Raw genomic sequence first — 52,258 nt, 5'->3', positions numbered from 1 at the left:
CCCTCCAGCGCATAGGCGACCTGACCATCCGCGGCGTAGCCCAGGGTCCCCAGCAGCCGCGAGGTCGACGCCACCGGCGCCTCTCCGACGTTGGCCACCAGAAAGGCGCCCGTCCCATAGGTGATCTTGGCGTCGCCCGCCGCCAGCGCCCCATGTCCGACCAGGGCCGCCTGCTGGTCCCCCGCCGACCCGTGAATGGGCAGGGCCCGCCCGAACAGGCTGGCGTCGCAGTCGCCCAGATGATCGGCGCATCCGCGAATCTCGGGCAGCCCCGCCATCGGCACATTGAACAGGTCGCACAGGTCCTCGCGCCATTGCAGAGTCGCCAGGTCCATCAGGCTGGTGCGGCTGGCGTTGGTGGCGTCGGTGACGTGGCTCTGCCCGCCCGTCAGCTTCCAGATCAGCCAGGCGTCGATGGTCCCCAGCTTGACCTCGCCCTTGGCCGCCCGTTCCCGCGCCCCCGGCACGGCGTCCAGCAGCCAGGCGTATTTCGAGGCCGAGAAATAGGGGTCGAGGATCAGGCCCGTCGCGCCCTGCACCTCCGCCTCATGCCCCTCGGCCGCCAGCCGCGTGGTCACGTCCGACGTGCGCCGGTCCTGCCAGACGATGGCCCGGTGCAGCGGCTCGCCGGTCGTCGCGTCCCAGATCACCGAGGTCTCACGCTGGTTGGTGATGCCCACGGCGGCGAAGCGATCCACCCCACCCGCCTTGCGCACCACCTCGCGACAGGTCTGCAAGGTCGCGCGCCAGATCTCGGCTGCGTCATGCTCGACCCAGCCCGAGCGCGGGAAGTGCTGGGCCAACTCGATCTGGCTGACGGCGACGGCGCTGAACGAACCGGACGGCGACACCTCGAAGGCGATGGCCCGCGTCGAGGTGGTGCCCTGGTCGATGGCGAGGATCATGTTCGCTTGCATGATGTGAGTTATGCAGAGCCTGCGCGCCCGCGTAAGAGGAAACTCATGCACACGCCCTCCTTCTCCGGCGTCCTCGACGCCGCCCGCCAGATCGCCCCCGCCGCCGTGCGCACGCCGCTGATCGAGCATCCGGCTCTGAACGCGGCGGTCGGCGGTCGCGTTCTGATGAAGGCCGAGACGCTGCAGGTCGCCGGCGCCTTCAAGTTTCGCGGGGCCTACAACCGCATCAGCCGCCTGACGACTGAGGAAAAGACGCGCGGCGTCGTGGCCTATTCCTCGGGCAACCACGCGCAAGGGGTGGCCGCCGCCGCCCAGGCCGTGGGAACCCGCGCCCTGCTCGTCATGCCGTCGGACAGCCCCACGGTGAAGGTCGAGGGCGTGCGCGCCTTCGGCGGCGAGGTGCGCTTCTATGATCGCTGGACCGAGAGCCGCGAGGCCATCGGCGCCGAGATCGCGGCCGAGCGCGGCTCCATCCTGGTCCCGCCCTTCGACGACCCCTTCATCATCGAGGGCCAGGGCACGGTCGGGCTGGAGATGCTGGAGCAGGCGGGCATTCCGATGGACCAGCTGCTGTGCGGCGCCTCAGGCGGCGGGCTGATCGCCGGGCTCAACCTGGTCATGGCCGAACAGAGCCCCGACACCCGCGTCATCGTGGTCGAGCCCGAGGCCTTTGACGACACCCGCCGCTCGCTGGAGGCGGGCGAACGCACGGCCCATCCGCAAGGCGCCCCATCGATCTGCGACGCCCTGATGTCGCCCATGCCGGGCGAGCTGACCTGGCCGATCAACCGACGTCTGGCGGGCGCCGCGACCGTCACCGACGCCGAGGCGGCCGAGGCCATGCGTTTCGCCTTCCGCTGGCTGAAGCTGGTCATCGAGCCGGGCGGCGCCGTGTCGCTGGCGGCGCTTCTGTCCGGCAAGGTCAAAGCCAAGGGCCTGACCACCGGCATCGTCCTGTCCGGCGGCAACGTCGATCCTGGCCTGTTCAGCGAGGTCATCGAAGGGCGGTTCAGGGGCTGACCCCACACCCTCTTGCGCCCGCCTGAAACGCGCGCAAGGCTGCGCAAAACGGGAGGGCGTCATGACGAAACCGAGCGAGCTTCAATCCCTGATCGGCCAGGAGGTCGGCCTCAGCCGCTGGATTACGGTCGATCAGGCGCGCATCGACGCCTTCGCCCGGATCACCGAGGACGAGCAGTTCATCCACGTCGATCCCGAGCGGGCCCGGGCCACCCCTTTTGGCGGGACCATCGCCCACGGGTTCCTGACCCTCAGCCTGGCCTCGGCCATGAGCTATGACGCCGTCGCCCCGCTGGAGGGCGTGGTCATGGGCGTCAACTACGGTTTCGACAAGCTGCGCTTCCTCGCCCCGGTCCCGGCCGGGTCCAGGGTCCGCGGCCGCTTCAGGCTGCTGTCCGCCGAGGACAAGGGCGCGCAGGACGGCGTGACCCGCTGGCTGCTCAAGCACGAACTGACCGTCGAGATCGAGGGCGCCGACAAGCCGGCCCTGATCGCCGAATGGCTGGGAATGCAGATGGTGAAGACCTGAGCCCCTTCCCCTTTCCTGACGCTGGACAAGACCCGGATAACAGCGCTCCCTAGGCCATGAAGCGCCGCGCACGTCAGATCTAGGGAGGCTGGACCGTGCACCTACACATGCTTTCCGTTTTCGACGGCCTGTCCTTCGTCGTGGCCGTCTTTGCGGCCTGGACGGCGCTCGACCTGTTCCAGCACGTGCGGGCGCACCAGGGCGGCGCGCGTCTGGCCTGGCTGGCCACGGCGGGGCTCGCCATGGGCGGCGGCATCTGGTCGATGCACTTCATCGCCATGCTGGGCTTCGATGCCGGGGCGCCGGTTCGCTACGATCCGATTCTGACGGTCGTCTCCTTCCTGCTGGCCGCGGCTGGGTCCAGCTTCGCCTTCCTCATCGCCGCCGGTCGCTCGGATCGCAGCCGCATGTTTCTGGCCGGCCTCGTCATGGGCGTGGGGATCTGCGCCATGCACTATGTCGGCATGGCCGCGCTGAGGACGTCCGCGAGCCTGAGCTATGCGCCCGGTCTGGTCGCCCTTTCGGCGGCGGTCGCGCTGATCGCCTCGATCGCAGCCCTGGTCGCGGTGCAACAGGAGCGCTCGGCGCCATGGCGAATGACGGCGGCCCTGATCCTGGGCCTGGCCGTCGCCGGGATGCACCACCTGGCCATGGCGGCCCTGGCGGTGACGCCGCAGACCGCCGCCATGTTCGATCCGCCCGGCGCGCCTCCCTTGATCCTGGCCGTCGGCGTCGCCGCCGTGACCATTCTCATCCTGCTCCTGCCCCTGGCGGCCTCCATGATGGGACAGCGTGACAAGCTGATCTCCATCATCGACGCCGGCGGTGTCGGCTACTGGGAGCTGACCTTGCCGGCCCAGACCCTCTGGCTGTCGGGCCGGGCGCGCAAATACCTCGGCCTGGCGCGCGGCGAACCCTTCGTGGCTCGCGATCTCGCCCGCAAGCTGAAGCCCGAGGACATGGCGCGGCGAACAGAGACCCTGGAGCGAGCCCTCAGGGGCGAGGGCGACTACGCCGCTGAATATCAGATGCGGGACAGCGGACGATGGCTCCAGGTGCGAGGCCGACTGATCCGCTCGCGGTCAGGCCGACCGATGAAGCTTGCCGGGGTCATCACGGACGTGACCGACCGTCACCAGGCCTTTTCAGCCCTGGCCACCAGCGAGCACCGCCAGCGCCTGTTGATCAACGAGCTGAACCACCGGGTCAAGAACACCATGGCCACGATACAGTCGATCGCGGCCCTGACGGCCCGGCGGTCGACCAGCGTGGAGGACTTCATGCGTTTGTTCGAAGCCCGGCTGATCGCCCTGTCGGATACGCACAACCTGCTGACCGCCAATGGTTGGGAACGGGCGCGCCTTCGCGACCTCGTGCTTCAGGAGTTCCGCCCCTACGCCGAGGATCGGCTCAGGATGCAGGGACCGGACCTGACCCTGGAGGCGGAACAGGCGCTGTCCATGGGCCTGATCCTGCACGAACTGGTCACCAACGCCGCCAAGTACGGGGCCCTCAGCCGCCCGCAGGAGGCCGCCGGCTGCATTGACGTGATCTGGACGCCCGCCGACCAAGAGGGCCGGATCACCCTGGACTGGATCGAACGCGGCGGCCCGCCAGTAGCCCCGCCGACCCGCTCGGGCTTTGGCTCGCGCCTGATCGACACCAGCGTCCGCGGCACGCTGCGGGGGTCGGCCAGCATGGACTACGCCGGGGGCGGTCTGCACTGCCGCCTGATCTTCCGACCCGGCGACCCTCGGAAAGCCTAGGTTTCGCCCAGGCAGCGCAGGGCGACTTCCAGATTGCGCAGGCCGTCCTCGCCCGAGACCGCCGCCGTCTCGCCGGTGCGGATGGCGTGGACGAAGGCCTCGTGCTCCTTCTTCAGCGGCTCGGCCGGCCAGGAGTTGAGCATCCGGGTGGAATAGGAGCCGTCGGGCTGCTGGCCGAAATACTCCGTCACCTGGCGGGTGATCAGGTCGGCGACGATGAAGCGGTTCTTGGTCGCGACCTGGAGGGTGCGGGTCTTGTAGGGCGTGACCCAGTTGGTGGTGATGTGGGCGATCACGTCATTGGCCATGCGGAACTGCAGGAGGGCCGAATCCTCGCGGGACGCATGGGCGTGGCCCAGCAGCGACTGGACCTCGACGACTTCCGAGCCTGTCAGGTGACGGATGATGTCGATGTCGTGGACGGCCAGATCGATGACGACGCCGACCTCGCCCATGCGCGGCGGGAAGGGACCGACGCGGGTGATCTGGATGGAGATGATCTCGTCGCCGTCGATGGCGCGCTTGACCGTGTCCACCGCCGGGTTGAAGCGCTCGACATGGCCGACCATCAGGACGCGGTTGTTGGCCCTGGCCGCGTCGATCATGGCCTGGGCGTCGGCGGTCGTGGCCGCGATGGGCTTCTCGACCAGCACATGAACGCCCGCGTTCAGCAGGGCCACGCCCAGTTCGGCATGGAAGCGGTTCGGCGTGGCGATGACGGCGGCGTCCAGACCGGCGGCGACAAAGGCCTGGGCGGTGGTCACAGCGGTCGCGCCATAGGCGGCGGCCACGCCCTCGGCCGTCACGGCGTCGGGATCGAAGATGGTCGTCAGCTCGACGTCGCGCAGTTCGGACAGGACGCGGGCATGGTTGCGGCCCATGACGCCGGCGCCGGCGACGCCGATCTTGAGGGGGGTCTGCTGGGTCATGAGGATCAGGCCTTGAAGCTGGCGACGGCGGCGATGATGCGGGCTTGCGTCGCCTCGTCCAGGTCCGAGTGCATCGGCAGGCTGATGACGCGCTCCATCAGGCGCTCCGTCACCGGCAGGCCCTGGGGTCCGCGCGGATAGTGGGCGTAGGCAGGCTGCAGATGCAGCGGGATCGGATAATAGACCGCCGTCGGGATGCCCTCGGCCTTCAGGTGCGCGGCCAGGCCGTCGCGGTCCTCATGCTCGATGGTGTATTGCGCCCAGTTCGAGACATTGCCCGCCGGCACGTCCGGCACGGCGGCGACGTGGGGTCGCAGGCCTTCGTTGTAGCGGGCGGCCGCGGCGTTTCGCCACTCGATCTCCTGACCAAAGACCTTCAGCTTCTCGATCAGGACGGCGGCCTGGATGGTGTCCAGACGGCTGTTCAGGCCGATGCGCATGTTCAGGTATTTGGGGTCGTGGTCGAAGGTCTTGTCCTTCAGGTCGATCGCCACCGCCTTGCCGTGCACGCGGATGGAATCGATCAGCTGAGCCAGATCGTCGTCATTGGTCAGAACCGCCCCGCCGTCGCCGTAGCAACCCAGGGGCTTGGCCGGGAAGAAGCTGGTGGTGGTGATGTCTGCCCACTTCAGCGGATGCTCGCCATTGATGGTGCAGCCGAAGCCCTGCGCCGAGTCCGAGATCAGCTTCAGACCGTACTTGTCGCAGACGGCCTTGATCGCCGGATAGTCGGCGGGCTGGCCGAACAGGTCGACGGCGATGACCACGCGCGGTTTCAGACGGCCTTCCTTCAGCGTCGCCTCGATGGCGGCCTCCAGATGGGCGGGGCTCATGTTGTAGGTCGCCTCCTCCACGTCGATGAAGACCGGCTCGGCGTCGAACCAGGGCACGACCTCGGCTGTGGCGGCGAAGGTGAAGCTGGGCACGAAGACCGCGTCGCCGCGGCCCACGCCCCAGGCCATCAGCGGCAGGGCCAGGGCGTCGGTGCCGTTGGCGCAGCCCAGGGCGTGCCTGGCCTGACCAAAGGCGGCCAGATCGGCCTCGAACTGGCGCACCTGCGGGCCCATGACCCAGGCGCCGCCGACGACGGCTTCCTGAACGGCGGCCTCGATCTTGCCGCCGAGGCGAAGGCGCTGGGCCTGAAGGTCGATGAAGGGAATGGTCATGAAGACTCTCTCGGTGACGCCCTGCGCGACACCGCGCGCGGACAGGGAGGAGGTTATGTCGTTGCGGCCTCCTATCAAAGCCGCCGCCCATGACCAAACCCGCGAGGGTCACTTCGCGTTGCCGGTTGCAACCAAACCTGCGCTTGGCAAAGCCCGCGACCCTGCCTAAGCCCACAGAAGATGACGTTGTCGAGCACACAGATCCGGGTCCGCGACTGGCTGTTCCGCCAGGCCCTGCCGCTATGGGCGCAGGGCGGGATCGACGCCGAGGGCCGCTTCTTCGAAAAGCTGGACTTCGACGGCCGCCCGATCACCAGCCTGCCGCGCCGAACCCGTGTGCAGGCGCGTCAGGTCTATGTCTTCGCCGAAGCCGCCTCATTGGGTTGGGCCGAGGGCGAGGCCGTCGCTCGGCGCGGGCTGGACGCCCTGATCCGCGACCACCATCGTGCAGACGGCCTGTGGGTGCGCAGCGTCGATGACGCGGGCGCGGTGATCGACGCCACGCCCGACCTCTATGACCTGGCCTTCGTCCTGTTCGCCCTGGCCGCCGCCCATCGCGTACTGAAGGACGAGCGCGCCCGCCCCCTGGCGCTGGAGACGCTGGCCGTCATCGAGGCGCAGATGGCGGACCCGGTCCATGGCGGCTGGCAGGAAGCCCTGCCCCCTGTGCTGCCGCGTCGCCAGAACCCGCATATGCATATGCTGGAGGCCCTGCTGGCCTGGCAGGCCGTCGCGCCCGCCCCGGCTTTCGATGCGGCGGCGCGCCGCGTGCTGGACCTGTTCGACCGACGCTTCTTCGACCGCGAACATCTGATGCTGGGCGAGTTCTATGATCGCGACTGGACCGTGCGTCCGGGCTCGGAGGGCCAGTGCATCGAGCCGGGCCACCATATGGAATGGGTCTGGCTTCTGGGCGAGGCTGCGCGCCTGGGCCTGCCGGACCTGAGTTCCGCCGCCCGCGCCCTTTACACTAGCGCCCTGACCTGCGGACTCCGCCCTGACGGCCTGGCCGTGCGCGAGATCAGCCGGATCGGACAGGTCCGCGACGGCGGCGTCCGTCTGTGGGCACAGACCGAGCTTCTGCGCACCCTGACGACGCGCGGCGAACACGTCAGAGCGGCCCATCTGACCCAGCGCCTGTTCGAGACCCACCTGGCGACGCCTGTGCCCGGCCTGTGGATCGACAGCTATGACGCGCAGGGCCGGCCGCAGGACGCCTCGGTCCCCGCCTCGACCCTCTATCACCTGATGACCGCCTTCTCGGTCCTGCTGACGGAACCCGCATGAGCCGCCCGGCTGCTTTTCTCGACCGCGACGGCGTCCTGATCGTCGACAGCGGATTTCCCCACCGCCCCGACCAGTTGGTGCTGATCCCCGGCGCCGCCGAGGCGGTGAAGCGGCTGAACGACGCCGGCTATGTCACGGTCATCGTCACCAACCAGTCGGGCGTGGCGCGGGGCATGTTCAGCGAGGAGACCATGCACGACTTCAACCGCATGCTGGTCGAACGCCTGGCGCAGGCGGGCGCCCGGATCGACGCGGTCTACGCCGCCCCGCACCACGCCAAGGCCGTCGACGAGCGTTACCGCCACCCGGATCATCCTGATCGCAAGCCCAATCCCGGCATGCTGTTCAAGGCCATCGCCGAGCACGATCTGGACCCTGGGCGATCCCTGATGATCGGCGACAAGCCCTCAGACATGGAGGCGGCGGCGCGTGCAGGCGTCGCGGGGTATAGGTTCGAGAATGGCGACCTCGATCAATTCGTGGCGTCGATCCTCTCGGCCTGATCGCAATTCTGCATCTGGTGAATTAGGCTTATCTCAACCCTGGAGACGCCCGATGACCTATGCTGACCGCCGCTGGACCTCGCCGGACGGCCTGACCCTGTTCGCAAGAGACTACGCCCCCGCCGACGGCCCGGCCAGGCTGCCGGTCATCGCCATCCACGGCCTGACCCGCAACAGCGCCGACTTCGAGGTCATCGCCGCCCTGATCGCCCAGAGCGGTCGCCGCGTCCTGGCGGTGGACGTGCGCGGACGCGGACGCTCCGACCGCGCGCCCGACCCCATGACCTATACGCCCGACGTCTATGCCAAGGACGTCGTGGCCCTGATGGACCAGGCCGGCGTCGAGAAGGCCGTCTTCCTCGGCACCTCCATGGGCGGGCTGATCACCATGGCCCTGACCGCGATCAAGCCCAAGGCCATCGCCGCCGCCATCATCAATGACGTGGGGCCGGAACTGGCCCCAGAGGGCCTGAGCCGCATCGCCGCCTACGCCGGCCAGCCGCTCGTCATCGAGACCTGGGACGACGCCGCCGCCTACGCCCGACGCATAAACGAGACGGCTCTGCCCCACTATACCGACGCCGACTGGACCGCCTTCGCCCGCCGCACCTTCCGCGAGGGGACCGAAGGCGCCCCGGTGCTGGACTATGACCCCGACATCTCGGCCCCGATCAAGGCGGGCGGCGCCAAGGCCCTGATCCCCAACCTCTGGCCCTATTTCCGGGCGCTGGCTCGCAAGAAGCCGACCCTGCTGCTGCGCGGCGCGACCTCGGACCTGCTCAGCCCCGCCATCGTCGCCAAGATGAGGAAGGCGGCGCCCGCCATGGCCTACGCCGAAGTGCCGGGCGTCGGCCACGCCCCCATGCTGGACGAGCCGGAAGCGCGGTCGGCGATCTTTGAGTTTCTGGCGGGCGTGGCCTGACGCCGCCCCTCAGTCATTCCGGGGCGGCGCAGCCGAACCCGGAACCCAGGCGGTTGTGCAAACCTGGGGCGCCTGGTGTTGATCTCAACCGCCTGGGCCCCGGATAGCCCTGCGGGCTTCCGGGGTGACGGCAGGAGGGTCTGACCTCAAGTAGCGCGAAGCGCGGTAGGCCCCAGCATCAAGCCTTCTTCACAAACTCGACCCGCAGCACCAGCCCGCGCACCTTGTCGACATTGGCCTCGATCTCGTCGGTGTCGCCCGTCAGGCGGATGTTCTTGACCAGGGTCCCGCGCTTCAGCGTCACCCCGCCCGAACCCTTGACCTTCAGATCCTTGATCAAGGTCACGCTGTCACCGTCGGCCAGGATGTTGCCGTTGGAGTCCTTGGTCACGTCGTCGGTCATGGTCTCTTCCTCGTCATCCCGGCCGCAGCGAAGCGGAGAGCCGGGACCGCCGGGAACACCGGCGTCTGTTGCGGTCCCGGATGATCGCTCCGTGATCTCCGGGATGACGGTCCTACTCAATCAGGAACGTTGGCGTCCAGTTCATCCAGCCAGACGCGCGCCGAGGAATCTGACGGCGCCCGCCAGTCGCCGCGCGGCGACAGCGACCCGCCCGTCACCACCTTGGGTCCGTTCGGCAGGGCCGAGCGCTTGAACTGGCTGGTCTGGAAGAAGCGAATCAGGAACTTGCGCAGCCAGGCCTTGATGGTCGGAAGGTCATAGGCGACCCGCTCCGCCTCGGGCAGACCGGCAGGCCAGTTCCCCGTCGCCGCGTCGCCCCAGGCCTGATGCGCCAGATAGGCCACCTTGGATGGCTTCAGGCCGAACCGGCTGATGTAGAACAGGAAAAAATCGTTCAGCGCATAGGGGCCGACGATGCTTTGCGTCGACTGGATCGCCCCGTCTGCGCCCGCCGGGACCAGCTCCGGCGAGATCTCGGTGGCCAGGATGGCGTGCAGGATAGGCGCGGCCTCGGCCCCGATCAGTTCGCCCTCGGCGACCCAGCGGATCAGGTGCTGGATCAGGGTCTTCGCCACCCCGCCGTTGACGTTGTAGTGGCTCATGTGGTCGCCGACGCCATAGGTGCACCAGCCCAGCGCCAGCTCCGACAGGTCGCCGGTGCCCAGGACGAAGCCGTGGTTCTGATTGGCCAGTCGGAACAGATAGTCGGTGCGCAGCCCCGCCTGCACGTTCTCGAAGGTGATGTCGTGCACCGGCTGACCGTCCGCGAAGGCGTGGCCGATGTCGCGCAGCATCTGTTCGGCGGCGGGGCGGATGTCGATCTCGGCCCCCGTGACGCCCAGCGCCGTCATCAGCGCCCAGGCGTTGGACTTGGTCCCCTCCGACGTGGCGAAGCCCGGCATCGTAAAGGCCAGAATCCCGGTGCGCGGCAGCTTCAGCCGGTCGAAGGCGCGACAGGCCACCAGCAGGGCCTGGGTCGAATCCAGCCCGCCCGAGACACCGATCACCAGGGTCTTGGACCCCGTCGCCGTCATCCGTCGCATCAGGCCCTGGACCTGGATGTTGAAGGCCTCGAAGCAATCCTGATCCAGGCGCGCGGCGTCGTCGGGGACGAAGGGGAAGCGGTCCAGCGGACGGATCAGGGCGTCGTTCGGCCCCTCCCCCGCCTCGAACGGAACCACGGTCGCGGCCTCGCCCTCCAGACGGGCGCAGTCGGCGAAGGTGCCGTTGCGCAGGCGGTCCAGACCAATACGGTCCACGTCCACGTCGGCGACCGTGAGATGGCTTGCCAGCGCGAACCGCTCCCCCTCGGCCAACCGCACGCCCAGTTCGTGGATGGTCGCCTGACCGTCCCAGGCCAGGTCCGTCGTGCTCTCGCCCCAGCCTGAGGCGGCGAAGACATAGGCCGACAGGGTGCGGCTGGACTGGCTGGCGCACAGCAGGGCCCGCTCGTCCGCCTTGCCGATGACGATGTTGGAGGCCGACAGGTTGCACAGGATGCGCGCCCCCGCGAGCGCCGCCCGCGTCGACGGCGGCTGCGGCGCCCAGAAGTCCTCGCAGATCTCGACCGCAAAGACGAACCCCGGCCGGTTGGCGGCCTCGAAGATCAGACCCGGCGCGAAATCGACGCTCGTACCGTTCAGGACGACCGCGTCCTCGGACCGACTGGCGGCGGGCGCGAACCAGCGCTTCTCGTAGTATTCGCGGTAGTTGGGCAGGTAGGTCTTGGGCACGACGCCCAGCACCTCGCCGCCGCCCAATACGACGGCGCAGTTGAACAGGGCGTCGCCGTTGCGGATCGGCGCGCCGATCACGGCGATCACGCCCGCCTCGTCCGCCACCTCGGCCAGCCGCGCCACCTGGCGCTCGACCTCCTCCAGCAGGGCCGCCTGCATCAGCAGGTCGTCGATGGCGTAGGCGCTCAGCGACAGTTCGGGAAAGACCAGCAGGTCCACGCCCGCCTCGCCCGCCTGACGGATCAGCCTCGCGTGCTCCTCGGCGTTGGCGGCCGGATCGGCGACATGGACCACCGGGGTCGCGGCGGCCACGCGCACGAAGCCGTGGGCGCGCGGGGCGTGGAAGGAACTGTTCGAGGCCATCAATCCATCCGCTCATCCCGGCGGACGCCGGGATCCAGTGAGAGCCGCGAGGCGCGGCGCCCGATCTCTAAGACCGTTCGATCAATATAGGGTTGCGCCCCGAAGCCAAAGCTCTGGGTCTCCGCCTCCGCCGGGATGAGCGGGCAGCGGGAAGTTCGTGACCTGCGAACCGGCGTCGGCTAAGGCTCAGGCCATGAGCGATACGCCCAAAAAAGGCTGGTTCCAGCGACTGAGCGCGGGTCTGTCCCGCTCCTCCAAACAGATGACCGAACAGGTCGTCTCGACCTTCGTGAAGGAGCCTCTGTCCGAAGAGGCGCTGGAGCGGCTGGAAGAGCACCTGATCGAGAGCGACCTGGGCCCCGCCGCCTCTGCCCGCATCGTCGAGCGCTTCCGCGAGCTGCGCTTCGGCAAGACGTCGGACGAGCGCGAGATCAAGGAGGCCCTGGCCGAGGCCGTGGCGGCCGAACTGCTGCCGCGTCAGGCGACGTTTGATCCCCTCAACGGACCCAAGCCCTATGTCGTCCTGTTCGTCGGGGTGAACGGCTCGGGCAAGACCACGACGCTCGGCAAGATCGCCTCGGACCTGACCGCCAAGGGCGCCAAGGTCATGATCGTCGCCGGCGACACCTTCCGCGCCGCCGCCCGTGAACAGCTGAAAGTCTGGGCCGAACGCGCCGGGGCCGATTTCGAAAGCCGCCGCGACGGCGCCGACGCCGCCGGCCTGGCCTTCGACGCCTATACCAAGGCCAGGGCCGAGGGCTACGACGTGGTCCTGATCGACACCGCCGGGCGGCTGCAGAACAAGTCCGCCCTGATGGACGAACTGCTGAAGATCGTCCGCGTACTGAAAAAAGTCGACGCCGAGGCCCCGCACGAAACCCTGCTGGTGCTGGACGCCACCGTGGGCCGCAACGCCCTGGAACAGGAAAAGGTCTTCGGCCGCACGGCCTATGTCTCCGGCGTGGTCATGACCAAGCTGGACGGCACGGCGCGCGGCGGGGTCCTGGTCCCCGTGGCCCAGGCCTCGGACGCTCCGATCAAGCTGATCGGCGTCGGCGAAGGCGTCGACGACCTGCAACCCTTCGACGCGCGCGCGTTTTCCCGATCACTGGTCGGGCTTGAGGACTAGAGCGTATGAGTGAAGCCGTCGAAACCAAACGCCCGCAATGGATCCGTCAGGCCGTCGACTTCGGCGCCCTGATCGCCTTCATGGCCGCCTATTTCATCACCCGCGACATGATCAAGGCCACCTGGGTCCTGGTCATCGCCTCGATAATCGCCCTGGCCGTCGGCTTCGTGCTGGAGCGCCGCCTGGCCCCCATGCCCCTGATCACCGGCGGTTTCGCCCTGGTCTTCGGCGCCCTGACCATCCTGACCGACGACGACCTGTTCGTGAAGCTGAAGCTGACGGTGCAGAACGGCCTGCTGGCGGCCGTCCTGCTGGGCTCCATCCCGCTGAAGAAGTACCCGTTCAAGGCCCTGCTCGGCTCGGCCATCAAGGTGACGGACGAGGCCTGGCGCAAGTTGGCCTTCCGCTACGGCCTCTACTTCCTGGCCGTCGCCGTCGCCAATGAGATCTTCCGCAGCCCGACCGCCGTCACCGCCCTCTGGTCGGCGCTGAACCTCGGAACCCCCGACCCCAACGGCGTCTGGACCGGCTTCCGCGGCGTCCTGTGGATCGCCGCCTCCGTTTTCGGCCTGTGCCAGGTGCCGCTGATCATGAAGAACATGATCAAGGACGAAGAGCCCGGCCCCATCTCGCCCGACACGGGGCTATAGCGCCTATCCCCGTCATCCCGGCCAAGCCCGCAAGGGCGCCGAGCCGGGACCGCCACAGACGCAACCTTGGCCTGAACGCGGCGTTCCTCTGCGGTCCCGGATAGCGGCTCTGCCGCTTCCGGGATAACGACGCCCTCGCGGCCTCAAGTAGCGCGAAGCGCGGTAGGCCCCAAAACAATGCCCTCAATTAGCCCGCAAGGGCGGTAGGCCCCCAGACAAAATGTCTTCAAACCGTCAGGTAAATCGTCGTCAAAGCGTAAAGCGCGACTGTTAGCTGTCACGCCATGTCCGGCGCGCCGGAATGGGGATCGAGGACCATGGTCAAGTCAGGCAAGCAGGCGAAAATCAAGGGCGGGCTGGCGGACTCGCCCAGCCACCTGATGCACCGGGTGCTGCAGCTCTCGCTCGACATCTACGCCGAGGAAGCCGGCCCCGACGGCCTGACCCAGCGCCAGTTCGCGGTGCTGGAGGCGGTCTCGGCCCGTTCCGGCCTGACCCAGACGGATCTGGTCAAGGCCACCGGCATCGACCGCTCGACCCTGGCCGATCTGGTCGCCCGCATGACCGCCAAGGGCCTGCTGGATCGCGAACGCTCGACGCTCGACGCCCGCGCCAAGGCCGTGCGCCTCTCGGAACAGGGCCAGACGGCGCTGGAAGCCGCCCGTCCGCGCGTCGCGGCCGCCGACAAACGCATCCTGGCCCTGCTGCCCAAGGCCCGGCGCGAGGGCTTCCTTGACCTGCTGACCAGCCTGACCGACGCCGCCGACGCCGCCCCCGAACAGGCTCGGGCCGAAGCCAAGATCGCCCGCAAGGCGGCCAAGGAAGCGCGCAAGGCCGAAAAGGCCGCAAAGAAGGCCGTGGACGGCGCCAGGCCGAAAAAGAAGAAGAAGGCCGCCGAGCCTGCGGCTGACGCGGTTCAGACCGAAGCGGTCGTCATCCCGCTGAAGGACATGGCGAAGGCCTAGCCCCCGCTTCGGCTCGTCGTGGGCGACGGGCGCGATACAGGAAGCAGAGCCCAGGCCTTGCTGTCGGCATAGACCCTCGGGACAGGCCCGAGGGTGACGGACTTTATGGATCAGACCCGGATATCCAGCAGCGAGCCCGGTCGCTGATAACGCGTGGCCGAGGGCGTTTCCTGCGTCTGCACCGAACGGACCGGCGTGTCGGCCCGCGTCACGACCGGAGCGGCGGCAGGCGTCGGCGCGCTCATGCCCATGGCCGCGCGGAAGAAGGCGGACTGGGAGGTTCTCAGCGCATGGGCCGCGCCGCCTGCAGGAGGCGGGAAGGCCGGACGGTCTGAAGGAATCGCGGACATGGGCCGACGATCCGCTCAAACGGTCTAGATATGGTTAACGGCCAATTCACCGTGTTTGGTCAGGCGCCCTAGCGAACCGGCGCCTTGAGCGCGTCCGTCAGCGTCTTCAGGTCGGCGTCGGTCAGCACCGGCCCCGACGACTTGGCGACGATGGTCCCGTAGGCATCGACCGCAAAGCTCTCCGGCACGCCCGAAACGCCGAGGTCCAGCCCCGCCCGACCCTCGCGGTCCACCAGCACCAGGGCGAAGGGATCGCCCAGTTCGTCGAGGAAGGCGCGTGTGGCGACGGGATCGTCCTTGTAAGCCACGCCGACGACGTTGATGCCCTGGGCCTTCAGCTTCAGCAGTTGCGGATGCTCCAGCCGGCACGGCGCGCACCAGCTGGCGAACAGGTTGACGATCATCGGCTTGCCGACGCCCGCCGTCTTCAGGTCCAGCCTCTGATCGGTCTCGACGTCGCCTTGCAGGATCGGCAGCACCGTCAGCGGAATCGGCTGGCCGACCAGGGCGTCGGGCTTGTATTCCCGCCCCTGGCCCGGCGCGCCGGACATCGTGTTCAACTGGACCATCAGGAACCCGCCCACGGCCAGCAGGGCGACGATGGGGATCAGGGCGAACCAGCGGTTCATTTGCGGGCCTCTTCCAGCCGATCCAGTTCACGCTTCCAGCGCCGGGCGGCGACCAGGGCGCGCAGCGAGATCGCGGCCAGGGCCAAGGCGCTGATCGCCCAGGACGACCAGACGAAGACGCCGTAGGGGCTCATGTCGAGATCGAGCATCAGCGGCTCCTTCAGGCTTCCTGCGCGGCGCGGGCGCGCAGCGTCAGAACACGGCGACGACGCACCTCGGTGCGGATCGAGGTCAGCCAGATGGCCCCGAACAGCATGCCATAGGCCGCCATCATGGTCAGGAGAGGCGCCAGATAGGCCGGGTCCAGACTGGTTCCCCCGGCGCGCAGCAGCGAGGCCGGCTGATGCAGGGTGTTCCACCAGTCGACCGAGAACTTGACGATGGGCAGGTTGATCAGGCCGACCAGGCCCAGCACCGCAGCGGCGCGGCCGGCCTTGGCCTCGTCGTCGATCGAGGCGCGCAGGGCCATGTAGCCAAGGTAAAACAGGAACAGCACCAGCACGCTGGTCAGCCGCGCGTCCCACACCCACCAGGTCCCCCACATGGGCTGGCCCCACAGCGAGCCGGTGATCAGGGCCAGACCCGTCAGCACCGCGCCCGGCAGAGCGGCGGCGCGGGCGGCGGCGTCGGCCAGCGGATGACGAAAGACCAGGGCGAAGAAGCTGGAAACACCGAGCGCCGCATAAGCGCCCAGGCCCAGGGTCGCGGCTGGCACATGGATGAACATGATCCGCACCGTATCGCCCTGCTGATAGTCGGCGGGCGCGGTGAAGCTGAGCCAGGTCCCCGCCGCCAGCAGGACGGCCGCCAGCCCCCACAGCACCGGCGTGACCGGGCGGGTGAAGCGCATGAAGCGGTCGGGATTGGCGAGGCCGAACATGGTCCGCCGATTACGCGGCGCGACGGAGAACGGCAAGCGCTCCCCGCGCGTGGCCCTTGGTCGCGATGATCAGAGCTTGAGCCCGTGCTGGGCGGCCAGGGCGTCCAGCTTGACCATGGGACGCGGGCCCCAGTGGGCGATGACTTCCGAGGCGGCCAGCGAACCCAGAGCCCCAGCCTCGGCCAGCGACAGGCCGCGCGCGAGACCCAGCAGGACGCCGGCGGCGTACTGGTCGCCCGCGCCCGTGGTGTCGACCACCTTGTCCACCGGGACGGCGGCGATCTCGACGCGCTCGTCGCCCCGGAACAGCACCGAACCGGCGGCGCCGCGCGTCACGGCCGCGACCTCGACGATGCGGCCCAGGTGGGCGGCGGCGGTATCGAAGTCCTCGGTCTCGAACAGGGCGTGCAGTTCGCTCTCATTGGCCAGGACGATGTCGGCCGAGGCCTCGATGAAGGCCAGCAGCTCGGCGCGCCAGCGATGCACGACAAAGCTGTCCGACAGGGTGATGGCGACCTTGCGGCCCGCCGCATGGGCGGCGGCGGCGGCGGCCTCGAAGGCGGCGCGGGCCGGGGCCGGGTCGAACAGATAGCCTTCCAGATAGACGATCTCGCTGGCGCCGATCAGCTCGGCGTCGATGTCAGCGACCGTCAGTTGGTTGGCGGCGCCCAGGAAGGTGCACATGGTGCGCTGGGCGTCGGGCGTGACGTTGATCAGGCAGCGGCCGGTGCCGAAGCCCTGCCCTGCGCCGTCTTCCAGAGCCGGAGTGTCGAAGTGGACGCCGGCCGCGCGAATGTCGTGGCTGAAGACCTCGCCCAGGGTGTCTTTCGCAATCTTGCCGATATAGGCCGCGCGACCGCCGAACGAGCCGACGCCCGCCACGGTGTTGCCGGCCGACCCGCCAGAGGCCTCGACCCCCGCCGCCATGGCGTCATAGAGGGCGGCGCTCTGCGCTTCGTCCACCAGCTGCATCGAGCCGGCCGTCAGGCCCTGGGCGTCGAGGAAGGCGGGCTCGCACGGGCTCAGCACGTCGACGATGGCGTTGCCGACGGCGCAGACGTCGAAGCGGGCGGTGGAGATGGCGTTCTGGGTCATGATCGCCCCATAGCGGGCCAGACGCCGCGACGCCAGCGCCGGGCTTTTCGCCGCAGCCGAAAACAGCCTATGCAGGTCGCCTTCGAGGAGCCGCTGCCATGATCGACGTCGCCGTTCTGACCCCCGACCCCGCCGACCCCTCCTACGCCGGGCAATGGCCGGGCGTGCTGGACCGCTTGTCGGCGGCGCTCGCCACGGCGGGGATCAAGGCGCGACCGACGCCCTGGACCGATCACGTCGAGACCGCCCATGGCTTGATGGACTTTCCCCTGGTCCTGCCGCTGATCGTCTGGGGCTACCACCGCGACCATGACCGCTGGATCGAGGCCTGCGTGACCTGGGCCGAGGCCGGTGCGCCCCTGGCCAATCCGGCCGAGGTGCTGCGCTGGAACTCCGACAAGCGCTATCTGGCTAAACTGGCGGAAAAGGGCGTGGCCATCCCGCCGACCATCTGGACGGACCACGCCAGCCCCGCCGTGGTCGAGGCCGCCTTCGCCGCCACCGGCGCCGAGCAGTTGATCGTCAAGCCGACCGTCTCAGGCGGCGCCTGGCGCACGCTCAAGGTCGCGGCCGGCGACCTGCTGGAACAGGTGCTGACCGAGGCCCCGGACGGCGGCGCCATGATCCAGCCCTTCCTGCCGACCATAGCCACGGCGGGCGAGACCTCCCTGCTCTTCTTCGGCGGCGAACTCAGCCACGTGGTCAACAAGCGCCCGGCTCACGCCGACGAGTTCCGCATCCAGGTCCAGTACGGCGGCCAGTACCAGCGTCTGGATCAGGCCCCCGAGGGCGCGCTGAGCTTGGCCGAACGCACCCTGGCCGCCATCGACGAGCCGCTTCTCTATGCCCGCATCGACATGGTGCCCGACGCCGACGGCCAGTGGCTGCTGATGGAGGCCGAACTGATCCAGCCCGACTTCTACCTGAGCTCAGCCCCCGAGGCCGGCGCCCGCTTCGGCCGCGCCGTGGCGGATCGGCTGGGGCTGTAGGGCCTCACCTCTTCTTCCGTCATCCTCCGGCAAGCGGCGCAGCCGCGCAGACCGGGGGACCCAGCGGCGCGCGGGAGCGCGACCCTGTCAAAGCCCCTGCGTCGGAAAGGTCGCCTTCGGCGCCGCTGGGTCCCCCGGTCGCCCTGCGGGTGCCGGAGGATGACGGAAGAAAGAACTCAAACGCCCACGAAACTCGCTCGCGACGGACAAAGGTCCGCAATCACGCAAGCCCCGCACTTGGGCCGCTGCGCCAGGCAGGTGTAGCGCCCATGCAGGATCAGCCAGTGGTGGGCCTTGGGCAGCCAGGCTGCGGGCACGACCTTGTGCAGCTGCGCCTCCACCTTGTCCGGCGTCGCCGCATTGGCCAGACCGAGGCGGTGCGAGACGCGGAAGACGTGGGTGTCCACCGCAATGGCCGGCTCGACGCCCAGTTCGTTCAGCACCACGCTGGCGGTCTTTCGCCCCACCCCGGGCAGGGCCTGAAGGTCGGCGCGGTTCAGCGGGACCTCGCCGCCGTGCTGTTCGGCCAGCATCCGCGCCGCTGCGATGACGTTCCTCGCCTTGGTGCGATAGAGGCCGATGGAGGAAATTAGCGGGATCAGCCCCTCCTCGCCCAGGGCCAGCATCTTCTGCGGCGTGTCGGCCACGGCGAACAGGGCCTTGGTCGCCTTGTTGACCCCCACGTCGGTCGCCTGGGCCGAGAGGGCCACGGCCACGACCAGGGTGTAGGGATTGACGAAATCCAGCTCGGTCTTGGGGTCCGGCATGATCCCGGACAGGCGGACGAAGATCTCCTCGACCCGGTCCTCGTCCGGCGGCCAGCCGATCACGGCCCCGACCGGCGCCTTCTTCGGCGCACGCGACCGCTTGCCCTTGGGCGGGGTCAATGCAGCGCGGACGATCTTTGAAGCAGGACGTGGACGACCAGTCATGCCCCCGCTTCGCCTTCCCCGCGCGCGGCGTCAACGGCTTCCGGCTTGCTCACCGCCGCGCCATGACCCAAACCGGATAGCGGAGCACGGGGGAAAAACAGACATGACGACCATTCGGACCTGGCGGACAGGCGCCGCCCTGGCGGCCTTGGCTGCAACGCTGACGGCGAGCGCGGCAAGCGCCCATGATCCCTTCGCCGCCTGGCACGGCGCCGCGCCGCCAGCCTTGGCTGCGCCCGCAGAGCCGAAAATCATCGCCTATCGCGGCGCTATCCTGTTCGACGGCACGGGCGCCCCGTCGCGCGCTGGCCTGACCATCGTCACGAGGGGCGAACGGATTCTGGCCGTCCAGCTCGACCACGCCCCCCTGCCCGACGCCGCCGAGACGGTGGATGTCGCTGGCCTCTACGTCCTGCCCGGCCTGATCGACACCCATGTCCATGTCGCGACCCCGCCCGACGCCGACACCGCGCGGGTGCAGATGCGGCGCTGGCTCTATTCGGGCGTCACCGCCGTGCGCGGCATGGCCGACGACCTACGCTCGGTCGGCGAGCTGGCGCGTCAGGCCCGGGTCGGGGAAGTCCCTTCCCCCGACATCTACTACGCCGCCCTGATGGCCGGCGAAGGCTTCTTCAAGGACCCCCGCACCCAGGCCGTCAGCGCCGGAGCCATCGCCGGCCAGACGCCGTGGATGCAGGCCATCACCTCCGACACCGACCTGCCGCTGGCCGTGGCCATGGCGCGCGGCACCTCCGCCACAGGGATCAAGATCTACGCCGATTTGCCTGCCGATCTGGTGGCCCGGATCACCACCGAGGCGCATCGCCAGGGCATGCCGGTCTGGAGCCACGCCATGGTCTATCCCGCCACGCCGCAGGAGGTGATCAACGCCGGACCCGACGTCATGTCCCACGCCTGCATCCTGGCGCATCAGGCCCAGGCCCCCGCGGATCGCCCCGTCAGCTACGCCAGCCGCACCCCCATCGACCGCGCCCCCTTCCTGGCCGGCGACAACGCCGTGGTTCAGGGCCTGCTGGAACAGATGCGCGACAAGGGCATCGTTCTGGACGCCACCGTCCGGGTCTATGCCGAACAGGATCGGGCCGCAGCCGCGCCCGGCGCCCGCCAGCCCATCTGTTCCGGCCCCATGGTTTTCGCCCTGACGCGTCAGGCCTATCGCACCGGCGTGGCCATTTCAGCCGGCACCGACGGCGAGACCCCGGACAGCGACGCCTGGCCCGCCCTGATCGAAGAGATGGTGCTGCTTCAGAACGCCGTCGGCATGACGCCCGCCGACGTCCTCGTCGCCGCCACCCGGACCGCCGCGCGCACCGTGAACCAGGCCGATGACATGGGCACGATCGAGCCCGGCAAGCTGGCCAACCTTGTTTTCGTCGCCGCGGATCCCCTCACCGACGTCTCAAACCTGCGAAGCCTCCGGTTCACGTTGAAACGAGGCGAGGCCTTCTCGCGCGCCAATTTCCGCCCGCCCGCCGACTAGGCGGCGCGGCCCGCGGGCGACACCTGCGACAAAATCGCGCATCAGCCTCTTGTATTCTGGACGCACCCGTCCATTTTACGCGCCGAAATCGAAGCGAGCTGTCTCCCCATGGCCCTCCCCGCCACTCTCAAGAAACGCCTGCCGCTGATCGTCGGCGGGGTCGTCGGCGTCGCCCTGATCGTCGGGGGCGTCATCTGGTGGCAGGGCAAGCAGCGCTGGGAGGCGACCGACAACGCCTTCGTTCAGGCCGACACCGTCCTGGTCAGCCCGCGCATCAGCGGCTCGGTCATCGAGGTCCTGGTCAGGGACAACCAGCGCGTCGAGGCCGGTCAGGTTCTGGCCCGTCTGGACGACGCCGACGCCAAGACCGCCCTGATGCAGGCCCAGGCCAATCTGACGGCGGTCATGGCCGCCGTGGACAATGTCGACGCCCGCGCCGCCCAGGAACAGGCCACCATCGCCGAGCGCGCCGCCGCCGTGACCCAGGCCCGCGCCCAGGCCGGTCTGGCCCGCGCCCAGGTCGATCGCTACGGCAAGCTGGCGGAACAGGGCTGGGTCTCGCAGCAACGCATCCAGACCGAGCGCGCCTCGGCCGAAACCGCCGCCGCCTCGGTCGCCCAGGCCCAGGCCGCCCTGACCGCCGAACAGCGCACCGCCGCCGTGCTCGGCTCGACCCGCAACCAGAGCGTCGCCGCCGTCGAACAGGCTAGAGCCCTGGTCGATCAGGCCCAGCTGACCCTGGACCGCACCGTCATCCGCGCCCCCGTCGCCGGCGTCGTCGGCGCGCGGGGCGTCCGTGTGGGCCAGGTGGTGCAGGCCGGCGGACAGATGATGTCCATCGTCCCGCTGCAGGACACCTATGTCGTCGCCAACTTCAAGGAGACCCAGGTCGGCCGGATGCGTCTGGGCCAGGCGGTCGAGATCAAGGCCGACGCCTTCCCCGGCCAGTCCATCCTTGGCCACGTCGACAGCTTCGCCCCGGCCACCGGCTCGGAATTCGCCCTGATCCCGGTCGAGAACGCCACCGGCAACTTCACCAAGATCACCCAACGCGTCCCCGTCCGCATCGTCGTCGACCGCCGCGCCTCGGGCGAGCCTGTCGCCCTGCGTCCCGGCCTGTCGGTCGAGGTCAAGGTGGACCTGAAGAGCCAGGGCGGGGCCGCCTTCGCCGACGCCCACCTGGGTCAGGTCGCGACCGCATCCCTGGACCCGGCCCGGTGACCGAGGCCGCCATTTCGGCGGGCGCTCCGGTCAGCAGTGACGCCAAGCCCGAGATCAACTGGCCCGTCCTGCTGCTGGGCTTCGCCGGCATGGTCATCGGCCAGTTCATGGCCATTCTGGACATCCAGATCGTCGCCGCCTCCCTGCCCCAGATTCAGGCCGGGGTCGGCGCCTCGGCCGACGAGATCAGCTGGATTCAGACCGCCTATCTGATCCCCGAGGTCGTGATGATCCCCCTGTCGGGATACCTGTCGCGACTGTGGGGCACGCAGAAGCTCTTCCTGGCCTCCTGTATCGGCTTCCTGATCATGAGCGTGGCCGTCGGCCTGTCGTCGTCGGTCGAGATGATGATCTTCTTCCGCGCGCTGCAAGGCTTCCTCGGCGGGGCCATGATCCCGACCGTCTTCGCCGTGGCCTTCACCGCCTTCCCGCCCGAGAAGCGCGTCACCGCCAGCGTCATCATGGGTCTGATCGTGACCCTCGCCCCCACGGTCGGCCCGACCCTGGGCGGGCACCTGACGGAATGGCTCAGCTGGCGCTGGCTCTTCTTCATCAACATCTTCCCCGGCGTGATCGTCCTCTTCCTGGTCGGCCGCTACGCCCATTTCGACAAGGGCGACGCCAGCCTGAGCAAGGGCTTCGACTGGTGGGGTCTGGGCCTGATGGCCGCCTTCCTGATGAGCCTGCAATTCGTGCTGGAGGAAGGGGCCAAGAACGACTGGCTGGCCGACGACCACATCCTGCTGCTCAGCCTCGTGGCCCTGATCTGCGGCCCGGCCTTCGTCTGGCGCTCGCTGGTCTACTACAACCCGATCGTGGAACTGCGCGCCTTCGCCAACCGCAACTTCGTCGTCGGGGTCATCATGACCTTCATCGTCGGCGCGGCCCTGTTCGGCGGCACCTTCCTGCTGCCCCTCTTCCTCGGCCGCGTGCGCGACTATTCAGCGGCTGAGGTCGGCACCACCATGGTCGTCTCCGGCCTGGCCATGTTCGCCACGGCGCCCTTCGCCGGGCGGCTGGTCCGGGCGGTCGATCCCCGCATCCTGATGTTCCTCGGTTTCGCCCTCTGCGCCTGGGGCATGTGGGACGCGCGTCTGGTGACCGGCGACTGGGGCTTCTGGGAGTTCGCCGGGGTTCAGGCCGTGCGCGGCTGCGGCGTCATGATCGCCATGATCGCCTCGCAGCAGGTGACCATGTCCACCCTGCCGCCGCACATGGTCAAGAACGCCTCGGGGCTGGTGAATCTCAGCCGCAACGTCGGCGGCGCCTTCGGCCTGGCCATCCTCAACACCTCCCTGACCCAGAACACCGCCCTGCACATGGTCGAGCTGACCAGCGCCATCAATCAGTCGGACGTCGCGGTGCGCAACATGATCGCCGGTCTGGCCCAGCGCTTCTCGGGCTCCATCGACCCGCAGGCCTCGGCGATGAAGGCCTTCTACGGCATGTTGCAGAAGCAGGCGACGACCCTGGCCTTCGGCGACGCCTTCGCCCTGCTGGCCATCGCCTGCGCCTGCGCCGCCTTCGTCACCCTGCTGTCCAAGCCGGGCAAGCCGAACCCATCGGCCGAACCGTCCGAGATGCACTGATGCCCCGCATTCCCGGTCAGATCGACGCGCGCAAGAGCGCCGCCATCCTCCAGGCCGCCTCGGACCTGTTCGTGGAGAAGGGCGCCCAGGCCTCCATGGCCGAAATCGCCCGGCGCGCAGGCGTTTCGAAGCAGACCCTCTACAACCGCTTCCCCACCAAGACCGATATCGGTCGGGCGCTGGCGGCCCAGCGGTCGGACGCGGTCACCGCCCCGCTCAAATCCGGCGCGGCTCCCGAAGACGTCCTGACCGCCATAGCCGAGACCCTGATCACCAAGGTCTGCCATGAGGGCAAGGGCGCCTCCCTGCGGGGCGTGGCCCTGATGTCGCCGGAAGCCCCCGACCTGGCCCGCGCCATCTATGACGCCGGGCCGGGCGAGAGCGTGCGCCGCATCGCCGCCTGGCTGGCCGAGCAGGACCGGCTGGGCCGGTTGTCTGTCCCCGATCCCGCCGCCGCCGCCGAGATGTTCGCCGGCATGGTGCTGGGCCATGGCCACCTGCGCGCCGTCCTCGGCCTGCCCCACCCCGACGCCGACGACGCGCCCGCCCGCGCCCGCGAAACCGCCCGCCGCTTCATCCGCGCCTTCGCCCCGGACCAGCCTGCCGAGTTTGGCCCTTTGGCCGGATCGGCGTAAAGCGCGGGCCTCTGTCTGCCCCCTCGCGGAGTTCCCCATGCTGATCCACCTGTCGTCCTGGCCTGAAATCGACGCGCGCCTCAAGTCCGGCGCCGCCCTGTCCAGGACCGTCATCGTGCCGATCGGCTCGAACGAGCAGCACGGCCCGACCGGCCTCCTGGGCACCGACTGGCTCTGCCCCGAGATCATCGCCCACGCCGCCGAGAAGGGCGACGAGAGCTTGATCATCGCCCCGACCTTCAACATCGGCATGGCCCAGCATCATCTGGCCTTCGCCGGCACCATCAGCTTGCGCCCCTCGACCTTCATGGCCGCCATCACCGACTGGGTCGCGTCCCTGGCCCGTCACGGCTTCGAGCGCATCTATTTCCTCAACGGCCACGGCGGCAATGTCGCCACCATCGAGGCGACCTTCGCCGAAATCTACGCCGACTGGTCCTTCGTCGAGGAACAACCCCCGTTTGTCCTGAAGCTGCGCAACTGGTGGGACCTGCCCGGCGTGCACAGGCTGTGCGAGGAGATCTTCCCCGTCGGTCACGGCGCCCACGCCACCCCGTCCGAGATCGCGGTGACCCAGGCCGCCTATCCCGACCACATCAAGCGCGCCGACTACAGCCCGAAGATCGCCCCCATGGGTCCGATCCGCGACGCCCTCGACTACCGCGCCCGCTTCCCCGACGGCCGCATCGGTTCGGACCCCGCCCAGGCCAGCCCGGAGAAGGGTCAGCGCATCATCGACGCCTCGATCCCGGCCCTGATCCAGGACGTCTCGGCCTTCGCCGCCGAAGTCCTGCCCTGAGGCGGCAGGCCTGTTCTGCTTGCTACATCGGCTGAACAGGCCCACGGTCCCCGCATGAACCCCATTGATAGAGCCGCCCGCACCGTCCGCGCCGGACAGGAGACGGCTGAGGCCTCGGCCAAGGTCGTCGCCCGTCGCCTGACCATCATGGGCGAGGCCATGGCCAATCCCCTCCGCGCCGACCACGCCGAGCTAGGAAGGATGGGGACGGAAAAGGTCGAGGCCCTGACGGCCTCGGCCGGCGCCGTCGCCTCGGGCGCGATGGATCTGGCGGATCAGGGTCGCCGCATCGCCGACCGCGAAGGCGCCGAGGCTTCGGCCCTCATGACCCGCCTGTCGAAAGCCGACAGCCTGGCCGGCGCTGCCGCCCTGCAGGCCGCCTGGGGCATGGGGCTGTGGTCGCGCGCCCTCTCCGACAGCTGGACCATGGGCGAGGCTGTCCTGAAGATGCAGGCCAAGGCTTTGTCGCCCATCCACGCCGCCGCCGTGGCCAACGCCAAACGCCTCAAGGCCTAGTCAAGTCGCCGTGATGGAACGGCGCCGCGCGGCCCGTGTTGCTTGCGGGTGTCCAGCAAGGAGCCCGACATGGCCGAAGACCCCAAGAAGACCGACCCCCATCCCGGCATGATGGGCGACGGAACCGAAGAGCAGAACCTCAACCAGCCCGGCGATCCGTCCAAACGGATCACGGAAGACGAGGTCGACGACGCCTTCACCAAGGACCCCAAGATCGTCCCCAAGGAATAGCGCCTCAGGCCGTCCGGATAATGCCGCCCCTGGCCTCGACGGGCCAGGGGGTCAGCTTGCCGCCTGCGCACGGTCCGCCGACGCAGGCGCCCGACAGGGGCTCGAAGATCGCCCCGTGCCAGCCGCAGATGATCAGCGACCCGTCCGGCGTCAGATAGCGATCCAGCTCCATGGCGATGGGGAAGCCTGCGTGCGGACAGCGGTCGACCCAACCGGCGACCTGGCCGTTCCTGCGCACCACGAAGCCGTGGAAGAAGGCCTCGCCGATCTGCAGCACGAAGCCGCGCGAGCCGGGGTCGGCGATGTCGGCCTCGGCGCACAGGGCCACGTTCGGCGGCGTCTTCCAGACGCGCTCGCGCTCCTGCGGCGCCGCTGCGGCCGTCTCGACGGGCTCGGACACTATTCGCGTTCGGGCTTGAGCGGCCGGGTCAGTAGGGCCTCGATGGCCGCGTCCACCGTCGTCTCGCCCGCCAGGACGGCGGCGACGGCCTCGCAGATCGGCGTCTCGACGCCCAGCTTGCGCGCCAGTTCGCGCACGGCGGGCGCGCTCTCATAGCCCTCGGCCACGGAGCGCTTGCCCGCCAGGGCCTGCTCGACGCTCATCCCTTGGCCCAGGGCCAGGCCCAGGCTCATGTTGCGCGACTGCGGGCTGGAGCAGGTCAGGACCAGATCGCCCAGACCGCACAGGCCGGCGACCGTCTCGGCCTTGCCGCCCAGGGCCTGGGCCACGCGGACGATCTCGGCGAAGCCGCGGGTGATGACGGCGGCGTGGGCGCTGCGGCCCAGTTCGCGGCCTTCGACGATGCCGCAGGCGATGGCCAGGACGTTCTTCAGCGCCCCGCCCGTCTCGGCCCCGATCAGGTCGTCGGCCAGATAGGGGCGGAAGACCGGCCCCGACAGGGCCGTCGCCAGGGCCACCGCCATGGCCTCGTCCTCGCAGGCCAGGGTCACGGCGCTGGGCAGGCCCCGCGCCACCTCGGCGGCGAAGCTGGGCCCTGACAGGACGGCGGGCGTGGCCGACGGAATGGTCTCGCCCAGCACCTCGGTCATCAGCTTCAGCGAGCCGCGCTCGATCCCCTTGGCGCACAGGACAATGGGCAGACCGGGCCGGGCATAGGGGGCGAAGGTGGCCAGGGTCGCGCGCATATGCTGGGCCGGCGGCACCGCCAGGATCAGATCGCAGTCGGCCAGATCGGCCAGGGCCGAGGTGACATTGATGGCCGAATCCAGCTCGATCCCCGGCAGGAAGGCGTCGTTGACCCGGCGCGTGCGGATGCTCTCGATCACCTCGGGCTCGCGCGCCTGCAGGACGACCGCGAGGCCCGCCGCCGCTGCGCTCTGCGCCAGGGCCGTGCCCCAGGCGCCGCCGCCGATTACGCCTGCCGTGTGAAATTCCATGTCTTCTCCGGTCCCCCGACCACCGCTCGAACCCCGGCTGATCAAGCCTTGGCGCCCTTGCGGCCCGTTTTCTTGTGCACAGGATCGGCGTTCGCGCGCGCCTCGTCCAGAGGCCATCGCGGCCTGGCGGCGACATCAATGTCCGACGTCAGGCCTTTTTCCAGCCGCTCGGCCCCCGCCAGGGCGATCATGGCCGCATTGTCGGTGCAGTAGACCAGCGGCGGCGCCAGGAAGCTGAAGCCGTGCTTCGTCGCCAGATCCTCCAGCGTGCGCCGGATCGTCCTGTTGGCGGCCACGCCCCCGGCGACGACGAAACGCCGTGCTTCATGCTGCTCGGCATAGGCCAGCATGGCCCGCTCGGTCCGCTCCGACAGCTGGCGCGCGATGGCCTTCTGCACGGCGTCGGCCAGATCGGCCTTGTCCTGATCCGTCTCGCAGGTCTGGGCCAGCCGCGAGGCCGCCGTCTTCAGCCCTGAAAAGGAAAAGTCGCAATCCTTGCGCCCCAGCAAGGCGCGCGGGAGGTCGAAGCGCGACCCGTCCCCGGACGCCGCCAGCGTCTCCAGCGCCGGCCCGCCGGGATAGCCCAGCCCCATGGCCTTGGCGATCTTGTCGAAGGCCTCGCCGGCCGCATCGTCTATGGTGGTGCCCAGCCGGCTCATGTCGCCGATGCCGCGCACCTCCAGCAGCTGGCAATGCCCGCCCGAGACCAGCAGCAGCAGGAAGGGATAGGCCGTCTCCGCCCCCAGCCGCGCCGAGACCGCGTGTCCCTCCAGATGGTTGACCGCGATCAGCGGCAGGCCGCGCGCCAGGGCCACCGCCTTGCCGTAGGACAAGCCCACCATGACCCCGCCGACCAGTCCCGGTCCCGCCGTGGCCGCCACCCCGTCTAGCGCGGCATAGTCGATCCCGGCCTCAGCCATGGCCCGGCGCGCCACCCCGTCGATCATCTCGACATGGCTGCGGGCGGCGATTTCCGGCACCACCCCGCCGAATGCCGCGTGCTCGTCGATCTGGCTGTAGATGACGCTGGACAGGACCTCTGCCCCGCTTGCCGACAGCCGCACCACCGAGGCGGCGGTCTCGTCGCAGCTGGTCTCCAGACCCAGAACCGTCAACCCGACGCCGGGCACGCGGCCTTCGGCCTCACCGGCGTCAAAGCCCGGCTTGGTTGCCCCCGTGGTCCCGCTGCTATAGTCCGCGCCAGTGTTCATCGGGTCGAGGTAGCGGCCCGCCCCCCCTTTCGCAACGGCTGCGCGACCCCATGACCCCGCTTCTTCGCATCGGCACCCGCCGCTCCAAGCTGGCGCTGGCCCAGTCCGGCATGATGCAGCGCGCCATCGGCCGGGCGCTCGGCGTGGCCGAGGCTGACATCGAAACGCTTGTGCCACTGGTCGAGATCGTCACCACCGGCGACCGGATTCAGGACCGCCGCCTGCTGGAAGTCGGCGGCAAGGCCCTGTTCACCAAGGAGATCGAGGAGGCCCTGCTCGACGGCCGCATCGATGTCGCCATCCACTCGATGAAGGACGTCCCCGCCGAACAGCCCGAGGGTCTGGCCATCGCCGCCGTGCCGGAACGCGAGGACGCCCGCGACGGCTTCATCAGCACGCATTTCGCCAGCTTCGCCAACCTGCCCCGCGGCGCCCGCCTCGGCACCGCCTCGCTGCGGCGGCAAGCGCAAGCCCTGGCCCTGCGTCCCGACCTGCAGATCGAGATGCTGCGCGGCAATGTCGACACCCGCCTGCGTCGCCTCAAGGACGGCGAATTCGACGCCATCCTGCTGGCCTGTTCGGGCCTCAACCGTCTCGGCCTGTCCGAGGTCATCCGCGAGCGCCTGTCGCTCGATGATTTCCTGCCCGCGCCCGGTCAGGGCGCCCTGGCCATCCAGACGCGTGAAGGGGACGTGGACGCCGACTGGACGCGCGCCCTCAACCACGACCTGACGGCCCTGGCCGTCGCCGCCGAGCGCGGGGCCATGACGGCGCTGGAAGGGTCGTGCCGCACCGCCATCGGCGCCTATGCCCTGATCGAAGGCGAGACCTTGCGCCTGACCACGGAAATGCTCAGCCCCGACGGCTCGGCCAGATGGCGCCGCGCCGGGGAGATCTCGGGCGTGTCGGCGACCACCGCCCTAGACCACGCCCGCAACCTGGGCCAGCGCCTGGGCGCCGAGGTCCACGCCGACGCCGGCGATCAGAAGATCGACCTCTAGGCCGTGGGGGTGATCCGCCGCGTCTGGATCACCCGCGCCCAGCCCGGCGCCGCGCGCACCGCTGCGCGGCTGACGGCGCTAGGCTTCGCCCCCGTCGTCACCCCGCTGCTGACGCTGCGGCCCCTGCCCGCGGCCCTCAGCGCTGCGCCCGACCTGAGCACCGTCGCCGCCCTGGCCTTCACCAGCCCCAACGGCGTGGAGGCCTTCGCTGCGCTGACCCCCGAGTTGCGCGACCGCCCCGTCTACGCCGTCGGCGACGCCACCGCCGAGGCCGCCCGCGCGGCGGGCTTCACCGACGCCCGCTCGGCCGCCGGCGACATCCACGCCCTGGCCCGCCTCATCGCCGCCAGCCCGATCCAGGGCCTGATCCTCGCCCCCGGCGCCCGCGAGCCCGCCGGCGATCTGGCCGCGCTCCTGCCCCAGCGCGACATCCAGCGCCTGCCGGTCTACGCCGCAGAGGAAACCGGCGCGACGCCGCCCGCCGATTTCGACGCCGTGCTCGTCCACTCCCCCCGCGCCGCCCGCGCCCTCGCCGCCAGCCTCGCGCTCGAGGCCGCCGCCCAGCGCCTCGCGGTCTGCATTTCCGCCGCCGCCTCAGCCCCGCTGGCCGCCCTCGGCTTCGCCGAAATCCGCACCGCCGACGCTCCCCATGAAGCTTCGATGCTGACAGCGCTTGGCAAGTCCGTTTCTCCCGTATAAAGACCCGACCTCGCGCGGCCCCCAGACAGCTTGTCAGGCCGCCGACCGGAGCCGCTTTAGCTCAGCCGGTAGAGCACATCATTCGTAATGATGGGGTCAGGTGTTCGAGTCACCTAAGCGGCACCACTTCCTTCCAGACATCAGACATCTGAAAAAAGACCGGCTGCGGCCGTCGATGCGCCGTGCTGCGCGCCCGCGATGATTCCGCGCTACGTTTCGGTCATCACTTGAACGTATAAGCATATCTTTATATGTCTCTCCGCCTCACCGTCTTGCAGGAGCCTGCCTTGGCCCGTTCGTCGTTTCTGTTTACCTCCGAGAGCGTCTCGGAAGGCCACCCCGACAAGGTCGCGGACCAGATCTCCGACTCGATCGTCGATCTGTTCCTGTCGAAAGACCCCGAAGCGCGCGTGGCGTGCGAAACCCTGACGACGACCAATCTGGTGGTTCTGGCCGGCGAGATCCGCGGCAAGGGCATCATGGATGTCGAGGGCAACTGGGCGCCCGGCGTCCAGCAGGAGATCGAGGACACGGTCCGCGGCGTCGTGCGCGCCATCGGCTATGAGCAGGACGGCTTCCACTGGGAGACCTTCCAGTTCCAGAACCACCTGCACCCGCAGTCGGCCCACATCGCGCAAGGTGTGGACGCTGGCGAAGACAAGGACGAGGGCGCGGGCGACCAGGGCATCATGTTCGGCTACGCCTCGAACGAGACGCCCGAGCTGATGCCGGCCACCCTGCAATACAGCCACAACATCCTGAAGGCCCTGGCCGACGCCCGTCATTCGGGCCAGGAGCCGGGCCTGGAGCCCGACGCCAAGAGCCAGGTGACGCTGCAGTACGAGGACGGCCGCCCGGTGCGCGCCACCTCGATCGTCGTCTCCACCCAGCACAAGGACGGCCTGAGCCAGGATCAGGTCGCGGCCATCGTGAAGCCCTATGTCGAGAAGGTGCTGCCGCAGGGCTTCATCACCAACGAGACCGAGTGGCACATCAACCCGACCGGCACCTTCGTCATCGGCGGGCCTGACGGCGACGCCGGCGTGACCGGCCGCAAGATCATCGTCGACACCTACGGCGGCGCGGCCCCGCACGGCGGCGGCGCCTTCTCCGGCAAGGACCCGACCAAGGTGGACCGCTCGGCCGCCTACGCCTGCCGCTACCTGGCCAAGAACGTGGTCGCGGCCGGCTTGGCCGACCGCTGCACCATCCAGATCAGCTACGCCATCGGCGTGGCCAAGCCCCTGTCGGTCCACGTCGACCTGCACGGCACCGGCAAGATCGACGAAGCCGTGCTGGAAGCCGAACTGCCCAGGCTGATCGGCGGCGCCTCGCCGCGCGCCATCCGCGAGCACCTGGGCCTGAACAAGCCCGTCTATCGCCGCAGCGCCGCCTACGGCCACTTCGGCCGCGCGCCTGACGCCGACGGCGGCTTCAGCTGGGAAAAGACCGATCTGGTCGACCAGCTCAAGGCCCTTGTCTGACGCCAGTCGTCGCCTGAATCATGAAGGGCGTCGCGGCTTCGGTCGCGGCGCCCTTTTCCTATCTGCCGGCGACGACACAATCATGCCCTTGCATCCCGGGGCGTCTGGTCCTTTAAGCGCGCCAGACACGCCTCCCCGCGCCCTGACAGGATATTTCAACCCATGACCTCGCCCGCCCCCAAAGACCGGCCGATCAAGAAAGTCGTCCTCGCCTATTCGGGCGGGCTGGACACGTCGATCATCCTGAAGTGGCTCCAGACCGAGTACAACGCCGAGGTCATCACCTTCACCGCCGACCTGGGCCAGGGCGAGGAGCTGGCGCCGGCCAAGGAGAAGGCGCTGAAGCTGGGCATCAAGCCCGAGAACATCTTCATCGACGACCTGCGCGAAGAGTTCGTGCGCGACTTCGTCTTCCCCATGTTCCGCGCCAACGCCCTGTATGAGGGCCAGTACCTGCTCGGCACCTCGATCGCGCGGCCGCTGATCGCCAAGCGCCAGATCGAGATCGCCCGTCAGCTGGGGGCCGACGCCGTCTGTCACGGCGCCACCGGCAAGGGCAACGACCAGGTCCGCTTCGAGCTGGGCTACTACGCCCTCAACCCCGACATCCACGTCATCGCCCCGTGGCGCGAGTGGGAGTTCCGTTCGCGCGAGGCCCTGCTGGACTTCGCCGAGAAGCACCAGATCCCGATCTCCAAGGACAAGCGCGGCGAGGCCCCCTTCTCGGTCGACGCCAACCTTCTGCACTCCTCGTCCGAGGGCAAGGTGCTGGAAGACCCGGCCGTCGAGGCCCCCGAGTTCGTGCACCAGCGCACCATCTCGCCGGAGGCCGCCCCGGACGTGGCCACCGTCATCACCATCGGCTTTGAAAAAGGCGACGCCGTCTCGATCAACGGCGAGGCCATGTCGCCCGCGACCCTGCTGACCGCCCTGAACCAGTACGGCCACGACAACGGCATCGGCCGTCTGGACCTGGTCGAGAACCGCTTCGTCGGCATGAAGTCGCGCGGCGTCTATGAGACCCCGGGCGGGACCATCCTGCTGGCGGCGCACCGCGGCATCGAGTCCATCACCCTGGACGGCGGCGCCATGCACCTGAAGGACGAGCTGGCGGTCAAGTACGCCCACCTCGTCTACAACGGCTTCTGGTTCTCGCCCGAGCGCGAGATGCTGCAGGCCGCCATCGACTACAGCCAGCAGAAGGTGTCGGGCACGGTCACGGTCAAGCTCTACAAGGGCAACGCCACCGTCATCGGCCGCGAGAGCGAGAACAGCCTCTACGACCAGGACCTCGTCACCTTCGAAGAAGGCGTCCAGGCCTATGACCACCACGACGCCGAGGGCTTCATCAAGCTGAACGCGCTCCGTCTGCGCGTCCTCGCCAAGCGCGACGCCCGCACCAAGGGCTGATCTCTAGGGCCTCAAGGCCGGGCGATCCTCAGGATCGCCCGGCTGCGGTCGTCCGTGACCCAGATCGACCCGTCGGCGGCGACCGCCATGACCACCGGCGAGCCGCGCGGCTGACGCCCCGCCACGCGGTCCCAGCCCGGCGTCAGCACCTTCCCCTTCACGCTCGGCGCCCCCGCCGGATAGGCCAGCGACCCGCGCGGATAGATGGCGTAGCGCCCGCCGACGTCGGTCAGGGGAACGCCATCAGCATTCGTCTCCACCGCCGTGATCCGGCCCGCCGTACGCCGATAGCCGTGCCAGGTCATCAGCAGACGCCCGCGCAGCTCGGGGAACATCGCCCCCTCGTAGTAGATCATGTCCAGCGGCGCCGCGTGCGGCGGCAGCAGGGCTGTCGGCCGGTCCCGCTCGCCGCACCGCGCCTGACGCGCGGGCCAGCCCGGCAGCGGCGTCTGTAGATCGACGCAATAGGGCCAGCCGTAATGCCCGCCCTGGCGCAGCACGTTGACCTCGTCGAACGGATGCTCGGGCGTGGTCAGATCGACCGAGTTCTCGGCCTGCAAGATGGTCCCAGACGCATGGCGCACCAGGGCGATGGAATTCCTCAGACCGCGGGCGAAGACCGTGCTCTCCTCGGCCCAACGTCCATCGCCTAAATAGGCGTGACGCCGCACCTGGGCGGTCGCCGCCTCCTCGACGCAGGCGCCGCGCGCATTGGTCCTGGGCTTTCCCTTGGCGTCCAGACAACGGTCGCTGGGCGCCCCGACATTGACCAGAAGGTCGCCGTTGCCGTCGAAGACAAAGCTCGACAGCGGGTGGCGATTGTCGTGCAGCCGGTTGTCCGGCAGATCGCCGATCACGGTCCGGACGCTGGCCGCCGGATCAGCCGCCGCCGGCTCCAGCGTCAGGATGCGGTTCATCTCCGACACATAGATCCGCCCGTCCGGCCCGCGCGCCACGGTGTGCGGCATGGACAGGCCGCCGGCCAGCCGCCGCCAGCGCACCGCACCGTCGGACGCGAACGACAACCGCCAGACCGCGCCCTTCCCGGCGTCCCAGCCGCCGAGGTCCGTGACCAGCCAGTCGCCGCCCTGAAGCGGCATCAGCCCGCGCGGCATCCTCGGCCCCTCGGCGCCCGCCCCCTGCCACACCAGACCCAGACACAGCCCCGGCGCCATGGGCACGGTCGTCGCCGGCCGACCGTCGCACTCGCCGGACGGAAGGTAGGCGCGCGCCGGGGTCTGGGCAGGGGCCTGCCCCCCGAAAGCCACAAGGCCCAGCGCGGAGGTCAGGGCAAAAAGAACATGAGATCGCTTCATGTCCCATGCTGGCGCTTGCCCTTGGCTTCTGACAAGGCCAACCTGCGTCGGTCGTCGATCGACGCGGTCGATATTTCCTGCGGTGAGTATCAAGCTCCCGCCCTGCCGGAGCTCCTTCTATGTCCTTGCGCATGACCCTCGCCGCCGCTGCGGCGGCGCTTGCCTTCGCTGCACCCGCCATCGCCCAGGACGCCGTCCCTGCGGCTCCGGCCCAGGGCCCGGCCGCCGCCGCCCCCGCCCCGTCGCCCGAGGAGGCCGCCTTCGAGGCCAAGGGCATGGCCTTCGAGGCCGAGACCCAGAAGATGGGCGTCGAGTTGCAGGCGGTGATGGAAGACGCCGCTCTGGACAATGCGACCAAGAAGACCCGCGCCAACGCGATCGTGGACGGTTACGAGCCCAAGTTCGAAGCCTTCGCCGTTGAACTGGAAACCTTCATGCGCGCCCTGGCCGCCAAGCCCGAGCGCGCCGCTCAGAAGGACCAGATCCTCGCCGCCGCCGCCGCCGGGCCGGCTCAGGTTCGCGCGGCGCCGGCCCAGATTCGCGCCAGCATCGATCAGGCCCTGGCCGCCCCGGCGGCGCCTGCCGCACCGAACTGATCCGGACAGGCGACAGCTTGCCTTACCGCGATTTCACTTGAGCTGATCCCTCCTTCGGCGGACCTTGCAGCGTCCGTCGAAGGAGAGATCCATCATGATCCGCGCCCTGTCGCTCGCCGCCGCCCTCGCCCTCCTGCCCGTCTCCGCCGCCGTGGCGCAGGAGGCCAGGACCTCGGCCGAGGTCCAGCTGGAAACCGCCGCCGCCGCTTTTGAAAAGAAGATGGAAGAGTTCGGCGAACGCGCCGAAGCCATTCAGGACGACGACGCCCTCAGCGAAACCGCCAAGGGCCTGCGCGTCGCCGCCCTCTGGTCCGAATATCAGCCCCATGTGGCCGCCTTCACCGACGTCGCGGCGCTGCAGGCCGGCGAAATCGCCAATCAGGCCCTGGCCGAGATCGATATCGACGCCATCGTCCAGGAAACCCTGCTCGGCGTCGCCCCCCTGGTTCAGGGCCTGGCCGCCAATGGCGCCTGGGCCCAGGCCGACCCCGACCAGATGGTCACCTACGGCCTGATGGCCGACTACGCCATCGGCCAGTCCGAGGCCGCGATTGAAGAGGTCAGCGAGGCGTTCGACGCCCCGGTCGCTCCGCCCGCACCGCCTGCCGAAGCCTGATCCCGCCGCCATCCCCGCGGAAGACTTGACCTGACCAGCGGCCCGCCGGAAAGGGATGGGCATGGCCGCGCTTCCCGTCGATCCGCATCTCTACGCCGCCTTTCTGGGCGTCATGGCCGTCATGGCGATCACGCCCGGACCGGCCAACCTGTTCGCCGTGGCGACCGGCATGGAGAAGGGCCGCGCCTCGGCCCTGATCGGCGTGGTCGGCATGAACGCCGCCACCCTGGTCTGGTTCGGCGCCGCCGCCCTGGGCCTCGGCGCCCTGGTCTCCGCCTTCCCGCAGGTCTTCCGCATCATCGCCGTCCTGGGCGCCCTGTATGTCGCCTGGCTGGGAATCAAGGCCCTGCGCGGAGCCTTCGCCACGGCCGCCAAGCCCGATCACGTCGAGGTCCGTCGCGGCCGCAGCGCCCTGGTCGACGGCTTCATGGTCCAGATCGCCAACCCCAAGGCCATCCTCTTCTTCACCGCCGTCCTGCCGCCCTTCCTCGACGTCAACCGCCCGGTCGCGCCCCAGCTGGCCCTGTTCGCCCTGGCCACCATCGGCATGGATGTCCTGTCGATGAGCGCCTACGGCCTCGGCGGCGCGGCCCTGGCGCGACAGATGACCGCGCCGCGTTTCCGCAAGGGTTTCGGCATAGTGGTCGGATGCCTGTTGATCCTGGCCGCCGTGCTGATCGTATCACGCCTGTGACAGCCGGGAACTTGACCGTTCACCCCTCGTTCAGATCGAAGGGCGTTCATTGAACGCTCAAGGAGAGTTTTCCATGATCAAGCTTCGCCAAACACCGGTGCTGATCGCTGTGGCGGGCATGCTCGCTCTGGGCGCCTGCGCGACCGCGACCCCCTATCAGCCCGCTGGCCTGAACGGCCAGCGCGGCGGCTATGCCGAGCAGCGCCTCGAATCCAATCGCTTCAGCGTCAGCTTCTCCGGCAACTCGGTCACCTCGCGTGACCAGGTCGAGATGTCGCTTCTGCTGCGTTCGGCCGAACTGACGGTCGAGAACGGCTACGACTGGTTCGCCACCGTGACGCGCGCCACCGACCGCGACACCCGTTTCTATACGACGCCCGATCCTTTCTACTACGACCGCTACGGCCCCTACTGGGGGCCCCAGTGGCGCTTCTACCAGCGCGGCTACTGGAGCACCTGGGATCCCTACTGGGGTCGTGACCGCGACATCCGCCAGGTCGACCGCTACGAGGCCACGGCCGAGATCATCATGGGCCGCGGTCCCAAGCCCGCCGGCGACCCCAACGCCTTCGACGCCCGCGAGGTCATCAGCAACCTCGGCAGCCGCGTCACGCGGCCTGTCTCCAAGTAAGGGGCGCTATCGCTCGCCGCGCGGCGGCTCGCTGCTTGAGCGCAGAGCGATAAGGACCAGAACTGAAAAACGCCCGCCTCAGTCGATGAGGCGGGCGTTCTGCTGTCTAGGGTCACGGCCTCAAGTAGCCCGAAGGGCGATAGGCCCGTGAAAAATGTCAGCCGACCCTGGGCGTCTTCAGCCGGCGCTTGTTGGCGTGGGTCGCCGGGGCGGTGCCCAGGGCCTCCGGCACCTCGCCCTTGAAGTAGAACCTCTGCCAGGCCTCTTTGGCCGCGTCGGGATCACCCGAGGCCAGGCGGGTGTTGAAGTCGGTGCGCGCCCGGTTCCAGGCCTCGAACTGGCCCTTCATGCCGGGATTGGACTCCAGCGAGCGGATCACGGGCTCGAAGGCCTCCACCTTGCGATGCTCGACCGGCAGGATGAAGCAGAAGGGCTCGCCCTTCTCGAACTTGACCTTGCCCGGCCGCGTGAAGATCCAGTTCATGGTGAAGGGGAAGGGCAGCCAGTCGGTCTCGATCAGGCCCGTCAGCGGCTGGATGCCGTCCTTGACATGGTTGGGCGACCCCTGGGCCAGCATGCCCCAGCCCGGCGGCGTCCTGAACAGGTACTGGGGGTGCATGGTCAGCACCCCGCGCGAGAAGTGCGAGGTGACGAAATGGTCCAGCTCCGGCTGCGGCCGATCCGGCGTGATCTTGATGTCCGACTGGGCCGGGCCGCCGTTCCACTCGGCGGTGAAGCCGAAGGGGCACAGGATCTCCCAACCCGTGGTGTTGGCCATGGTCAGCGGCAGGCAGCGATAGGGGTGCCGGCTGGCGAAGGCGTCCATCCAGTTGCGCGACTGGCGACCCGGCACGAGGTCGCACGGCCGAGCGTTCATCGGATAGCATTCCAGTTCCAAGACGCGGCTCCCGAGGATAACAATATCAGCCTCCTCCCTATCGCCCCCGCCGCCCGCCCGACAAGGCCGAGATGAACGACACCGCCGCCGAACTTTCCGTCCCCGCCTATGACCGCGCCCGCCTGCTGGTCTGGATGGCCGAAAACGGCGTGGCCCAGACCACCCACGACCACCCCGCCGTCTTCCGCGTCGAGGAGGGGCTGGACCTCAAGGCCGACATGCCGGGGCTGCACACCAAGAACCTGTTTCTCAAGGACAAGAAGGGCCGGCTGTGGCTGATCTCGGCGGCCCAGGACACGGTCATCGACCTGAAGCGCGCCCACCGGACCCTGGGCTCGGACCGCCTGTCCTTCGGCAACGAAACCCTGATGTGGGAGACCCTGGGCGTCCGCCCCGGCTCGGTCACGGCGCTGGGCCTGATCAACGACGACGACCGTCGCGTGACCTTCGTGCTGGATCAGCGTCTGTGGGACGCCGACATCGTCAACTTCCACCCCCTGACCAATACGGCGACCACCGCCCTGGATCAGGCCGCCTTCCGCCGCATGCTGACCCTGCTGGACCGCGAACCGCTGATCGTGGATTTCAACGCTCTGGACTGAGCCCCAGGCATTTGTATATACGGCATATACGAAACGTATATGCGAGGTCGCCCCATGGGCATCGTCAACATCGAGGACGAACTGCACGAGCAGCTGCGCCGGGCCAGCAAGGCCTCGTGCCGCTCGATCAACGCCCAGGCCGCCTTCTGGATCAGGCTCGGCATGCTGTGCGAGCTGAACCCCGGCCTGTCGTTTCAGGACCTGATGGCGCGCGAGTTGAAGGCGGCGGGCGTCGGCGCCCCTGATCTGTCGGCCGCCGCCGCATGACCAAGACCCCGGCCGAGATCGAACTGATGGCCGAGGCCGGGCGCCTGCTGGCCTCGGTCTTCACCCATCTGGACGGCCTGACGCTGGCGGGCCTGAGCACGCTGCAGATCGACGCCCTGGTCGAGACCTTCATCATCGATCAGTTGCAGGCCCGCCCCGCCAGCAAGGGCCAGTACGGCTACGGCTTCGTGCTCAACAGTTCGCGCAATCAGGTCGTCTGCCATGGCGTGCCGTCGGCCGACGAGATCCTGCGCGACGGCGACATCGTCAATCTGGACATCACCCTGGAGAAGCACGGCTTCATCGCCGATTCCAGCAAGACCTATCTGATCGGCGAGGTGGCCCGCCCCGCACGCCGTCTGGTCCAGACCACCTATGAGGCCCTGTGGAAGGGCATCCGCGCCGTCCGTCCCGGCGCCACCCTGGGCGACATCGGCCACGCCATCGAACGCCACGCGACGCGCAACGGCTATTCCATCGTCCGCGACTTCTGCGGTCACGGCATCGGCCGGGAAATGCACGAAGCGCCCCAGGTCCTGCATTTCGGCAAGCCCGGAACCGGCATGAAGCTGCGCGAAGGCATGGTCTTCACCATCGAGCCCATGCTGAACCAGGGCCGCCGCACCGTCGCCACCCTGGACGACGGCTGGACCGTCGTCACCACCGACGGCAAGCTGTCCGCCCAGTTCGAGCACACCGTCGCCGTCACCCGCGACGGCGTCCGCGTCCTGACCCTGCGCCCGGACGAGGCGCGGCTGGCCGCCTAGCCGGTTGGCGCCATGGCGCCGCCCGCCATCTACTGACCGGCTTTGGACGCCAGACGCGCTTCCGCCATTTCGTTCATCGCAACGGCTTGAAAATAGTGAATAACGTCCCTGTGGGCCTCGGCGCGAGTAGATGGCGACAAGGCCAGGGCATCGACAAGTCCTGCCGCCCCTTGGTCAGAAAACTCCGGTGCAGGCTGTCCCGCGAAAAACGATTGGGCATGGGCGACGAACAGAGCCTTGTCGGCCTGTGCAGCCTGAGCCCACACGGCGTCAAGCCGAGCCTGGGCGAGACCGTGCCGGCTCAACTTCAGGGCATTCGTGCTCTTCATGACGGTGCTCAGAAAGGCCGCCAAAAGCGCGTGATCCCGGTTGATATCCCCGCCGTCCGAACACCGTCGCGCGGGTTCCTGGATTTCACGTCGGAGGTTCTGAACCTCCCCGATCGCAGAGGGGCCTCCACGGGCATAGGCCGCCATGGTCGCCAACCGCATCTCGCGGCTTATGCCGAGGAAGACGCACCCTCCTACGCCGCCTGGCGCCTCAAGCTGCGCAGCGGCGCCAGGCGAAGCAGCCAGTACCGTGCAGAGAAGCGTGGCGGCGAAGATCTTGCGCATGACCGAGTCCCCCTTGAGACCCTATGCGTAGGACAGATACCCCCGATCGACAAATGGAGCATCGGCCCGCCAACGACCCTTCCTGACGCAACGCCCTGCTATGGCGAGACTCCATGACGGGCCGCGCGGCGGTCGATTTCAGACGATTCAGACGAATTGGACTCTGTTTTTTCGCCGCCGCCGCCTCTCCGCGCGGATAGGCGGCGCCTGCGTCCATTTCTGCGCTTGATGGCGAGGCATCCCGACGCCATCTGATCCGTTACGATTCTTCGACCCACACGCGGACCCGATCATGACCTTCGCCGACCCGACGCTGAACACGCCCGACGACCTGATCAAGAACGGCACGGACGCCTCCTTCATGGCCGACGTGATCGAGGCCTCGAAGCATCAGCCGGTCATCGTCGACTTCTGGGCTACGTGGTGCGGTCCTTGCCGGACCCTGGGTCCGGCGCTGGAAAAGGCCGTGCGCGGCGCCAAGGGCGCGGTGAAAATGGTCAAGATCGACGTCGACGCGAACCCGGCCTATGCGGGCCAGCTGCGGGTCCAGTCGATCCCGACCGTCTACGCCTTCGTCGACGGCCAGCCCGTCGACGGCTTCCAGGGCGCCGTGCCGGACAGCCAGATCAAGGCCTTCATCGACAAGCTGACCGGCGGCGCCGGGGTCAACACCGACGTCGAACAACTGCTGTCGCTGGGCGAGGAGTCCCTTGGTCTCAACGACCTCGGCGGCGCGGCCCAGGCCTTCGCCCACGTCCTGACCATCGAGCCCGAGAACCCCAAGGCCATCGCCGGCATGGCCCGCGTCTATCTGGCCGAAGGCGACACGGAACAGGCGCGCCAGACCATCGCCATGGCCCCGGCCGACTCCACCGATCCCATGGTGCAGAGCGTCCGCGCCCAGCTGTCGCTGGCCGCCTCGGCCCCGACCGGCGCCACGGCGGAGCTGGAAAGCCGGATCGCCGCCGATCCCAACGACCATCAGGCCCGCTATGACCTGTCTCTGGCCCTGGCCTCGGCCGGCGACCTGGGCGGGGCGGTCGATCAGCTGCTGGCCATCGTCAAGGCCGACCGCGAGTGGAACGACCAGGCCGCGCGCAAGCAGCTTCTGACCGTGTTCGAGGCCGCCGGGGGCGCCAGCGAGGTCGCCCGCGACGGCCGCCGCCGGCTGTCCTCGATCCTGTTCGCCTGACGGGGGCGGCGATGGCTCAGGGCTATATCAAGGCGATTGAACTGCCCCAGGTGATCCCGGTTTTCCCCTTGCCGGGCTCGATCCTTCTGTCGCGCGGCCAGCTGCCGTTGAACGTGTTCGAGCCGCGCTATCTGAACATGGTCGACGACGCCATGGCCGGCGACCGCATCATCGGCCTGATCCAGCCCCTGACCAGCGCGCTGGAGCCCCAGCCCCCGCTGGCCCGCGTCGGCTGCGCCGGGCGTGTCACCAGTTTCAACGAGACCTCGGACGGGCGCTATCTGATCACCCTTACGGGGGTCTGTCGGTTTCGCGTGACGACCGAACTTCAGGTCAAGACCCCCTACCGTCAGGTGCGGGCCGATTTCGTCCCCTTCGAGGCCGACCTGCGGGCGCCCGATCCCGGCGCGGAATTCAACCGCGACCACTTCCTCGACGCGCTCCGCCCCTATCTGGAGCACCGCGGCCTGAACGTGGATTGGGACACGGCCGAGATCGCGCCGCAGGAAGCCCTGATCAACAGCCTGTCCATGGCCCTGCCCTTTGAACCGCCCGAGAAACAGGCGCTTCTGGAGGCCTCGACCCTGGAGGACCGGGCCGAGGCCCTGACCGCCCTCCTTCGCATCGACGCCGCCGACGACAGCGACGAAGACGGTCCGGCGATGCAGTGACGGGCTCAAGTAGCGCCAACCAAGTCTGGGCGCTAAAACGCCCTCAAGCAGTGAGCGACCGCGTCGCGAACGATAGGGCCTAAACCCCCTCAAGCAGCGAGCCGCCGCGCGGCGAGCGATAGGGTCTAAAATTATGAGCGACGCCTTCAACACCCCCGTCTCGGTCGACCCCCGCCTGCTGGAGGTTCTGGTCTGCCCCGTCACGCGCGGCCGCCTGACCTATGACCGCGAGCGCCACGAACTGGTCTCGGCCGGGGCCAGGCTGGCCTTCCCCATCCGCGACGGCGTGCCGATCATGCTGGTCGAGGACGCCCGCCCGCTCGACTGACGGCCTTACGCCGCGCTTAGGCGGCGGCCCGCTTTCCTCATCGCGCCCTTATGCGACCAAGGTGTCTTCTTCAGGCTCTGAAGGAGACCCCCATGAGCCGCCGCGCCCTGTTGAACCAGTCCCTGAACCCCGCCGCGCCGTCTGGCGCCGCATCTCCCGGTGTTTGGCGCATGACCCAGACCCTGCTGGCCCTCTATCTCGGCTGCACGCCTCGCGACCCCGCCGATCGGAGCCGGCCGCGATGATGACCGGCTATCCCGACGCCTCGGTCCCCGAGGCCCCGTCTGCCGCCCCGCCGCATCGCTGCCGCACCTATGGCGTCGTCGCCCGCGACGGCGGCTGGTGCGTCACCCTGGACAGTTGCGCCACCCGGCCCTTTCCGGATCAGGAAGCGGCCCTGCGCATCGCCCGCCAGCTTCAGCGCCAGGCGGACCGCCTGAACCACGCCGAGCCCGGGTCATGACCGCCCGACCGCTTGTCTCGCCGCCACGGCGGGTGCTGTTCGAGATCCAGAGAGCGGGCCGGGTCTGGCGCCTGGCCTCTTCGGACGGGCTCTTCTTCGGCCTGTTCCAGACCCGCGCCTCGGCCCTGCGCTGCGCTGTCGAGGAAGCCGACCGCCGCGACGGCGGCGACGTCCTGCTGCACACCCACGACTGATCACCTGCTGCGCCGACCTGCCCTCAAGCAGCGAGCGCCTGCGGCGCGAGCGATAGGGCCTCTTCGCTTTTAGAGGCTCTCGCCGCGCAAGAGGCGAGGCAGATCCCCGGTCGCCCCGCCCGCCTCGTGCATGAAGGCGCGGCGCAGGGGGGCGATGCGGTTGACCGCCGCCATGCCCAGATCGCGCGCCAGCCGCACCGGCGGCAGGTCGTTCGAGAACAGCCGCACGAAGCCGTCGAAGCCCGCCGCCAGGGCCGCATTGTCGAAGCGGCGCCAGCGGGCGTAGCGCTCCAGCACCAGCTCCGAGCCGATGTCCTCGCCGATCCGCACGGCATCGGAGAGCACCTCGGCCAGGGCGGCGGCGTCCTTCAGCCCCATGTTGAGCCCCTGACCCGCCACCGGATGCACCCCGTGGGCGGCGTCGCCCAAGATGGCGATGCGCGGCGCGACCAGCTTCTCGGCCAGGCTGAGCGACAGCGGATAGACAAAGCGCGGCCCCACCACCTCGACGCCGTCGAGGAACTCGCCGAAGCGCCGCATCAGGTGGGCGTGGAAGGCTTCGTCCGAGGCGGCCTTCAACGCCTCGGCCCGGCGCGTGCTTTCGGTCCAGACCAGGCTGGCCCGCTGCTCCGTCAGCGGCAGGATGGCGAAGGGGCCGTCGGGCAGGAAATACTCATGGGCGACATTGCCGTGGTCGCGGCCCAGCCTGACCGTCGCCACCACGCCGCTCTGGCCGTAGCTCCAGCCGAAGGTGTCGATCCCGGCGGCCTGACGCACGGTCGAGCCGCGTCCCTCAGCGCCCACGACCAGGGGCGCCTGCATGGTCGAACCGTCCTTCAGCGTCACCGTCGCCAGACCCGGCCCGACATCGACAGCGGCCACGGCCGCAGGCGCGCGGACCTCGATCCCGGCCGCGGTCACGGCCTGCGCCAGGCCCGTGCGGATGCGGCGGTTCTCCAGCATATAGCCCAGGGGCTCGCCGCCGTTGCGGTCGCCGATCTCTTCGGCGTCGAAGCGGATGAAGGCCGGCGACGGCGGCCGGCTGGCCGCGCCCGGCCGCTTGCCGTCCGTCACCAGGATGCGGTCCATGCGGCAGGCGTGGGGACGCAGGCTCTCGCCCAGACCGAGCGCGTCCAGCATGCGGAAGGTCGAATAGGCGACAGCGGTCGACCGCCCGTCGAAGGTCGGCGCCAGCTGGGCGTCGAACGGCTGGGGATCGACCAGCACCGGCTTCAGCCCGCCCTGCGCCGCCGCGAGCGCAAATGTGGCGCCCGCCAGTCCCGCGCCCGCGATGATGATGTCGTAGTCCGTCTGAGCCATGCCGCCTGTGTCGCGCCGATGGCCGTCCGCGTCCAGAGGCCACAGACGGGGCCAGACGTCGCGGGCGCCGGATCGCCGCCTGGTAAACAGCCCCTTAACCCTGTCGCGCGACAAGGGAGGCCTAGTCTTCTGAGGTTCGCCTTCATGTCCGCCGCCCTCGCGCTCGGCCAACGCGCCTGGTCCACCGCCCGCATCGTCTGGAGCGCGCCCTTCGCCGTGCGCTTCCGCGGCGTGCTGCAAGCCCTGCTATCGACCCTGCTTCTGGTCGCCATGGTCTCGTGGAACCCGGCGGACCCCAGTCTGAACGCCGCCTCGACGCAAGGCGCGACCAACTGGCTGGGCGCGACGGGGGCGACCTTCGCCGACCTGATGATGCAGTCGCTGGGACTGGCGGCCTGGCCCGCCGTCCTGCTGCTGATCGCCTTCGGGCTGGCCACCGCCATCGGCGACGCGTTGCAGCACCGGTTGCAGCCGACGGCCTTCAAGGTCTTCTGCTCGGTCTCGGGCGTCCTGCTCCTGTCCGCCGCCCTGTCGGCCCTGGCCGCGCCCGCCAGATGGCCGCTGGCCGCCGGGTTGGGCGGCCTGTGGGGCGACGGCGTCACGGGCCTGTCCGCGCAAGGGCTCGCGGCCCTGCACATTCCGGGCGGACGCTGGATCGTCGGCGGCGTCTTCCTCGTCCTCGGCCTCTGGGCTCTGGGCTACGCCGTGGGCCTGCGCCTGCGCGACTTCGCCGACACCGCCGGCTGGGCCGCCGAGAAGCACGCGGCCCATCGCGCCGACCGCCCCGCCAGGGTCCAGACGCCGGCCAAGACCGCGCTCAAAGGCGACGCCCGCATCGTGGCCGAGGCCGCCGCCCCGGCTGCGCGCAAGCCTCGCCGCGCGCCTGAGCCGGAAGCCCCGCCAGCCGACCATGCGACCGAGGACAATCCCTACGCCGCCGATCCCTATGCCGACGACGACGCCCCCAGCGCCTCCGTCCCGCCGTGGGAAGACGCCGCCCCCGTCGCCCCCATCGCGCCGCCGTCCGCACGCGGCGCCACCCGCGCCGCCGAACCCAGGGTCGCCGCTGTCAAGGCGCCCAAGCCCCGCGACACCGCCGACCAGCAGGCCTTCGACTTCGAACCCGGCGAGGGCTTTGACCTGCCCTCGCTCGGCATTCTGGCCAAGCCGCAACAGCGCGTCGGTTCGGTAGACGAGGAATCCCTGAAACAGAACGCCAAGATGCTGGAAGGCGTGCTGCAGGAGTTCGGCGTGCGCGGCGTGATTGATCAGATCCGCCCCGGCCCCGTCGTCACCCTCTATGAACTGGTGCCCGCGCCGGGGGTGAAGCATGGCCGGGTCGTGGCCCTGGCCGACGACATCGCCCGCTCCATGTCGGCCCGCGCCTGCCGCATCGCCGTGGTCCAGGGCCGCAACGCCATCGGCATCGAACTGCCCAACGCCAAGCGCGAGACCGTCTATCTGCGCGACCTGCTGGCCTCGGGCGAATACGACAAGAAGAGCCACCTGCTGCCGCTGGCTTTGGGCGAAACCATCGGCGGCGAGCCCTATGTCGCCGACTTGGCGCGCATGCCCCACCTGCTGATCGCGGGCACCACCGGCTCGGGCAAGTCGGTCGGGGTCAACGCCATGATCCTGTCGATCCTGTATCGCCACAGTCCGGCCGAGTGCCGCTTCATCATGATCGACCCCAAGATGCTGGAGCTGTCGGTCTATGACGGCATCCCGCACCTGCTGGCGCCGGTCGTGACCGATCCCAAGAAGGCGGTCGTGGCGCTGAAGTGGACCGTACGCGAGATGGAGGACCGCTATCGCCGCATGTCCAAGCTCGGCGTCCGCAACGTCGCCAGCTACAACGAGCGCGCCCGCGAGGCCCAGGAAAAGGGCGAGCATTTCGAACGCACCGTCCAGACCGGCTTCGACGAGCAGGGCCGTCCCGTCTACGAGTCCGAGAAGATCCGCCCCGAACCCATGCCCTATCTGGTTGTGGTCATGGACGAGATGGCCGACCTGATGCTGGTCGCCGGCAAGGACGTCGAAGGCGCCGTCCAGCGTCTGGCCCAGATGGCCCGCGCCGCCGGCATCCACCTGATCATGGCCACGCAACGCCCGTCGGTGGACGTCATCACCGGCACCATCAAGGCCAACTTCCCGACCCGGATCAGCTTCCAGGTCACCTCCAAGATCGACAGCCGCACCATCCTGGGCGAACAGGGCGGCGAGCAGCTGCTGGGTCAGGGCGACATGCTCTATATGGCGGGCGGCGGCCGCATCACCCGCCTGCACGGCCCCTTCGTCACCGACCAGGAAGTCGAGGAGGTGTGCAAGCACCTGCGCAGCCAGGCCGAGCCCGACTACCTCGACCTGATCACCGACGAACCGGACGGTGACGGCGACGGGGCCATGGGTGGCGACGACGGCATGTCGGGCGACGATCTCTATGACCGGGCCGTGGCCGTGGTCACCCGCGACCGCAAGGCCTCGACCTCCTACATCCAGCGCCGCCTGCAGATCGGCTACAACCGCGCCGCCACCCTGATCGAGCGCATGGAGCAGGAAGGCGTCGTCAGCCCCGCCAACCACGCCGGCAAGCGCGACATCCTGGCCGGCCCGCCGCCTTGATCTAATCGGCTGCGCCGAAGCGGCAGCTTCGCTGCCGGGCGCTATCGCTCGCGACGCGGTCGCTCGCTGCTTCAGCGCCCCCAGACCCGCGACAGTCTGCGGAACCGTGCGCCCTCTGCGCCCGTTGAAGCGCCCATGTCCTCAAGCAGCGAGGCTCCGCGAGCCGCGCGTTAGGACCCTTTACGATGAACGATGCTTCATCGGGCCGCCGAAATATGGTCAGGCTGGGGTCATGGGGTCGCCGCCTGGCTGCGGCTTGATGACCATCCGAACCCTCGTCCCGAACGGGAGAAGACAAGACATGACGATTTCACGCCGCGCCTTCGGCTTCAGCGCCGCCGCTCTCGCCCTCGTCGCCGCCGCGCCCGCCGCGGCCCAGTCCAGCCTGTCCGCCGAGGATCAGGCGACCCTGCGTCAGGCCCAGGCCTATCTGACCGCCCTGACGGCGGCCCAGGGCGCCTTCGTCGAGACCGGCCCGGGCGGCCAGCGCCGAACCGGCAAGTTCTGGCTGCAACGCCCCGGCAAGATGCGCTTCGAATACGCCGAGCCGGCGGGCCTGCTGGTCGTGGCCGACGGCAACAACGTCAAACGCTATGATCCGCGCCTGAACGTCTTCCGTCAGGTGCCGCTGGGGGCCACGCCGCTGTCGACCTTCCTGGCCCGTGAGGTTCGTCTGGATCAGGGCGTGCGCGTCGATCGCGTCACCCGCATGGCGTCGGGCGCCTTCGCCATCACCGCCCGCGACGCCTCCAAGCCTGCCGAGGGCTCCGTCATCCTGGCCTTCGCCGGTTCGCCGCTGCGGCTGCAGGAATGGACCATCACCGACGCGCAAGGGTCCCGCACGCGCATCCAGCTGACCTCGCTTCAGCCCGCCTCGGGGCTGGCCGCCAGTCTGTTCCAGCTGCGCGACCCGACCCGTCGTCCCAGCCGCAACTAAGGCGAGCGTCACATGGTCTGCACAGCCCTGACGCTTTTTCTTGATTTGACTTTTTTCGCCCGTGTGACATTCTGACCACAGAACGACGGCGGTCGTTCTGTCCGCCAAGGAATCATCCCCTCCCGGCGGCGAGAGAGACGAACTGAACAGCGCCCGGACCCGTTCCGGGCGCTTTTTTCGTGAGCCGCTCATGCTAAGGCCGGGTCATGAGCCTTCGCATCGTCACCTGGAACATCAACTCCGTCCGCCTGCGTATCGATCAGGTCGCCCGCTTCGTCGCCGAATACGCGCCGGACGTCCTGTGTCTGCAGGAGATCAAGTGCACCGAAGATCAGTTCCCGCGGCAGGCGTTCGAGGAGATGGGCCTGCCCCACCTGCGCATCGGCGGCCAGAAGGGCTGGCACGGGGTGGCCATCGCCAGCCGCCTGCCCATCCTCGATAATCCCAGGCTGGACCTCTGCCGCGAAGGTCACGGCCGCTGCATTTCGGGCCTGATCGAGGGCGTGGAGGTGCAGAACTTCTACATCCCGGCCGGCGGCGACCTACCCGACCGCAAGCTGAACCCGAAGTTCGATCACAAGATGGACTTCTATGAGCGGCTGACCGCCGAGATGAAGACCCGCGACCAGCAGCGGCCCCTGGTCCTGGCGGGCGATTTCAACATCGCGCCGGGCGACAACGACGTCTTCAATCACAAGTTCATGCTGAAGGTGGTCAGCCACACGCCGGGCGAGATCGAGACCCTGCGCCGGCTGCAGGACGCCGGCGGTTTCGCCGACGTGGTGCGCGACCAGATCCCGGACCCGGTCAAGCTGGCCAGCTGGTGGAGCTATCGCGCCAAGGACTTCCGGGTGTCGAACCGGGGGCTGCGGCTGGACCACCTATGGACCTCGCCGGGCCTGACGCCCGCCGTGGTCAAGGGCAGCGCGCGCATCCTCGACACGGTGCGCGAATGGGAGCGGCCCAGCGACCACGCCCCCGTGGTGATGGACCTGGACTTCTAAAGATTTCAGATGAGCAGACGACAGGCGGTCGGGGGAGCGACCGCCTGTCCTGGGAGCCTGGCGCGAAGATCTGAGTTCAGATGCGATCGCATCTGAACCGATTTCGCTATACGTCTCAGGCGGCGCCGAGCAGCTTGGCGCCGGCCAGAACGCCCAGCAGGATCAGGGTGACGCTGCCGGTGAAGACGACGACGGCTTCGAACGAGAAGGCGTCGGCGCGGGGATGCACGAGTTTCATGTCTGGGTCCTTTCGGCGGGGAGATCCGAATGCACCGAACATGGTCCATCGACCGCCTGTGGACAAACCACGGTTAGGCTGGGTCGAGTGAGTTTCAATCACTCGATAGGATCGGCGTGAGCCTCGGCCTCGATCCAGGCGAGGAAGCGGCGCAGCTTGGGCTCGTCGGCCCGTTCCGGCAGGACCACGGCCCAATAGGCCAGGTTGTTGGTCAGGGCGTGATCGACCGGCTGGATCAGCCGCCCCTCTCTCAGATCGTCGGCGGCCAGGGGCGCCGACGTCAAAGCCACGCCTCGCCCCGACAGGGCGGCCTCCAGCGCCAGGTGACTGTGGCTGAAGACCGGGCCGCGCAGGTTGTGGACACGCGGATCGACGACGCCCGCGCTCTCGAACCAGGCTTTCCAGCCCATGCGATCTGAATAGGGCATGTCGTGCCAGGATTCATGGATCAGAACGGCGTCCAGCAGGTCAGCCGGGGTGTGCATGGCCCGCGCCGCCGCCAGCGACGGGGCGCAGACCGGGATCAGACGTTCGCTCATCAACCGACGCGCGACCTGGCCGGGATAGGGGCCTTCGCCGTAGCGCAGGGCCACGTCGGCCTCGCCGTTCGACAGGTCGGCGATGCGGTCCTCGGCGAAGACGATCAGGTCGAGGTCAGGGTTGTCCTCGCTGAAGCGGTGCAGGCGCGGCGACAGCCACTTGCCCGCCAGCGACGGCAGGGCCGAGATCCGCAGCTGGCGGCTGCGGCCCGGTCGCACGGCCTCCAGCGCGCTTTCCAGCCGTTCGAAGGCGTCGGCCACGCCCTGGGCCAGACGACGGCCGTCGGCGGTCAGGACCACGGAGCGGTTGAAGCGGTCGAACAGACGCAGGCCCAGCCGCATCTCCAGCGCCTTGATATGGCGGCTGACGGCGCCGGGCGTGACGCCCAGCTCTTCGGCGGCCTCGCGGAAGCTGCCGAGGCGCGCCGCTGCGTCGAACGCCCGAAGCGCCACCAGCGGCGGGGTCGGACGACGCTCGCTCATGGCCTGGTCAGGGCTGGAGGCGGTAGCCGCCCGCGTCGGTCAGCAGCAGGCGCGCCTGACCGGGCTCGGGCTCGATCTTCTGGCGCAGGCGATAGATGTGGGTTTCCAGCGTGTGGGTGGTGACCCCGGCGTTGTAGCCCCAGACCTCGGTCAGCAGTTCCTCGCGCGACACAGGCTTGGCCCCGGCGCGATAGAGGTATTTGAGGATATTGGTTTCCTTCTCCGTCAGACGGACCTTCTTGCCCTTGTCGTCCAGCATCATCTTCGACGCGGGGCGGAACTCGTAGGGGCCGATCTGGAAGACGGCGTCCTCGGACTGCTCGTGGCTGCGCAGGTGGGCGCGGATCCGGGCCAGCAGGACGGCGAAACGGAAGGGCTTGGTGACGTAGTCGTTGGCCCCCGAATCCAGACCCAGGATGGCGTCGGAGTCCGACGACTGGGCCGTCAGCATGATGACCGGGGTCGAGACGCCGGCCTTGCGGATCAGGCGGCAGGCTTCACGGCCGTCCATGTCGGGCAGGTCGACGTCCAGCAGGATCAGGTCGGCGCGAACTTCGCGCGCCTGACGCACGCCGTCGGTGGCGGTGGCGGCCTGAACGGGACGAAACTCCTCGTGCAGGGCCAACTGCTCGGCCAGCGCCTCGCGCAGGTCGTCGTCGTCGTCGATGATCAGGATGGTCTTGGGCGTGGGCATGGGTAGAGAATGGCGAGGCTTGAGGGGTTCGCCAAGGGCGCTCCGCTATTTCATCGCTTCAAGAGGCCTTTAGAGGCGCATTTCGTTCCCCGAACAGGGCTGAGCCGACCCGGACATGGGTCGCGCCACAGCGAATGGCGGCTTCATAGTCGCCGCTCATGCCCATCGACAGGACCGACAGGCTGTTTCGCGCGGCGATCTCGGCCAGAAGTTTGAAATGCGGTTCGGGCCTTTCGTCGGCCGGAGGGATGCACATCACGCCCTCGACGGCCAGCCCGTGGCGATCGCGGGCGAGGGCGATCAGGGCGTCGGCCCGATCCGGCAGGACCCCGGCCTTCTGCGGCTCGGCGCCGGTATTGACCTGGACCAGCACGCGAGGACGCCGGCCGGTCTTGGCCATCGCCGCGGCCAGGGCGCCGGCGAGTTTTTCGCGATCCAGGGTCTCGATCACGTCGAACAATTCGACCGCCTCGACCGCCTTGTTGGTCTGCAACGGCCCGATCAGGCGCAATTCGAGCTCGGGCAAGGCGGCGCGGCGCGCGGCCCAGTGCAGTTGAGCCTCCTGCACCCGGTTCTCGCCGAAGACGCGTTGGCCGGTCGCCAGGGCCGCCTCAAGCGCCTCGGAGGGTTGGGTCTTCGACACGGCGGTCAGAACCACCGAGGCCGGGTCGCGGCCCGCCTCGACGCAGGCCTGGGCGATCCGATCGCGCACGGCGGCGACGCGATCATGGATGGACGGAAGGGCGGAAGCAGGATTAGAGGCGGTCATGACCCTCACCGAAGACGCGCAGGTCCTGTGGCGGACGGCGACGGCTCTAGCCCGTGCGGCGACGGCTGTCAGCCCGCCCGATAGGCCTGAAGGCCGCCCGCTGCCTCCGCTGCTCTTGTTCACCGACCCGACGCGGACGCCGCGTCCATGGGAAACCGCGGCTCGACTGCCGACGGGCGCTGCCGTGGTCTATCGGCATTTCGGCGCGGCCAGGGCGCTGGAGACCGGACTGCGACTGCGAGCGGCCACGAAGGGCGCGGGCGTCCGGCTCCTTGTCGGACTGGACGCCGATCTGGCCGACCGGATCGACGCCGACGGCGTGCATCTGCCGGAACGCGCGCTGTCGGCGGCCTATGCCCTGTCGGGACGACGGCCGGACTGGCTGCTGACCGGAGCGGCCCATTCGATGCATGCGGTGAAGGACGCACGCGATCTGGACGCCCTGGTGCTGTCTCCCGTGTTTCCCGCGGGCGGCGCCTCGGCGACCAGGGCGGCGCTGGGGATCGAAGGGTTCGAGGCGCTGGCGGCGGTCGCGCCCTGCCCCGTCTATGCTCTGGGCGGCATCTGCGCAGCCAATGCGCCGGCCCTGATCGAATCGGGCGCGTACGGGATCGCGGGCGTGGAGGCCATGCAGAACGCCTTCAGAGCCTGAAGGCCGAACGCGATCAGAATTTGAAGATGGTTTCCAGTCGAACGCGCGGCGCGGCGCGGCGGTCGGCGGCGCTCTCGGGCGCACGGGCCGGATCAACCTCCGGCGTCGCCAGATTGGCGGCGGCGCCAACCCGAAGACGCGGGCTCAGGCGATAATAGGCACCGGCCTCGACATCGCCCCAGTCGGTTTCGCGCCCAACGGGCTGATTCAGGTTGAAGTTCAGGCCCCAGCGGCCG

The 52,258-nt window shown here is 69.0% G+C and carries 61 protein-coding genes and 1 tRNA gene (2 of these 62 cut by a window edge); 39 read left to right on the top strand and 23 right to left on the bottom strand.

Going from position 1 to position 52,258, the window contains the following annotated elements; all coding sequences use genetic code 11:
• On the bottom strand, positions 1-917 hold the 5' portion of the coding sequence (gene glpK / locus ACOZBP_RS07285; protein ID WP_422675735.1) for a glycerol kinase GlpK. 580 nt of this gene lie to the left of the window's left edge; 917 of the gene's 1,497 nt are visible here — the first part of the coding sequence; the start codon lies at positions 915-917; the stop codon falls past the left edge of the window.
• Between the two features lie 45 nt (positions 918-962).
• On the opposite strand from glpK, the gene ACOZBP_RS07280 reads away from it, so the two are divergent.
• The 3 genes from ACOZBP_RS07280 (at position 963) to ACOZBP_RS07270 (ending at position 4,232) form a co-directional block, all read left to right on the top strand.
• Positions 963-1,937 (top strand): threonine ammonia-lyase, encoded by a 975-nt coding sequence (locus tag ACOZBP_RS07280; RefSeq protein WP_422675734.1) that lies wholly within the window; start codon positions 963-965, stop codon positions 1,935-1,937.
• Between the two features lie 61 nt (positions 1,938-1,998).
• Positions 1,999-2,466, top strand: coding sequence for a MaoC family dehydratase (locus ACOZBP_RS07275; RefSeq protein WP_422675733.1), 468 nt, complete (start codon positions 1,999-2,001; stop codon positions 2,464-2,466).
• A gap of 107 nt (positions 2,467-2,573) precedes the next feature.
• Complete coding sequence (locus tag ACOZBP_RS07270; protein WP_422675732.1) at positions 2,574-4,232, top strand: MHYT domain-containing protein; 1,659 nt, start codon at positions 2,574-2,576, stop codon at positions 4,230-4,232.
• On the opposite strand, the gene ACOZBP_RS07265 is transcribed toward ACOZBP_RS07270, so the two are convergent.
• Positions 4,229-5,161 (bottom strand): Gfo/Idh/MocA family oxidoreductase, encoded by a 933-nt coding sequence (locus ACOZBP_RS07265; protein ID WP_422675731.1) that lies wholly within the window; start codon positions 5,159-5,161, stop codon positions 4,229-4,231. The genes ACOZBP_RS07270 and ACOZBP_RS07265 overlap by 4 nt on opposite strands.
• Before the next feature lie 5 nt (positions 5,162-5,166).
• Positions 5,167-6,327, bottom strand: a complete 1,161-nt coding sequence (locus tag ACOZBP_RS07260; protein WP_422675730.1) for a DegT/DnrJ/EryC1/StrS family aminotransferase — start codon at positions 6,325-6,327, stop codon at positions 5,167-5,169.
• A gap of 186 nt (positions 6,328-6,513) precedes the next feature.
• Between ACOZBP_RS07260 and ACOZBP_RS07255 the strand changes: the two genes are divergently transcribed.
• The 3 genes from ACOZBP_RS07255 to ACOZBP_RS07245 are packed head-to-tail and all read left to right on the top strand — an operon-like array spanning position 6,514 to position 9,039.
• Positions 6,514-7,614 (top strand): AGE family epimerase/isomerase, encoded by a 1,101-nt coding sequence (locus tag ACOZBP_RS07255; RefSeq protein ID WP_422675729.1) that lies wholly within the window; start codon positions 6,514-6,516, stop codon positions 7,612-7,614.
• Positions 7,611-8,117, top strand: a complete 507-nt coding sequence (locus ACOZBP_RS07250) for a D-glycero-alpha-D-manno-heptose-1,7-bisphosphate 7-phosphatase (protein WP_422675728.1) — start codon at positions 7,611-7,613, stop codon at positions 8,115-8,117. Before ACOZBP_RS07255 ends, ACOZBP_RS07250 begins: the two co-directional genes overlap by 4 nt.
• 52 nt (positions 8,118-8,169) lie before the next feature.
• Positions 8,170-9,039: an alpha/beta fold hydrolase gene (locus tag ACOZBP_RS07245; protein WP_422675727.1), complete on the top strand. Its 870-nt coding sequence runs from the start codon at positions 8,170-8,172 to the stop codon at positions 9,037-9,039.
• A gap of 178 nt (positions 9,040-9,217) precedes the next feature.
• Here the strand turns inward: ACOZBP_RS07245 and ACOZBP_RS07240 are convergent, their stop codons facing one another.
• Both ACOZBP_RS07240 and ACOZBP_RS07235 read right to left on the bottom strand, forming a co-directional pair.
• The gene (locus ACOZBP_RS07240; RefSeq protein ID WP_159846931.1) at positions 9,218-9,442 is read right to left on the bottom strand and encodes an alkylphosphonate utilization protein; all 225 of its coding nucleotides are present in this window, start codon (positions 9,440-9,442) and stop codon (positions 9,218-9,220) included.
• 116 nt (positions 9,443-9,558) lie between these two features.
• Positions 9,559-11,601, bottom strand: coding sequence for an NAD(+) synthase (locus ACOZBP_RS07235; protein ID WP_422675726.1), 2,043 nt, complete (start codon positions 11,599-11,601; stop codon positions 9,559-9,561).
• Positions 11,602-11,794: 193 nt separating this feature from the next.
• Between ACOZBP_RS07235 and ftsY the strand changes: the two genes are divergently transcribed.
• From ftsY to ACOZBP_RS07220, 3 genes are all read left to right on the top strand, one after another.
• The gene (gene ftsY / locus ACOZBP_RS07230) at positions 11,795-12,730 is read left to right on the top strand and encodes a signal recognition particle-docking protein FtsY (protein ID WP_422675725.1); all 936 of its coding nucleotides are present in this window, start codon (positions 11,795-11,797) and stop codon (positions 12,728-12,730) included.
• 5 nt (positions 12,731-12,735) lie between these two features.
• Complete coding sequence (locus ACOZBP_RS07225) at positions 12,736-13,380, top strand: inner membrane-spanning protein YciB (protein ID WP_422675724.1); 645 nt, start codon at positions 12,736-12,738, stop codon at positions 13,378-13,380.
• 317 nt (positions 13,381-13,697) lie between these two features.
• The gene (locus ACOZBP_RS07220; protein WP_422675723.1) at positions 13,698-14,345 is read left to right on the top strand and encodes a MarR family winged helix-turn-helix transcriptional regulator; all 648 of its coding nucleotides are present in this window, start codon (positions 13,698-13,700) and stop codon (positions 14,343-14,345) included.
• A 110-nt stretch (positions 14,346-14,455) separates the two neighbouring features.
• On the opposite strand, the gene ACOZBP_RS07215 is transcribed toward ACOZBP_RS07220, so the two are convergent.
• The 5 genes from ACOZBP_RS07215 to ACOZBP_RS07195 form a co-directional block, all read right to left on the bottom strand.
• On the bottom strand, positions 14,456-14,695 hold the full coding sequence (locus ACOZBP_RS07215; RefSeq protein WP_422675722.1) for a hypothetical protein: 240 nt from the start codon (positions 14,693-14,695) through the stop codon (positions 14,456-14,458).
• Positions 14,696-14,763: 68 nt separating this feature from the next.
• Positions 14,764-15,324 (bottom strand): DsbE family thiol:disulfide interchange protein, encoded by a 561-nt coding sequence (locus tag ACOZBP_RS07210; RefSeq protein WP_422675721.1) that lies wholly within the window; start codon positions 15,322-15,324, stop codon positions 14,764-14,766.
• Positions 15,321-15,473, bottom strand: a complete 153-nt coding sequence (gene ccmD / locus ACOZBP_RS07205; RefSeq protein ID WP_422675720.1) for a heme exporter protein CcmD — start codon at positions 15,471-15,473, stop codon at positions 15,321-15,323. Before ccmD ends, ACOZBP_RS07210 begins: the two co-directional genes overlap by 4 nt.
• Before the next feature lie 11 nt (positions 15,474-15,484).
• Complete coding sequence (locus tag ACOZBP_RS07200) at positions 15,485-16,204, bottom strand: heme ABC transporter permease (RefSeq protein WP_422675913.1); 720 nt, start codon at positions 16,202-16,204, stop codon at positions 15,485-15,487.
• Positions 16,205-16,273: 69 nt separating this feature from the next.
• A complete protein-coding gene (locus tag ACOZBP_RS07195; RefSeq protein ID WP_422675719.1) occupies positions 16,274-17,299 on the bottom strand; it encodes an adenosine kinase in 1,026 nt (341 codons plus the stop codon).
• A 98-nt stretch (positions 17,300-17,397) separates the two neighbouring features.
• On the opposite strand from ACOZBP_RS07195, the gene ACOZBP_RS07190 reads away from it, so the two are divergent.
• The gene (locus ACOZBP_RS07190; RefSeq protein ID WP_422675718.1) at positions 17,398-18,288 is read left to right on the top strand and encodes an ATP-grasp domain-containing protein; all 891 of its coding nucleotides are present in this window, start codon (positions 17,398-17,400) and stop codon (positions 18,286-18,288) included.
• A 176-nt stretch (positions 18,289-18,464) separates the two neighbouring features.
• On the opposite strand, the gene nth is transcribed toward ACOZBP_RS07190, so the two are convergent.
• Positions 18,465-19,220, bottom strand: coding sequence for an endonuclease III (gene nth, locus ACOZBP_RS07185; protein WP_422675717.1), 756 nt, complete (start codon positions 19,218-19,220; stop codon positions 18,465-18,467).
• A gap of 103 nt (positions 19,221-19,323) precedes the next feature.
• On the opposite strand from nth, the gene ACOZBP_RS07180 reads away from it, so the two are divergent.
• The 7 genes from ACOZBP_RS07180 (at position 19,324) to ACOZBP_RS07150 (ending at position 25,712) form a co-directional block, all read left to right on the top strand.
• Positions 19,324-20,721: an amidohydrolase family protein gene (locus ACOZBP_RS07180; RefSeq protein ID WP_422675716.1), complete on the top strand. Its 1,398-nt coding sequence runs from the start codon at positions 19,324-19,326 to the stop codon at positions 20,719-20,721.
• Between the two features lie 108 nt (positions 20,722-20,829).
• Positions 20,830-21,942 (top strand): HlyD family secretion protein, encoded by a 1,113-nt coding sequence (locus tag ACOZBP_RS07175; RefSeq protein WP_422675715.1) that lies wholly within the window; start codon positions 20,830-20,832, stop codon positions 21,940-21,942.
• Positions 21,939-23,531, top strand: a complete 1,593-nt coding sequence (locus ACOZBP_RS07170) for a DHA2 family efflux MFS transporter permease subunit (RefSeq protein ID WP_422675714.1) — start codon at positions 21,939-21,941, stop codon at positions 23,529-23,531. Before ACOZBP_RS07175 ends, ACOZBP_RS07170 begins: the two co-directional genes overlap by 4 nt.
• Positions 23,531-24,166 (top strand): TetR/AcrR family transcriptional regulator, encoded by a 636-nt coding sequence (locus ACOZBP_RS07165; protein WP_422675713.1) that lies wholly within the window; start codon positions 23,531-23,533, stop codon positions 24,164-24,166. The genes ACOZBP_RS07170 and ACOZBP_RS07165 overlap by 1 nt, the downstream gene beginning before the upstream one ends.
• Positions 24,167-24,203: 37 nt before the next feature.
• Positions 24,204-24,965, top strand: a complete 762-nt coding sequence (locus ACOZBP_RS07160) for a creatininase family protein (protein ID WP_422675712.1) — start codon at positions 24,204-24,206, stop codon at positions 24,963-24,965.
• Between the two features lie 54 nt (positions 24,966-25,019).
• Positions 25,020-25,481, top strand: coding sequence for a phasin family protein (locus ACOZBP_RS07155; protein WP_422675711.1), 462 nt, complete (start codon positions 25,020-25,022; stop codon positions 25,479-25,481).
• A 69-nt stretch (positions 25,482-25,550) separates the two neighbouring features.
• Complete coding sequence (locus ACOZBP_RS07150) at positions 25,551-25,712, top strand: hypothetical protein (RefSeq protein ID WP_422675709.1); 162 nt, start codon at positions 25,551-25,553, stop codon at positions 25,710-25,712.
• Between the two features lie 4 nt (positions 25,713-25,716).
• Here the strand turns inward: ACOZBP_RS07150 and ACOZBP_RS07145 are convergent, their stop codons facing one another.
• From ACOZBP_RS07145 to tsaD, 3 genes are read right to left on the bottom strand one after another with little or no spacing between them, the layout of a single operon-like run.
• Positions 25,717-26,112, bottom strand: a complete 396-nt coding sequence (locus ACOZBP_RS07145) for a Rieske (2Fe-2S) protein (protein WP_422675708.1) — start codon at positions 26,110-26,112, stop codon at positions 25,717-25,719.
• Positions 26,112-27,110: an NAD(P)H-dependent glycerol-3-phosphate dehydrogenase gene (locus tag ACOZBP_RS07140; protein WP_422675707.1), complete on the bottom strand. Its 999-nt coding sequence runs from the start codon at positions 27,108-27,110 to the stop codon at positions 26,112-26,114. The genes ACOZBP_RS07145 and ACOZBP_RS07140 overlap by 1 nt, the downstream gene beginning before the upstream one ends.
• Before the next feature lie 41 nt (positions 27,111-27,151).
• Positions 27,152-28,321, bottom strand: a complete 1,170-nt coding sequence (gene tsaD / locus ACOZBP_RS07135) for a tRNA (adenosine(37)-N6)-threonylcarbamoyltransferase complex transferase subunit TsaD (RefSeq protein WP_422675706.1) — start codon at positions 28,319-28,321, stop codon at positions 27,152-27,154.
• 50 nt (positions 28,322-28,371) lie between these two features.
• On the opposite strand from tsaD, the gene hemC reads away from it, so the two are divergent.
• The 5 genes from hemC to ACOZBP_RS07110 all read left to right on the top strand — a co-directional run bounded on the left by hemC (position 28,372) and on the right by ACOZBP_RS07110 (position 32,915).
• Positions 28,372-29,322 carry a hydroxymethylbilane synthase gene (gene hemC, locus ACOZBP_RS07130; RefSeq protein ID WP_422675705.1) on the top strand — a complete coding sequence of 317 codons (951 nt, stop codon included), beginning with the start codon at positions 28,372-28,374 and terminating at the stop codon, positions 29,320-29,322.
• Between the two features lie 9 nt (positions 29,323-29,331).
• Positions 29,332-30,021 carry a uroporphyrinogen-III synthase gene (locus ACOZBP_RS07125; RefSeq protein ID WP_422675704.1) on the top strand — a complete coding sequence of 230 codons (690 nt, stop codon included), beginning with the start codon at positions 29,332-29,334 and terminating at the stop codon, positions 30,019-30,021.
• A 50-nt stretch (positions 30,022-30,071) separates the two neighbouring features.
• Positions 30,072-30,147: transfer RNA gene (locus ACOZBP_RS07120), tRNA-Thr, on the top strand.
• A gap of 161 nt (positions 30,148-30,308) precedes the next feature.
• Entirely contained in the window at positions 30,309-31,505 is a 1,197-nt protein-coding gene (gene metK / locus ACOZBP_RS07115; protein WP_422675703.1) for a methionine adenosyltransferase, read from the top strand.
• Positions 31,506-31,667: 162 nt separating this feature from the next.
• Positions 31,668-32,915: an argininosuccinate synthase gene (locus ACOZBP_RS07110; protein ID WP_422675702.1), complete on the top strand. Its 1,248-nt coding sequence runs from the start codon at positions 31,668-31,670 to the stop codon at positions 32,913-32,915.
• An 11-nt stretch (positions 32,916-32,926) separates the two neighbouring features.
• Here ACOZBP_RS07110 and ACOZBP_RS07105 read toward each other — a convergent pair whose 3' ends face one another.
• Entirely contained in the window at positions 32,927-34,231 is a 1,305-nt protein-coding gene (locus tag ACOZBP_RS07105) for a PQQ-dependent sugar dehydrogenase (protein ID WP_422675701.1), read from the bottom strand.
• Positions 34,232-34,350: 119 nt separating this feature from the next.
• Between ACOZBP_RS07105 and ACOZBP_RS07100 the strand changes: the two genes are divergently transcribed.
• The 4 genes from ACOZBP_RS07100 to ACOZBP_RS07085 all read left to right on the top strand — a co-directional run bounded on the left by ACOZBP_RS07100 (position 34,351) and on the right by ACOZBP_RS07085 (position 36,768).
• Entirely contained in the window at positions 34,351-34,827 is a 477-nt protein-coding gene (locus ACOZBP_RS07100) for a translation initiation factor IF-2 (protein WP_422675700.1), read from the top strand.
• Between the two features lie 94 nt (positions 34,828-34,921).
• Positions 34,922-35,443, top strand: a complete 522-nt coding sequence (locus ACOZBP_RS07095; RefSeq protein WP_422675699.1) for a hypothetical protein — start codon at positions 34,922-34,924, stop codon at positions 35,441-35,443.
• A 61-nt stretch (positions 35,444-35,504) separates the two neighbouring features.
• On the top strand, positions 35,505-36,137 hold the full coding sequence (locus ACOZBP_RS07090) for a LysE family translocator (protein ID WP_422675698.1): 633 nt from the start codon (positions 35,505-35,507) through the stop codon (positions 36,135-36,137).
• A gap of 73 nt (positions 36,138-36,210) precedes the next feature.
• A complete protein-coding gene (locus tag ACOZBP_RS07085) occupies positions 36,211-36,768 on the top strand; it encodes a CC0125/CC1285 family lipoprotein (RefSeq protein ID WP_422675697.1) in 558 nt (185 codons plus the stop codon).
• 157 nt (positions 36,769-36,925) lie between these two features.
• On the opposite strand, the gene ACOZBP_RS07080 is transcribed toward ACOZBP_RS07085, so the two are convergent.
• Positions 36,926-37,666: a DUF6065 family protein gene (locus tag ACOZBP_RS07080; RefSeq protein WP_422675696.1), complete on the bottom strand. Its 741-nt coding sequence runs from the start codon at positions 37,664-37,666 to the stop codon at positions 36,926-36,928.
• Positions 37,667-37,737: 71 nt separating this feature from the next.
• Between ACOZBP_RS07080 and ACOZBP_RS07075 the strand changes: the two genes are divergently transcribed.
• The 3 genes from ACOZBP_RS07075 to map are packed head-to-tail and all read left to right on the top strand — an operon-like array spanning position 37,738 to position 39,302.
• Complete coding sequence (locus ACOZBP_RS07075; RefSeq protein ID WP_422675695.1) at positions 37,738-38,268, top strand: prolyl-tRNA synthetase associated domain-containing protein; 531 nt, start codon at positions 37,738-37,740, stop codon at positions 38,266-38,268.
• Between the two features lie 54 nt (positions 38,269-38,322).
• Positions 38,323-38,535, top strand: a complete 213-nt coding sequence (locus ACOZBP_RS07070; protein ID WP_422675912.1) for a ParD-like family protein — start codon at positions 38,323-38,325, stop codon at positions 38,533-38,535.
• On the top strand, positions 38,532-39,302 hold the full coding sequence (map, locus tag ACOZBP_RS07065) for a type I methionyl aminopeptidase (RefSeq protein WP_422675694.1): 771 nt from the start codon (positions 38,532-38,534) through the stop codon (positions 39,300-39,302). The genes ACOZBP_RS07070 and map overlap by 4 nt, the downstream gene beginning before the upstream one ends.
• Positions 39,303-39,331: 29 nt before the next feature.
• Here map and ACOZBP_RS07060 read toward each other — a convergent pair whose 3' ends face one another.
• Complete coding sequence (locus ACOZBP_RS07060; RefSeq protein ID WP_422675693.1) at positions 39,332-39,916, bottom strand: hypothetical protein; 585 nt, start codon at positions 39,914-39,916, stop codon at positions 39,332-39,334.
• Positions 39,917-40,208: 292 nt separating this feature from the next.
• On the opposite strand from ACOZBP_RS07060, the gene ACOZBP_RS07055 reads away from it, so the two are divergent.
• From ACOZBP_RS07055 to ACOZBP_RS07030, 6 genes are all read left to right on the top strand, one after another.
• Entirely contained in the window at positions 40,209-41,108 is a 900-nt protein-coding gene (locus ACOZBP_RS07055) for a tetratricopeptide repeat protein (RefSeq protein WP_422675692.1), read from the top strand.
• 11 nt (positions 41,109-41,119) lie between these two features.
• The gene (locus ACOZBP_RS07050; protein WP_422675691.1) at positions 41,120-41,779 is read left to right on the top strand and encodes an LON peptidase substrate-binding domain-containing protein; all 660 of its coding nucleotides are present in this window, start codon (positions 41,120-41,122) and stop codon (positions 41,777-41,779) included.
• 133 nt (positions 41,780-41,912) lie between these two features.
• A complete protein-coding gene (locus tag ACOZBP_RS07045) occupies positions 41,913-42,107 on the top strand; it encodes a Trm112 family protein (RefSeq protein WP_422675690.1) in 195 nt (64 codons plus the stop codon).
• A 92-nt stretch (positions 42,108-42,199) separates the two neighbouring features.
• Positions 42,200-42,352 carry a hypothetical protein gene (locus ACOZBP_RS07040; protein ID WP_422675689.1) on the top strand — a complete coding sequence of 51 codons (153 nt, stop codon included), beginning with the start codon at positions 42,200-42,202 and terminating at the stop codon, positions 42,350-42,352.
• The gene (locus tag ACOZBP_RS07035; protein WP_422675688.1) at positions 42,349-42,570 is read left to right on the top strand and encodes a hypothetical protein; all 222 of its coding nucleotides are present in this window, start codon (positions 42,349-42,351) and stop codon (positions 42,568-42,570) included. The genes ACOZBP_RS07040 and ACOZBP_RS07035 overlap by 4 nt, the downstream gene beginning before the upstream one ends.
• A complete protein-coding gene (locus ACOZBP_RS07030; protein ID WP_422675687.1) occupies positions 42,567-42,764 on the top strand; it encodes a hypothetical protein in 198 nt (65 codons plus the stop codon). The genes ACOZBP_RS07035 and ACOZBP_RS07030 overlap by 4 nt, the downstream gene beginning before the upstream one ends.
• Positions 42,765-42,833: 69 nt before the next feature.
• Here ACOZBP_RS07030 and ACOZBP_RS07025 read toward each other — a convergent pair whose 3' ends face one another.
• Positions 42,834-44,084 (bottom strand): UbiH/UbiF/VisC/COQ6 family ubiquinone biosynthesis hydroxylase, encoded by a 1,251-nt coding sequence (locus ACOZBP_RS07025; protein WP_422675686.1) that lies wholly within the window; start codon positions 44,082-44,084, stop codon positions 42,834-42,836.
• Between the two features lie 144 nt (positions 44,085-44,228).
• Between ACOZBP_RS07025 and ACOZBP_RS07020 the strand changes: the two genes are divergently transcribed.
• The 3 genes from ACOZBP_RS07020 (at position 44,229) to xth (ending at position 48,647) form a co-directional block, all read left to right on the top strand.
• On the top strand, positions 44,229-46,706 hold the full coding sequence (locus ACOZBP_RS07020) for a DNA translocase FtsK 4TM domain-containing protein (protein WP_422675685.1): 2,478 nt from the start codon (positions 44,229-44,231) through the stop codon (positions 46,704-46,706).
• A 301-nt stretch (positions 46,707-47,007) separates the two neighbouring features.
• Entirely contained in the window at positions 47,008-47,643 is a 636-nt protein-coding gene (locus tag ACOZBP_RS07015) for a LolA family protein (protein WP_422675684.1), read from the top strand.
• A 206-nt stretch (positions 47,644-47,849) separates the two neighbouring features.
• Positions 47,850-48,647, top strand: a complete 798-nt coding sequence (gene xth / locus ACOZBP_RS07010) for an exodeoxyribonuclease III (RefSeq protein WP_422675683.1) — start codon at positions 47,850-47,852, stop codon at positions 48,645-48,647.
• Between the two features lie 115 nt (positions 48,648-48,762).
• On the opposite strand, the gene ACOZBP_RS07005 is transcribed toward xth, so the two are convergent.
• From ACOZBP_RS07005 to ACOZBP_RS06990, 4 genes are all read right to left on the bottom strand, one after another.
• A complete protein-coding gene (locus ACOZBP_RS07005) occupies positions 48,763-48,885 on the bottom strand; it encodes a hypothetical protein (protein ID WP_255500235.1) in 123 nt (40 codons plus the stop codon).
• Positions 48,886-48,983: 98 nt separating this feature from the next.
• Positions 48,984-49,907, bottom strand: a complete 924-nt coding sequence (gene gcvA, locus ACOZBP_RS07000; protein ID WP_422675682.1) for a transcriptional regulator GcvA — start codon at positions 49,905-49,907, stop codon at positions 48,984-48,986.
• Positions 49,908-49,914: 7 nt separating this feature from the next.
• Entirely contained in the window at positions 49,915-50,601 is a 687-nt protein-coding gene (locus ACOZBP_RS06995; protein WP_422675681.1) for a response regulator transcription factor, read from the bottom strand.
• Between the two features lie 58 nt (positions 50,602-50,659).
• Positions 50,660-51,370, bottom strand: a complete 711-nt coding sequence (locus ACOZBP_RS06990; RefSeq protein WP_422675680.1) for a YggS family pyridoxal phosphate-dependent enzyme — start codon at positions 51,368-51,370, stop codon at positions 50,660-50,662.
• Here ACOZBP_RS06990 and ACOZBP_RS06985 point away from each other — a divergent pair.
• Entirely contained in the window at positions 51,369-52,022 is a 654-nt protein-coding gene (locus ACOZBP_RS06985) for a thiamine phosphate synthase (RefSeq protein ID WP_422675679.1), read from the top strand. The two genes, ACOZBP_RS06990 and ACOZBP_RS06985, sit on opposite strands and share 2 nt — an antisense overlap.
• Positions 52,023-52,035: 13 nt before the next feature.
• On the opposite strand, the gene ACOZBP_RS06980 is transcribed toward ACOZBP_RS06985, so the two are convergent.
• Positions 52,036-52,258, bottom strand: partial view of an NtrZ family periplasmic regulatory protein gene (locus ACOZBP_RS06980; RefSeq protein WP_422675678.1) — the 3' portion only. Its footprint extends 173 nt past the window's final position; 223 of the gene's 396 nt are visible here — the last part of the coding sequence; its start codon lies beyond the right edge, outside the window; the stop codon is at positions 52,036-52,038.

It is taken from the genome of Brevundimonas sp. NPDC058933, from assembly GCF_049315965.1.
In the GTDB taxonomy this organism is placed as follows: domain Bacteria; phylum Pseudomonadota; class Alphaproteobacteria; order Caulobacterales; family Caulobacteraceae; genus Brevundimonas.
This window is presented reverse-complemented; position numbering and strand designations above follow the sequence as displayed.

What these genes read in the sequence shown, in the direction of transcription:
- ACOZBP_RS07280 (WP_422675734.1), top strand. Translation starts at nt 963, where the DNA reads ATGCACACGCCCTCCTTCTCCGGCGTCCTCGACGCCGCCCGCCAGATC.
- ACOZBP_RS07275 (WP_422675733.1), top strand. Translation starts at nt 1,999, where the DNA reads ATGACGAAACCGAGCGAGCTTCAATCCCTGATCGGCCAGGAGGTCGGC.
- ACOZBP_RS07270 (WP_422675732.1), top strand. Translation starts at nt 2,574, where the DNA reads ATGCTTTCCGTTTTCGACGGCCTGTCCTTCGTCGTGGCCGTCTTTGCG.
- ACOZBP_RS07265 (WP_422675731.1), bottom strand. Translation starts at nt 5,161, where the DNA reads ATGACCCAGCAGACCCCCCTCAAGATCGGCGTCGCCGGCGCCGGCGTC.
- ACOZBP_RS07260 (WP_422675730.1), bottom strand. Translation starts at nt 6,327, where the DNA reads ATGACCATTCCCTTCATCGACCTTCAGGCCCAGCGCCTTCGCCTCGGC.
- ACOZBP_RS07250 (WP_422675728.1), top strand. Translation starts at nt 7,611, where the DNA reads ATGAGCCGCCCGGCTGCTTTTCTCGACCGCGACGGCGTCCTGATCGTC.
- ACOZBP_RS07245 (WP_422675727.1), top strand. Translation starts at nt 8,170, where the DNA reads ATGACCTATGCTGACCGCCGCTGGACCTCGCCGGACGGCCTGACCCTG.
- ACOZBP_RS07240 (WP_159846931.1), bottom strand. Translation starts at nt 9,442, where the DNA reads ATGACCGACGACGTGACCAAGGACTCCAACGGCAACATCCTGGCCGAC.
- ACOZBP_RS07235 (WP_422675726.1), bottom strand. Translation starts at nt 11,601, where the DNA reads ATGGCCTCGAACAGTTCCTTCCACGCCCCGCGCGCCCACGGCTTCGTG.
- ftsY (WP_422675725.1), top strand. Translation starts at nt 11,795, where the DNA reads ATGAGCGATACGCCCAAAAAAGGCTGGTTCCAGCGACTGAGCGCGGGT.
- ACOZBP_RS07225 (WP_422675724.1), top strand. Translation starts at nt 12,736, where the DNA reads ATGAGTGAAGCCGTCGAAACCAAACGCCCGCAATGGATCCGTCAGGCC.
- ACOZBP_RS07220 (WP_422675723.1), top strand. Translation starts at nt 13,698, where the DNA reads ATGGTCAAGTCAGGCAAGCAGGCGAAAATCAAGGGCGGGCTGGCGGAC.
- ACOZBP_RS07215 (WP_422675722.1), bottom strand. Translation starts at nt 14,695, where the DNA reads ATGTCCGCGATTCCTTCAGACCGTCCGGCCTTCCCGCCTCCTGCAGGC.
- ACOZBP_RS07210 (WP_422675721.1), bottom strand. Translation starts at nt 15,324, where the DNA reads ATGAACCGCTGGTTCGCCCTGATCCCCATCGTCGCCCTGCTGGCCGTG.
- ccmD (WP_422675720.1), bottom strand. Translation starts at nt 15,473, where the DNA reads ATGCTCGATCTCGACATGAGCCCCTACGGCGTCTTCGTCTGGTCGTCC.
- ACOZBP_RS07200 (WP_422675913.1), bottom strand. Translation starts at nt 16,204, where the DNA reads ATGTTCGGCCTCGCCAATCCCGACCGCTTCATGCGCTTCACCCGCCCG.
- ACOZBP_RS07195 (WP_422675719.1), bottom strand. Translation starts at nt 17,299, where the DNA reads ATGACCCAGAACGCCATCTCCACCGCCCGCTTCGACGTCTGCGCCGTC.
- ACOZBP_RS07190 (WP_422675718.1), top strand. Translation starts at nt 17,398, where the DNA reads ATGATCGACGTCGCCGTTCTGACCCCCGACCCCGCCGACCCCTCCTAC.
- nth (WP_422675717.1), bottom strand. Translation starts at nt 19,220, where the DNA reads ATGACTGGTCGTCCACGTCCTGCTTCAAAGATCGTCCGCGCTGCATTG.
- ACOZBP_RS07180 (WP_422675716.1), top strand. Translation starts at nt 19,324, where the DNA reads ATGACGACCATTCGGACCTGGCGGACAGGCGCCGCCCTGGCGGCCTTG.
- ACOZBP_RS07175 (WP_422675715.1), top strand. Translation starts at nt 20,830, where the DNA reads ATGGCCCTCCCCGCCACTCTCAAGAAACGCCTGCCGCTGATCGTCGGC.
- ACOZBP_RS07165 (WP_422675713.1), top strand. Translation starts at nt 23,531, where the DNA reads ATGCCCCGCATTCCCGGTCAGATCGACGCGCGCAAGAGCGCCGCCATC.
- ACOZBP_RS07160 (WP_422675712.1), top strand. Translation starts at nt 24,204, where the DNA reads ATGCTGATCCACCTGTCGTCCTGGCCTGAAATCGACGCGCGCCTCAAG.
- ACOZBP_RS07155 (WP_422675711.1), top strand. Translation starts at nt 25,020, where the DNA reads ATGAACCCCATTGATAGAGCCGCCCGCACCGTCCGCGCCGGACAGGAG.
- ACOZBP_RS07150 (WP_422675709.1), top strand. Translation starts at nt 25,551, where the DNA reads ATGGCCGAAGACCCCAAGAAGACCGACCCCCATCCCGGCATGATGGGC.
- ACOZBP_RS07140 (WP_422675707.1), bottom strand. Translation starts at nt 27,110, where the DNA reads ATGGAATTTCACACGGCAGGCGTAATCGGCGGCGGCGCCTGGGGCACG.
- tsaD (WP_422675706.1), bottom strand. Translation starts at nt 28,321, where the DNA reads ATGAACACTGGCGCGGACTATAGCAGCGGGACCACGGGGGCAACCAAG.
- hemC (WP_422675705.1), top strand. Translation starts at nt 28,372, where the DNA reads ATGACCCCGCTTCTTCGCATCGGCACCCGCCGCTCCAAGCTGGCGCTG.
- ACOZBP_RS07110 (WP_422675702.1), top strand. Translation starts at nt 31,668, where the DNA reads ATGACCTCGCCCGCCCCCAAAGACCGGCCGATCAAGAAAGTCGTCCTC.
- ACOZBP_RS07105 (WP_422675701.1), bottom strand. Translation starts at nt 34,231, where the DNA reads ATGAAGCGATCTCATGTTCTTTTTGCCCTGACCTCCGCGCTGGGCCTT.
- ACOZBP_RS07100 (WP_422675700.1), top strand. Translation starts at nt 34,351, where the DNA reads ATGTCCTTGCGCATGACCCTCGCCGCCGCTGCGGCGGCGCTTGCCTTC.
- ACOZBP_RS07095 (WP_422675699.1), top strand. Translation starts at nt 34,922, where the DNA reads ATGATCCGCGCCCTGTCGCTCGCCGCCGCCCTCGCCCTCCTGCCCGTC.
- ACOZBP_RS07090 (WP_422675698.1), top strand. Translation starts at nt 35,505, where the DNA reads ATGGCCGCGCTTCCCGTCGATCCGCATCTCTACGCCGCCTTTCTGGGC.
- ACOZBP_RS07085 (WP_422675697.1), top strand. Translation starts at nt 36,211, where the DNA reads ATGATCAAGCTTCGCCAAACACCGGTGCTGATCGCTGTGGCGGGCATG.
- ACOZBP_RS07075 (WP_422675695.1), top strand. Translation starts at nt 37,738, where the DNA reads ATGAACGACACCGCCGCCGAACTTTCCGTCCCCGCCTATGACCGCGCC.
- ACOZBP_RS07070 (WP_422675912.1), top strand. Translation starts at nt 38,323, where the DNA reads ATGGGCATCGTCAACATCGAGGACGAACTGCACGAGCAGCTGCGCCGG.
- map (WP_422675694.1), top strand. Translation starts at nt 38,532, where the DNA reads ATGACCAAGACCCCGGCCGAGATCGAACTGATGGCCGAGGCCGGGCGC.
- ACOZBP_RS07060 (WP_422675693.1), bottom strand. Translation starts at nt 39,916, where the DNA reads ATGCGCAAGATCTTCGCCGCCACGCTTCTCTGCACGGTACTGGCTGCT.
- ACOZBP_RS07055 (WP_422675692.1), top strand. Translation starts at nt 40,209, where the DNA reads ATGACCTTCGCCGACCCGACGCTGAACACGCCCGACGACCTGATCAAG.
- ACOZBP_RS07050 (WP_422675691.1), top strand. Translation starts at nt 41,120, where the DNA reads ATGGCTCAGGGCTATATCAAGGCGATTGAACTGCCCCAGGTGATCCCG.
- ACOZBP_RS07045 (WP_422675690.1), top strand. Translation starts at nt 41,913, where the DNA reads ATGAGCGACGCCTTCAACACCCCCGTCTCGGTCGACCCCCGCCTGCTG.
- ACOZBP_RS07040 (WP_422675689.1), top strand. Translation starts at nt 42,200, where the DNA reads ATGAGCCGCCGCGCCCTGTTGAACCAGTCCCTGAACCCCGCCGCGCCG.
- ACOZBP_RS07035 (WP_422675688.1), top strand. Translation starts at nt 42,349, where the DNA reads ATGATGACCGGCTATCCCGACGCCTCGGTCCCCGAGGCCCCGTCTGCC.
- ACOZBP_RS07030 (WP_422675687.1), top strand. Translation starts at nt 42,567, where the DNA reads ATGACCGCCCGACCGCTTGTCTCGCCGCCACGGCGGGTGCTGTTCGAG.
- ACOZBP_RS07025 (WP_422675686.1), bottom strand. Translation starts at nt 44,084, where the DNA reads ATGGCTCAGACGGACTACGACATCATCATCGCGGGCGCGGGACTGGCG.
- ACOZBP_RS07020 (WP_422675685.1), top strand. Translation starts at nt 44,229, where the DNA reads ATGTCCGCCGCCCTCGCGCTCGGCCAACGCGCCTGGTCCACCGCCCGC.
- ACOZBP_RS07015 (WP_422675684.1), top strand. Translation starts at nt 47,008, where the DNA reads ATGACGATTTCACGCCGCGCCTTCGGCTTCAGCGCCGCCGCTCTCGCC.
- xth (WP_422675683.1), top strand. Translation starts at nt 47,850, where the DNA reads ATGAGCCTTCGCATCGTCACCTGGAACATCAACTCCGTCCGCCTGCGT.
- ACOZBP_RS07005 (WP_255500235.1), bottom strand. Translation starts at nt 48,885, where the DNA reads ATGAAACTCGTGCATCCCCGCGCCGACGCCTTCTCGTTCGAAGCCGTC.
- gcvA (WP_422675682.1), bottom strand. Translation starts at nt 49,907, where the DNA reads ATGAGCGAGCGTCGTCCGACCCCGCCGCTGGTGGCGCTTCGGGCGTTC.
- ACOZBP_RS06995 (WP_422675681.1), bottom strand. Translation starts at nt 50,601, where the DNA reads ATGCCCACGCCCAAGACCATCCTGATCATCGACGACGACGACGACCTG.
- ACOZBP_RS06985 (WP_422675679.1), top strand. Translation starts at nt 51,369, where the DNA reads ATGACCCTCACCGAAGACGCGCAGGTCCTGTGGCGGACGGCGACGGCT.
- ACOZBP_RS06990 (WP_422675680.1), bottom strand. Translation starts at nt 51,370, where the DNA reads ATGACCGCCTCTAATCCTGCTTCCGCCCTTCCGTCCATCCATGATCGC.